The following is a 57671-nucleotide window of genomic DNA, read 5'->3' as shown; positions in this document are numbered from 1 at the left end:
CTTCCCACAACGCCAGCCTCGGTTTTTCCTGGCAGCAGAGCGGCTACACCTATTTGAATGGCTCGATGCGCGGCGGCGTGACGGCAACCCGGCATGGCATCGCCGCGCATCAGAAAGGCGCCGGCGGCGGCACGCGTATCATGGTTGATACGGATGGGGTAGCCGGCGTGCCTTTCGCCGACGGCAGCGTGGTCACCAATGACTATGGCGTGGCGGTCATTGCCGGCGCCAGCAGCTACTACGATCTCTCGACTCGGGTCGACGTACGGCATCTGCCGAATAATATCGAAGCCAATACGACGATTATTCAGGGAACCCTGACCGAAGGGGCGATCGGCTATCGCAAATTTGATGTGGTCAGCGGCGGCAAGGCGCTCGGCGTGATCACGCTGCCTGACGGACGCAATCCGCCTTTTGCCTCGACAATCAGAAGCCAGCGCGGACGCGAAGTCGCTATGGTGACCGATGGTGGTCAGGCGTATTTAACCGGCGTGTCGGAAAATGAAACATTGTCGGTTCAGTGGAACGGAAAGACGCAGTGCCGGTTTACGCTGCCGGAAAAATTCAATGAGTTGGCGCAGTTGTTATTGCCTTGCCGGTCCCTGTCGGCAACGACAGAATTAAACGGAGAAAAGTAAATGAACCAACGTCGTTATTATTTGTTGCCGGGATTATTACTTGCCGGCGGCCTTTTATCTCTTCCTGTTGCACAGGCCGCGATTAATCTTGATCGTACCCGGGTTATTTTCGACGGGGCGGAGCAGTCGTCTACGGTAACTTTGATTAATGAAAACGGCAAAAATCCCTTTTTGGCGCAAAGCTGGCTGGCGGATAAAGATCATAAAAAGATTTCGGCGCCGTTTACGGTGTTACCGCCGCTGCAACGTATTGAAGCGGGCGGGCGCACGCTGATTCGCGTGGTGAAAACCACGGGCGTCGATAAGTTGCCGCAGGATCGGGAATCGTTGTTTTATCTGAATGTCCGTGAAATTCCGCCAAAGCCGGAAAAGGATAATGTGTTGCAGATTGCCGTACAGTCGGAAATTAAGGTCTTTTATCGCCCGTCGGCGATAAAACCGGCCCGCAATGATATCTGGCAAACCCGGTTAAAGATTAAAAAAGCCGGTAAGCAGTTTATTGTGGAGAACCCCACGCCCTATTTTATTACGGTCAGCAATATTCTTAAGCAGTCAAAAGAAAAGAGCCGCAATCCGCAGCAGTTGCTGAATGACAAAGCCTTTATGGTCGAGCCCAAATCGGTAATGAATATCAATGTCGCCGATTCATCGGTACAGGATTTCTATTTGTATTATGTCAATGATTACGGCGGCCATCCGGAATTGCATTTTGTATGCCGGCAGAATACCTGCGCGGTCGAACAGAAAAACTAACTGATAAAAGAGCGTGCATGATGATCGCTATTACGAAGCTATTTGGCGGGGGATTGCTGGCCGCTTCTCTGTTTCTGCCGGCTTTCAATGTCGCCGCATTGGAGTGCCATAAGGATACGACTTCCGGACCGGTTGCGGATTATGAAAACATCGGGGCGATGAAAATCCCATCCACGCTGCCGATAGGCAGCCGTCTGTGGACCTCGAAAACCTATAGCCGCAACCTGGCCTGTTGGGCTTATAAAAACAAGAAGCCGAACGGGGAATACTCGTTTTTTTATCCTAACCCTTACGGTGCGGTGATTGGGACGGGAATTGGTATCGGCATTATCTATAACGGCCAGGATTTGGGCGTGGTCACCGGCGGCGGCACGAGCAGCTCGCGCGTCTCGACCGGCATGTTTGTTTATCCCGGTCCGTCGGGGAGTTTGCCGCCGAGTAATCCGACTATGTTGCCGGTGACGGTGCAGGTGTATCTGGAAAAGATCGGCGATATGAGCAACGCCAGCTATGGCGTTGACTCCCTGTCGGTATTTCAGGTGGACGGCGAGTTGGGCATCAACAAGAATCCCGGCGGCAACTATCAGTTTACGCTGTCCGGATTAAAGAATATTGATGTGATCCAGTGCTCGGCGCAGGTCCATGTTTCGCCCGATAACAACATTGATTTCGGGACTATCCAGTCATGGCCGGACGCGTCCGCCGGGTTACTGGCTAAACAGGGTTTTCAGATCAGCGCCTCAACCGACGGCGGAGAGGATTGCGGACTGGGCTTTAATTTGACCATTAACTTTGATACCGCGACAAAAGGGAACGCGCCGGTCGGCATCGACGGGATGGATATGGGAAATGGATCGACGCTAAAAATTAATGAAGAGTCATCGGGCAACGGCATTCCGTTTAATGAATTTGTCACCTTCATCAATAACCTGACGTCGGCCAGCGGTACGGTGGAAAAAAGATATTCAGCCAGTTTGTATGCTTCAGGGCCGGCCGTTACCGGCGACGTGGAGAAATATATCGTTCTGCGCTTTAACTATAACTGAGGCCATCGGCGATGAAAGAAAACAGACAGACGGTATCCCGGCGTATGACCTATATCCTGTTGGCGCTGGGTATGACGGCTATCCAGTCGCAGGCGCAAGCCGCAGCGTTAAATCCGGGGCGCGGCGCACGGTTCGAGAATAACTACGACGTCAGGGTTCATGTCCGGGTCGTTGATTCGCCGTGCGTGTTAAGCCCCGATTCTGAAAATATCGCCGTGGATCTGGGCGAGGAGTCAAAACGGGATCTGGAGGTCAATGGTTATGGCGTCCGGCATGATTTCTCCATTCAACTGACCGGATGCAGCACGCAAACCATGCAGAGCGTCGCGGTCAGCTTTTTGGGTACGGAAGAGGCGGCATTGCCAGGGCGGCTGGCGCTGAATCCGGCATCCGTTGCGCGCGGGGTCGCCATCGGCATTTATTATCAAGATCAAAGCATTCCGCTTAATGACGGTACCGGCTGGCTCCCGCTTTACGCTGGCGATAACGTATTAAACTTTAACGCCAGACTAGAACGAATTCGTGGTATGACGTTAACGCCGGGAAGTTATAGCGCGGCGGTGAATTTCAAACTGAGTTATCAATAATAAGGCACGGCCAGGCTGCGCCATGGTTCTGTTTTTTTTCATTTTGATTTTTTCTGAATTATTTCGGAGAGGGGCTTATGCGTCGGAAAAAAATAATGGTCTTTACATCGTGTTATTATTATTACGAGGCGATTAAGCATGTGTTTAGCGAAAAAATCAGCACAGATAGCGATGTGATCTATTATCCGGTATCGCTGTTTTTAGCCGCAGGCGATGAAAACCAACCGCCATTATTTCTCTGGCCGCAGGCCGACCGTTTTATTTTTGTTTTGCAGAACATTAATGATTTATGCGTTTTTCTTCGATTTTTCTCAGATACTAAAAATTCTCGTTACTTGAATCAGCAGAGGATTACCATAATAGGAAAGGATAATATGCTGTCGCTGTTGACGTTGTGTTATAAAAATATAGATCCTCAGCGCTTTATTTCTGTGAACTGTACGGTCCGACAGCTTGGTTATTATTTAAATGATCGCATCAGCAATAACAGGATGATCATGGCGAACAGGATGAAATCCCGGCTGGCGCGTTGTCAGATGGAGGCCTTCATCAACTTACTCTCCGGCTATCGGGCTAAACAGGACGCAGAGGAAAAACATAAAAGCATCAAGACGATTTATGCTCTGCGGCAGAAAGCGCTCAAAAAATTGCATTGCGCCAGCCTACAGGATATATATCGTTTTCTTTAGTGGCGCGCGCGGCGTTCGGCAAGAACTCTCAGACGAGAGAATAAGGGCTGGCGGCGGCTAGCCCTTATTCTTATGGGATTAGTGCAGGATCTTCGCCAGGAAGTCTTTGGCGCGGTCGGACTTGGGATTATTGAAGAATTCGTCTTTCGGCGTATCTTCAATGATTTTTCCCTCATCCATAAAAATGACCCGATGCGCAACCTTGCGGGCAAAGCCCATTTCATGCGTCACCACCATCATGGTCATCCCTTCCTGCGCCAGTTCCACCATAACGTCCAACACCTCGTTGATCATTTCCGGATCAAGCGCCGAGGTCGGTTCGTCGAACAGCATCGCGATAGGGTCCATGCACAGCGCGCGGGCAATGGCGACACGCTGCTGTTGTCCCCCGGACAGTTGGCCGGGGAACTTGTTTGCCTGAGCGCTCAATCCCACGCGTTCCAGCAGCTTTAACCCTTTAGCGCGCGATTCCTCAGTGTTGCGCCTCAAGACTTTTACCTGCGCCAGCGTCAGGTTGTCGATAATGGACAGGTGAGGGAACAGCTCAAAGTGTTGGAACACCATGCCGACTTTTGAGCGTAACTGGGCCAGATTGGTTTTTCTGTCGTTAACGATGATGCCGTTGACTTCAATCTCGCCCTTTTGAATGGGTTCCAGGCCGTTAACGGTTTTGATCAAGGTGGACTTACCGGAGCCGGAAGGGCCACAAACTACGACTACCTCACCTTTTTTGACTTCCGTGGAGCAGTCGGTTAGCACCTGAAATTGACCATACCATTTAGAAACATTTTTCAGGAAAATCATCAAACCGTCCTTTTTTTCAGGTAACTGACCAGCATTGATGCGCTGATGCTGATAATAAAATAAACAAATCCGGCAAATAGGATCATTTCAATTTGTGTTCCGTCGCGTTCCCCAATCATCGAGGCGGTACGGAAGAAATCGGCCAGGCTAAGCACGTAAACCAGCGACGTATCCTGGAACAGGACGATGCCCTGCGTCAGCAGCAGGGGTACCATTGCGCGGAATGCCTGCGGCAGGATCACCAGCTTCATCGATTGCCAGTGGGTCATACCGAGCGCCAGTGCCGCCGATGATTGCCCGCGAGACACGCTGAGTATGCCCGCTCGGATAATCTCAGAATAATAGGCGGCTTCAAATAACGAGAAGGCAACCATCGCTGAGATTAATCGAATATCCGTCTTTGGCGAAAGGCCGAGCACATTTTGCAATAAGCTGGGCACCACCAGATAGAACCACAGCAATACCATGACCAAAGGTATGGAACGGAACGTGTTGACGTACAGTTTGGCGAACCAGCTTATCGGTTTGAACGGTGAAAGCCGCATTACCGCCAGAATGGTTCCCCAGATAATACCGACAATGACCGCGGTAACGGTAATTTTAAGCGTGATCACCATGCCCTGTAGCAGATAGGGCAGACTAGGTGCAATGGAACTCCAGTCAAATTCATACATGAATTATTTGCTCCCCATATTGCCCGGCAAACGGGTTTTCTTCTCAACTACCTGCATGATCATCATAATAATGACATTAATACCGACATAGGCCAGGGTAATCGCGGTGAAAGACTCATACGCGTGGGCGGAGTAATCCAGCAACTTGCCTGCCTGAGCAGCCATATCCACCAGACCGATGGTGGAGGCGATGGCGGAGTTTTTGACCAGATTAAGCATTTCCGACGTCAACGGCGGCACGACCACGCGGTAAGCGTTGGGAAGCAGCACGTAGCGGTAGGTCTGCGGCAGCGTCAGCCCCATCGCCAGCCCCGCGGCCTGTTGACCGCGCGGCAGAGACTGGATGCCTGCGCGCACCTGTTCGCACACGCGAGCCGCGGTAAACAGGCCCAGACAGATCATGGAGGATAAGAAGAACTGAATGTTGGGATCGAGTTCCGCTTTAAACCACATGCCGATATCGGTTGGCAACAGTTCCGGCACCACCAAATACCAGGTGAAAAATTGTACAATCAGCGGTACGTTACGGAATAACTCAACGTAGCAGGTACCAATTCCCGCCAGAAAACGGTTAGGGACGGTACGTAAAATACCAAATAAAGATCCGACTAAAAACGCAATAATCCAGGCGCATATGGACAAGGCGACCGTCACTTTCAGGCCGGACAATATCCACCCCAGATAGGTAGTATTACCGAATGGGGCCTCTTGTAAAAATATGCCCCAGTTCCAATCTATTGACATAACAAACTCCGGTAAAAAAGGGTAGCGAGGCTACCCTGAAGATTGATGAGCGGCGTATTACCCATAATCTTTCAAGTTGCAGGCGCGTTGGTATTGGCCGATGCGTCACTGGTTTAACTGCTTACCAGGTAAGCGCCAGCGAATTTTCTCGGTACCGTTTCTCGCATCTCAAAATCTATTGGATATTGATATGCGATGGGGAACGACCATCGCATATTCGTCTGTCTCTACCGCGAATCAGCAATCATCGGGCAGGCAATCCCGCCCTTAACGTCATGCATGACTAATTAGTCAAACGCCTTATCATTCGGCGCTTTGAACAGGGCTTTTAATTCATCGGAAAGTTCAAAGTTCAAATTGAGATCTCTTGGCGGGATCGGTTGTTTGAACCAGCGATCAAACCATTTTTCGGCTTCGCCGGAGGTTTGTACTTCAGCGATGGTTTCATCAACCAGTTGCTTGAACTGCGGATCGTCTTTACGCAGCATACAGCCGTAGGCTTCTTCCGACTGCGCCGTGCCGACGATATCCCACTGAGCCGCATTTCTGGCTTTGGCGCGTTCGCCCGCCAGCAGCGCGTCATCCATCATAAAGGCGACGGCGCGTCCGCTTTCCAGCGTGCGGAAAGAGTCGCCATGATCTTTAGCGCTGATGATGCGCATATTCAGTTTTTTCTCGTCATTCATCTTATTCAGCAGGATTTCAGACGTTGTACCGGAGGTGACCACCACCGGTTTTCCCGCCAGATCCGGGAAATCTTTAATACCGGAATCTTTTTTCGTTAACAGACGGGTGCCGACAACGAAAATGGTGTTCGAGAAAGCCGCTTGTTTCTGCCGTTCCAGGTTGTTGGTGGTTGAACCGCATTCCAGATCGTAGGTGCCGTTCTGCAACAGGGGAATGCGATTTTGTGCGGTAATGGGCAGCAGTTTGACCTGTAGGTTAGGCGCATCCAGCTTTTTCTTTACTGCCTCGACGATCTTATCCGAATAAGACTGAGAGTAGCCGACAACTTTTTGCTGGTTATCGTAGTAAGAGAAAGGCACTGACGATTCACGATGGCCGATAACGATAACGCCATTATCTTTTACTTTTTTCAGCGTGCCAGCCAGATCTTCCGCCTGGGCCAGGCTGGCTGAGGTACCAAGTAGAAGCAGTGATAGTGCCAGTTTACGCATTTGCATGTTTGAACTCCTTTGCTGTAGTGATGGCGCTTTAGTGATGGCGCTAAAGTTGTGCTGCTAAATTAATGATGACGTTCAGAGACTTCCTCGGTACAAAAATCATGCACCGCTAAAGAGCGAAGTAACGACGTATACTGTTAAAAAATAGCTCATTGTAAATGGTTTGATGCATAAATGTTTGTTTTTTGCGACCCGCTCTGCACCGAATAATGGCAACAAAACCGTTACGCGCTAAATTGGTGCATTCGTTGCCCTAAAAATGTGCCATTGCTGAGCGAAACGATAAAAAAACGTTGAGACAACCATTTACAATATATTTAACAGGCAAAGATCATGCCATAAATAACTAAAGGCATGCGTTAACATGCCGTTAGCTTGAGAGGAAGGGATTAACGACGGCGGAAACTGAAGGCAGCGGCGGTAAAACCGCCTAGCAGCGTGATGATCCACAGCGGCCAGGAGCCGAAACGGGCATAAGGCGTAAGCCCAGAGGCGGGGACGACCTGCGCATCCAGCACCGCGCGGGTAAACTGCGGCAGGCTGGCGCTGATGGCGCCGTCAGCGGCAATCACGGCCGTTACGCCATTGTTGGTGCTGCGAACCAGCGGGCGCCCCAGCTCCAGCGCGCGCATCCTCGCCATCTGGAAATGCTGCCACGGCCCGATGGAATGGCCGAACCAGGCGTCGTTCGAGATGGTGAGCAGCATATCGGTGTCTTCGCGGAAGTTGTCCCGCATCTGATGGCCAAGAATAATTTCATAACAGATGGCCGCGGTCAGCTTATAGCCGCTAACGTTTAACTGCGGTTGAAGGTAATGGCCGCGGCTGAAGGAGGACATCGGCAAATCGAATAGCGGCGCCAGCGGACGCAACAGCGTTTCCAGAGGAACAAACTCGCCGAAAGGAACCAGGTGATGCTTGTTGTAGCGATTGGCGGTTGGATAATGATAAGGCGTTTGATCGCCCAGCACGATAATGCTGTTGTAAACGTCATATTGCGAACCGTTACGCCGTGAATCAACGATGCCGGTGAGCAAGCTGCTATGCTCTCTGCGCAGAATATCGTCTATTTGGGAAAGATAAGCGCCCTGGCGGCTTTCGATATCAGGAATGGCGGATTCGGGCCAGATGATAATCGGTGCTTTAGCCATATAGGGCAGACTGTTGTCGAGATAAATTCTCAGCGTGTCCAGCAGTTGATCCGAATTCCACTTCAGTTCCTGGGGGATATTCCCCTGCACCAGCGCCACATTCACCGCGCGTTCGGGCAGCGGATTGAACCAGTGAAGATTGCGCAGCGGCCACGGCAGCGCCAGCATGGCGATGGCGATAACCGCCGGCCCGATGCGGCGCTGATGCAGAGCGAAAACCAGCAGGCCGCTGATGCCCATCAGCAGGAAAGTAATGGCGTCGATACCCAGCAACGGCGCGATCCCTTTCAGCGGGCCGTCAATCTGGCTGTAGCCGAATTGTAGCCACGGAAAACCGGTCAGTACCCATCCGCGCAGAAACTCCGTCAGTTGCCAGAGCGCCGGCGAAGCGATAGCCAGTCGCCACCAGGTGGTTTTCGGCCACAGCCGCGCCATAAGCGCGGAAAACAGCAAAGGATAGAGCGCCAGATAGGCGGCCAGCAGCAGCACCAGCCCGATATTGATGGCTTCGGGCATGCCGCCGAACTGGGCAATGCTGACGTACACCCAGTTTACGCCGCTGCCGAACAGGCCAAGGCCCCAACAAAAGCCAATCCAGGCTGACTGGCGCACGCTGCGGTTCAGGGTCAGCGCCAGCAATCCCATCAGGGCGATAAGCGCGGCCGGCCAGAAGTCAAAGGGAGAAAACGCCAGCGTGCCGCAGGCGCCGAACAAAAGCGCCAGCAGGGCGCGAACCTGCTGGCGTTGAAGAAAAGAGGCGAGAGCCATTGGTAAATTAGTCTTCCAGTTGAGGTTGGGGCGCGTTGTCAGGAATTCTGACGTGTACCTGGATAATGCGTCGGCTGTCGGCCATCGCAACTTTAAACAGATAACCTTCTATCTCAATGGTTTCTCCACGAGCAGGCAAATGTCCGAAAGACTGCATGATTAAACCGCCGATGGTATCGACCTCTTCATCGCTGAACTGCGTGCCGAAGGCTTCATTGAAGTCTTCGATATCGGTAAGCGCGCGCACGGTATAGGTCTGGCGGTTGAGCTGACGGATATCGCGATCTTCTTCATCGTCGTATTCGTCTTCAATCTCGCCAACGATTAACTCAAGGATATCTTCGATGGTGACCAGTCCGGACACGCCGCCGAATTCGTCAATCACGATTGCCATGTGATAACGCAGGGAGCGGAATTCGTTCAACATCCGGTCGACGCGTTTACTCTCCGGCACGACGACGGCGGAGCGCAACACTTTATCCATGCTGAAGGGCTCGGAATCGCTGCGCATAAAAGGCAGCAAGTCCTTGGCCATCAGAATACCTTCGATATGGTCTTTATCTTCGCTGATGACGGGGAAGCGGGAATGCGCGGATTCGATAATGACGTCCAGACACTCTTCCAACGTTTGGTTGTGCTTCAGAGTAATCATCTGCGAACGCGGGATCATGATGTCGCGTACGCGTTGCTCGGCGATATCCATTACGCCTTCAAGCATATCCCGGGTTTCCGGATCAATCAGATCGTTCTGTTCGGAATCACGGATCAGCGCCAGCAGATCGTTGCGATCTTTCGGTTCGCCGTGAAAAAGCTGATTGAGGATTAAAGAAAAGAAACCCTTTTTGGGACTGGGGCTATCGCTGTTTTGAGAATGGTCGTCGCTCATGGCGTTTTAATTAATATCTCTCATGTTAATGAATCGTAATCAGCAGGTCGGGAAGAATGGTGCAGCCTGACTGACGTGAAAATAGTTTGTAATCCAGAATGATTTCATTATTGCGGCTGAGGGCAGAATCGCGGTGATATCAAGGGTTGTCGGGAAAACGCCCTTGCGGACGATTTCCCTTGATAGCAAACGCGGCAGCCTATTATTCAGTAAAGCTGTCTTTTTCTGCAAGATAGGGGTCGGCATATCCCATATTTTGCATGATTTCCGTTTCCAGCGCTTCCATCTCTTCGGCTTCGCTGTCTTCGATATGGTCATACCCTAGCAGATGCAGACTGCCATGGACAACCATGTGCGCCCAATGTTCTTCCCGCGTCTTTTCCTGCTCATCGGCTTCCCGTTCAACCACCTGACGGCAGATGATGAGGTCGCCCAGCAGGGGCAGTTCGACTTCCGGCGGCGCCTCAAACGGAAATGAAAGCACATTGGTCGGCTTGTCTTTGTCCCGGTAGGTATGGTTCAGATGCCGGCTTTCCGCTTCATCCACGATGCGGATAGTCACTTCCGAGACCGCCTGAAACTGCGGCAACACCCCTTCCAGCCAGCGCTGAAAATCCTTTTCGTCAGGCAATCCCTGGGCCTGTTCGCTGGCGATTTGTAAATCAAGGATGACCTGACTCATTTGTGTTCCTGTTCCGAAGCCGATTGCGCCTCGCGTTTACGTTGTTCCGCCAGCGCGTCTTTACGTTTTTGGTCGGCGATTTCCCAGGCTTCATAAGCATTGACGATCCGGGCCACCACCGGGTGACGCACCACATCCTCGCTGCTGAAGAAGTTAAAGCTGATCTCTTCAACGTCGGCCAGCACTTCAATAGCATGACGCAGACCCGATTTCTGGTTGCGCGGTAAGTCAATCTGCGTCACGTCGCCGGTGATCACCGCCTTGGAATTAAAACCGATGCGGGTCAGGAACATTTTCATCTGCTCGATGCTGGTATTCTGGCTTTCGTCCAGAATGATAAACGCATCGTTCAGCGTGCGGCCACGCATATAGGCCAGCGGCGCTACTTCGATCACATTACGTTCGATCAGCTTTTCGACCTTTTCGAAACCCAGCATTTCAAACAGGGCATCGTACAGCGGGCGCAGATAAGGATCGACTTTCTGGCTTAGATCGCCCGGCAGAAAGCCCAGTTTTTCGCCGGCTTCAACCGCCGGGCGGGTCAGCAAAATACGGCGGATCTCCTGGCGCTCCAGCGCATCCACGGCAGCCGCGACCGCCAGATAGGTTTTCCCCGTCCCCGCCGGGCCGACGCCAAACGTAATGTCATGGTCGAGTACGTGCGCGATGTACTGCGCCTGATTGGGCGTACGCGGTTTAATCACGCCGCGTTTGGTTTGAATATTAACCGCCTTGCCGTAATCGGGAACGCTTTCGGCAGACTGCTCCAGCGCGCGGGACTCTTTGATGGCGAGGTGAATTTGCTCGGGTTCAATGTCGCCAACGATGCCACGCACCGGAGCGGTATCGACATACAGATGCTTCAGGATATCGGCCGCAGCATCAACGCAGACTGCTTTGCCTACCAGCTTGAATTTGTTATCCCGACGATTGATTTCAATACCCAGACGGCGCTCCAACTGCTTGACGTTATCGTCAAACGGTCCGCAGAGGCTCAGCAGGCGTTGGTTATCTGCGGGTTCAAGGGCGATCTCTTTTGTCGTTACGTTCAAATTATTCCTCTTTGGCTTTAGCGGCAGGCCGCGTGACGACCTGTATCAGACAGCGCAGTTTTCGCTGCGCCACATGTATGGATTATTTATCGCTAATGGCAAATGGCGCAAGTAGCAATCTGCTGACAAAGCTCATAATACACCACGATCCTCCTCCGCGGCCCACTCCCGTCATTCCCGCGAAGGCGGGAATCAGCCGATGGCTGTTTGCGGTTTCAGGGGGAGATTCCCGCCTATTGCCGCGGGAATGACGGGATTGGGAAGGTTTGTCAGCAACCTCAATGGGTGGCAACGCCACCCATAATGAAGATATCGCTTGTCGTGACGACGATTAAGGCTGATAGATGCCCACGCCGATTTCGTTTTCTTTGCGCGTACGGGCGATCACCGCGGACGGCGACTCGTGTACGCGCAGATCCATCTGATCTTCGGTGCGCACCACGATGCCGCGCAATGAATTGGGGTAAACGTCGACGATTTCCACATCGACGAATTTACCAATCATGTCGGGCGTGCCTTCGAAGTTGACCACGCGGTTGTTCTCCGTGCGTCCCGACAGCTCCATGACGCTCTTGCGCGACGTGCCTTCCACCAGAATGCGCTGGATGGTGCCCTGCATACGACGGCTGTACTGCATCGCCTGCTGGGTGATGCGATCCTGCAAGATGTACAGCCGCTGCTTTTTCTCTTCTTCCGAGACGTCGTCCACCATGTCCGCCGCCGGCGTACCCGGTCTGGGGGAGTAGATAAAGCTGAAACTCATGTCGAAGTTGACGTCGGCGATCAGCTTCATGGTTTGTTCAAAGTCGGCCTGGGTTTCGCCGGGGAAACCGACGATAAAGTCGGAACTGACCTGAATATCCGGACGCGCGTTGCGCAGCTTGCGAATGATCGCCTTATATTCCAGCGCGGTGTGGTTGCGCTTCATCATGTTCAGTACGCGGTCGGAGCCGCTTTGTACCGGCAAATGCAGGAAGCTGACCAGTTCCGGCGTGTCTTCATAGACGCTGATGATGTCGTCGGTGAACTCAATCGGATAGCTGGTGGTAAAGCGAATACGGTCGATGCCGTCGATGGCCGCCACCAGACGCAGCAGTTCCGCGAATGAGCAGATTTCACCGTCGTAGGTCGCGCCGCGGTAGGCGTTAACGTTTTGCCCCAGCAGGTTGACTTCACGTACCCCTTGCTCGGCCAATTGTGCGATTTCAAACAGTACGTCATCGCACGGACGGCTGACTTCTTCGCCGCGGGTATAGGGTACGACGCAGTAGGTGCAGTATTTATTACAACCTTCCATGATGGAAACGAACGCCGTCGGGCCTTCCGCCTTCGGTTCCGGCAGCCGGTCGAACTTCTCGATTTCAGGGAAGCTGATATCCACTATCGGGCTACGGGTACCCTGCACGTGGTTAATCATTTCCGGCAGGCGATGCAAAGTCTGCGGGCCGAAAATGACATCGACGTAGTGCGCGCGTTCACGAATGTGCGCGCCTTCCTGCGACGCCACGCAGCCGCCTACGCCGATAATCAGATCTGGTTTGTTCTCTTTCAGCGCTTTCCAGCGGCCAAGTTGATGGAAGACCTTTTCCTGCGCTTTTTCACGGATGGAACAGGTGTTCAGCAGCAGAACATCGGCCTCTTCCGCGACCTCGGTTAGTTCATAACCGTGCGTACTTCCCAGTAAGTCGGCTATCTTCGATGAATCGTATTCGTTCATCTGACAGCCCCAGGTTTTAATATGCAGTTTTTTTGTCATCGACTTGCCATTACTCAGTGCGGGTAAGAAAGCTTTCCCTTTATTGGGGGCGCGTATTGTAATCTTTTGCTGCCGTTGTGACCAGAGTCCGCAAAGTTTCATCTTTATAAAAAAGCGCGGCGGTTTCATAAACCCTGCGCTTTTGTGAAAAAGTCATTTGAAATCCAGTACACTGCTGATAGGTATTTTCTTTGCTGTTACTAAGCATAGACCCTATAGATTGCCGGATGCGGACAGGCGGCCAATGCCTCTGCAACTTGCAAGATAACGGGTACAGACAAATTAGGGATGAAACCAGTATGCATTATGATGCGATCATCGTCGGCGGCGGAATGGTGGGCGCCGCCGCCGCATTAGGACTTGCCCGGAATGGTTTTCAGGTCGCGGTGATTGAACATGAGTCGCCGGCGTCTTTTACCGCCGATAGTCCGCCGGACCTGCGTATTTCAGCCATCGGCTATGCGTCCGTCGCGCTGTTGAGACAACTGGGCGCCTGGACGCAGGTTGAGCGGATGCGCAGCGCGCCTTACCGTCGCCTGGAAACCTGGGAATGGGATAATGCCCGCGTGGTCTTCGACGCGGCGGATATTCATTTGCCCGAGCTGGGTTTTATGGTGGAAAACCGGGTGTTGCAGCTGGCGTTATGGGCATCGTTGCGCGAGCTTGAACATTGTCGATGCTACTGCCCGAATAAGTTGAAAAGCATGCAACGCACGGCGGAGGGCTGGCGTCTTTCGCTGGATGATGGACAGAGTCTGACGACGACGCTGCTGGTCGGCGCTGACGGCGCCAACTCCCAGGTGCGGCAGTGGGCGGGAATCGGCGTCAATGGCTGGCAGTATCGTCAGTCCTGCATGCTGATTAGCGTTGAGATGGCGTCGCAGCAGCAGGACGTTACCTGGCAGCAGTTCACCCCCGACGGCCCGCGCGCTTTCCTGCCGTTGTTCGGGCGCTGGGGTTCGTTGGTGTGGTACGACAGCCCGCAGCGCATCCGCCAGCTTCAGGCCTTGCCGTTAGCGCAATTGGATAAACAGATTGCCGTTACGTTTCCCGAGCGTCTGGGAAGCGTTAACGCGCGGGCTGCCGGATCGTTCCCGTTGGTGCGTCGTCATGCGCAGCGGTATGTACAACCGGGACTGGTGTTATTGGGCGACGCGGCGCATACCATCAATCCGCTGGCGGGGCAGGGCGTGAACCTGGGTTACCGGGATGTGGAAGCCTTATTGGATATCCTGATCAACGCCCGCGACGCCGGTGAGAATTGGTCTTCGGAACGTATATTGCGTCGCTATCAGTGCCGTCGCATGCCGGATAACCTGCTGATGCAAAGCGGCATGGATTTATTCTACAACGCGTTCAGCAATTCATTGCCTCCGCTGAACGTGGCGCGCAATCTGGCCTTGATGGCCGCGCAACGAGCCGGCGCGCTGAAACAGCGGGCGTTGAAATATGCGATAGGTCTGTAGATCCGGCTGTCCGCCGCAACCGTTGGGGCGGTTGCGCGCCGGGCGACCGCCATAGTGGATCAAATCTGTAATCTCGGATGTCTGACTGACCGTCTGGTAAATCAGCGTCTTAATTGGCGGCGACCAAGTGAGCCGCCAATTATGGCTCCAACGACAGTGCATGAAGGCAGGCCAACGAAAAATATTGTGGCATTGAGCGACATTTGATCTTCACCCTGGATAGCGCCGACAAGGTAATGTGTAATCAGTGGGAAAAGAGCGAACATTATAGCGCCGCCGAGTGCCGCTCCGACCAAGATGAAAAGCAGCATTTTGACTATATTCATATCACTTTCCAAAACCAGATTTCTTTTGCATCAAAAAAGTCACTGAATTGACCTTCCCAGCTAAATCCCCACTGAATACGAAAATAACTAGAGCGTAAGGTAAGACGTGAACTATTCCATAGGTCTATGTGATCGCCTGAGCGGTTGGCAAAAGATTCGTTTCTTCGATGCCAATAATCCTTAAAAAAAATTATTCCAGTCTGTTCCCCAAGCACCTGTTCGAAGTTTTTAACATCAACTTTGACCGCAGGAAAAATGCCAGGGATAGGGGCGCTGTTTAAGCGCATTGGCGAGTTCTTCAGCTCGTAGGATATGGCCTTTACTTTTGGGATGGAGCCAACAAAATTCTGCCCGGAGTTTGATACATCATACCCACATCGAGCCAACGCCGTTCCTATTCGTATTGCGCATTGGTCATCAAATGCTTTATGACCGTCTTTGCGTCTGCAAGGATTTTCGTCACCTTTAACTTCAGGATGAGCATTCCATAAATCGGCAAAAATAACTCCCATGTCGTCATCCCTTAACGATGAATTATGCCGAATATAGGCTTTTGAATACTTTTGTTCAAAGCCAATGCCGGGAAATGCGATGTTTTCAGGATTATTTGCAAACAAATGGGTATGGTCGGATGCGACTGGCAGCATAACGAAACGGGGCGACGTCTTTCGACTGCCGCCCCGTTTCTTGCTGTTTTACCAGCTTTATTTGGCTGGGGTACCAGGATTCGAACCTGGGAATGCCGGAATCAGAATCCGGTGCCTTACCGCTTGGCGATACCCCAAAAATGTGGTGGCTACGACGGGAATCGAACCTGTGACCCCAGCATTATGAGTGCTGTGCTCTAACCAGCTGAGCTACGTAGCCAAATCTTACTGCTTTTTTTGCTATCTTACAACAAAAATCTTTAATCATCAAATAGATGGCTGGGGTACCTGGATTCGAACCAGGGAATGCTGGTATCAAAAACCAGTGCCTTACCGCTTGGCGATACCCCAACTGGGCAACAATACTTTCGCAACAAATGCTCTTCAGTATCGCCGCTTAAATATGGCTGGGGTACCAGGATTCGAACCTGGGAATGCTGGTATCAAAAACCAGTGCCTTACCGCTTGGCGATACCCCAATAGATAAAACCATTATCAAGCTTTGAAAAGCTATTTCAAGCCGTGAAAGTCATGGTGCGGGAGGCGAGACTTGAACTCGCACACCTTGCGGCGCCAGAACCTAAATCTGGTGCGTCTACCAATTTCGCCACTCCCGCAAAAGATGGTGGCTACGACGGGAATCGAACCTGTGACCCCAGCATTATGAGTGCTGTGCTCTAACCAGCTGAGCTACGTAGCCATCTTTTCCGCGTCACCTTCATCGGCGTTGCGGGGCGCATTATGCGTAGTTGGCCTAATTGCGTCAACAAATTTTTTCCCGAAAAGCGCTGACAAAGCGCCGTTTGTTTGGCTTATGAACAGTCTGGTGAGAAAAGCGTCAAAAACGGCGCTTTTCTGATAAATCAAATAGAAAAAACGGGCCTGTGCGGCCCGTTACATCGATAAAAATAAAAACCGCGATCAGTATGCGGACTGGTGTACGCCCACCGCGCGACCTGAAGGATCGTCCATTTTCTTGAAGGATTCATCCCATTCGATGGCTTTAGCCGAAGAGCAGGCGACCGACGGACCGCCTGGTACGCATTCAGCGGCGCTCGGCACCGGGAACAGCTCTTCAAAGATTTCGCGATACAGGTAGCCTTCTTTGGACGTCGGCGTGTTGTACGGGAAACGGAAGTGCGCGGTTTCCATCTGCTGGTCGCTGATTTGCTGAGCGGCAACCGCTTTCAGCGTATCTATCCAGCTGTAGCCCACGCCGTCGGAGAACTGTTCTTTCTGACGCCATGCCACGCTGTGCGGCAAGTAGGAATCAAAGCATTCGCGCAGAATGTGTTTTTCCATTTTGCCGTTGCCGCACATTTTATCGCGCGGGTTGATGCGCATCGCCACATCCAGGAATTTTTTATCCAGGAACGGCACGCGCGCTTCCACGCCCCAGGCCGACATCGCCTTGTTGGCGCGGGCGCAGTCATACTGGTGCAGCGCCAGCAATTTACGCACGGTTTCTTCGTGCAGTTCTTTGGCGTTAGGCGCCTTGTGGAAATACAGATAACCGCCGAACACTTCATCGGAGCCTTCGCCGGACAACACCATTTTAATGCCCATCGCTTTGATTTTACGGGACATCAGGTACATCGGCGTAGAGGCGCGAATCGTTGTCACATCATAGGTTTCAATGTGATAAATCACATCGCGGATCGCATCCAGGCCTTCCTGCTCAGTGAAGTGAATTTCATGGTGAACCGTCCCTAAATGGTTGGCGACTTCCTGCGCGGCTTTTAAGTCCGGCGCGCCTTTCAGACCAACGGCAAAGGAGTGCAACTGCGGCCACCAGGCTTCGCTGCGTTCATCGTCTTCGACGCGACGGGCGGCATATTTTTTCGTGATGGCCGAGATAACCGAAGAATCCAGACCGCCGGAGAGCAGCACGCCGTAAGGCACATCGGACATCAGATGGCTTTTTACCGACTCTTCCAGCGCGTCGCGCAGGGCATCGGCGTCGGTTTCGTTATCTTTTACATTGTCATAATCGAACCAGTCGCGATGATAGTATTCGCGGATTTCGCCATCTTTGCTCCACAGGTAGCTGCCGGCCGGGAACTCTTTGATGGTGCGGCAAACGGGAACCAGCGCCTTCATTTCAGAAGCGACGTAGAAGTTTCCGTGCTCATCGTAGCCCATGTACAACGGGATGATGCCCAGGTGATCGCGACCGATCAGGTAAGCGTCTTTTTCGTTGTCGTAGAGCGCGAACGCGAACATACCGCGCAGGTCGTCGAGGAATTCCGGGCCTTTTTCCTGATACAGGGCCAGGATAACTTCACAGTCGGAACCCGTCTGGAATTCATAACGGTCGGCGTATTGTTGACGCAGTTCCTGATGGTTGTAAATTTCACCGTTAACCGCGAGAACATGCGTGCGTTTTGCGTTGTAAAGCGGTTGAGCGCCGGTGTTTACGTCAACGATGGACAGGCGTTCATGAGCCAGAATGGCATGCTCGCTGTCATAGATGCCAGACCAGTCAGGGCCGCGATGGCGCATTAAGCGTGACAATTCCAGCGCTTTTTTGCGCATTTCAACAGGATCGGTTTTCAGATCAAGCACACCGAAAATAGAACACATAGATAACTCCCTAAGCTCGCCGGTTTAACCAGACGAAGAATGTTTCAAATTGATCAGATGCAATTCGCGGATGCCGATAGCGCACGCCGCGTTTTCTGCATAATGATGGCAAATGCTGTATCAGTGACACTGATTTAGCATCAAAACGCGATAAGAATTCAATATCATCTAATGAAAAAAGCCATGTGAATGATGTTTGAATAATTTACATGGCTTTTTAATGAATAATCGATAAATATCATCCGCGGAATCGCCGGATTTTTAATGATTCCATAACCCGACCTTATGGAAAAAACGGCGTTTAGTGCGTTTCCAGCAAGTATTGCAGCAGCACGCCGTTTAACATAGCGCGCTTCACCAGCGCAAAGGCGCCGATCGCGGAAAGATGATTGAGGCCGGATACCTCAACGGGAAGATCATCCCTGAAGCCTTTCAGCACCTGGGCGTTAATGCTGCGTTGAATGGCGGGCAACAGGATTTTTGCGGATTCGGTAATTTCTCCGGCAATCACCACTTTTTGCGGGTTGAATAGGTTGATGGCGATCGAGACCGCTTTGCCCAGATGCAGCCCCGCGTGTTCGATGACTTCGCGCGCGAGCGCGTCGCCCCGGTTGGCCGCCTTGCAGATTGCGGTAATCGTGCAGTTATCCGCGGTCAGTTTGCCTGAGTGGCCTTGCTGCAATAGGTGTTGCACCCGATGTTCGATGGCGGCATTGGAGACAATGGTTTCCAGACAGCCAAAATTACCGCAGTGACATCGCTCCCCCAGCGGATCGATCTGGATATGGCCGATTTCGCCCACGTTCCCCTTGTTGCCGAGAAAAATCTGTCCGTTTACCACAATCCCGGCGCCGACGCCGCGATGGACTCGCACCAGGAGCGAATCCGGCGAGTCGACCGTTACGCCGAAGTAATGCTCCGCCAGCGCCAGACTACGAATATCATGACCCACAAAGCTGGTGACATGGAAATGGCGTTGAATATTTTCGACCAGCGGCCAGTCGTCGACGCTGATATGCGGCATATAGCGGATTATGCCCGCCGTCGGGTCGACCAGACCGGGTACCGCCACGGAAATGGCAATCAACTCACGGATTCGATGCTGATAATCATTCAGAAAATAACCGATGGCTGCAAACAGGGCGGCTTCCACCGTTTCCTGCGTTTTTTCCGGCAGGTCGTAGTGCTCTTCCGCCAGCGATTTCCCCTGCAAATCATACAGCGCAATGGTGGCGTCATGGCGGCCTAGACGCACGGCGATGGTATGAAACGGGCGCGTTTCAGCAACAATGGAGATGGCGCGTCTGCCGCCGGTTGAGGCCTGCTGGTCCACCTCTTTGATTAATCCGCGTTCCAGCAGCTGACGAGTGATTTTTGTGACGCTGGCGGGGGCCAGTTGGCTCTGTTCCGCGATTTGTATGCGGGAGATGGGGCCTTGCTGGTCAATCAGGCGGTACACGATCGCGCTGTTTAACTGTTTAACCAGATCGACATTCCCTATCTGCGCTTGTCCGCCAATGGTCATGAAAAATTACTCTCATAAGGTCAATTCTTTGTCACCGCCAACGTATCGTTACCGTTAACCAAAGTTTTGAGAACGTGATAATTGCGATCAAAAACGGTCAGGTTCGCGACTTTACCGCTTTCAATACTTCCCAGATATTTGTCCAGGCCGATAGCGCGGGCTGGGTAAAGCGTTGCCATCCTGAGCGCCTCATCCAGCGCGATCCCCGCATGTTCGACGCTGTTGCGTACCGCTTCTATCATCGTGAGCGCTGAACCGCTGAGCGTGCCGTTTTCATCCACGCACCGGCCATCGCGACAGTATATGGGTTTGCCGGCAAAAATGAACTGGTCAATGTCTGAACCTGCGGGCGCGGTGGCGTCGGTGACCAGAACCAGTTTCTCTCCTTTGATCCGCTTACTGTTACGGATGTTGGCCCAGTCCACGTGGAAGCCGTCGGCAATGATGCCGCAATAGATTTCGGGCGCGTCATAGACGGCGCCGACCAGACCGGGCTCGCGTCCGGCCACATAGGGCATGGCGTTAAACAGGTGGGTGGCGAAACGAATGCCGGCGGCGAAGCCCTTTTTGGCTTCGACCCAGGTGGCATTGGAGTGACCGGCGGAAACCACAATACCGGCTTCAGTCAACTGGCGGATTACCGCCGGGGAGACTTTTTCCGGCGCGAGGGTGATTTTACTGACGACATCCGCATTCTCACACAGGAAATTCACCAGTTCCTGCGTCGGCTGACGAATAAAGTCCGCATTATGCGTCCCTTTTTTGAGCGCGTTCAACCAGGGGCCTTCAAGGTGCAAACCCAGCGCCTGGTTTTTGTGTTGCGCCAGATAGGCGCGCATCACTTCCACGCCGTGTTTCATGAATTCATCGCTACAGGTGATAAGCGTCGGCAGGAAGCTGGTGCAGCCGGATTTCTGGTTGGCTTGCTGCATGATTTCCAGCGTCTGAACGGAGATGGATTCCAGCGAGTCGTTAAACTGCACGCCGCCGCAGCCGTTTAACTGTAGATCGATAAATCCGGGCGCGAGCAATGCACCATTGAGGTCGTATTTTTCCAGCCCGTCGGGAAGTTCGCTAACGGGACAAACGGTATCAATCAAACCCTCGGCAATAATAACGGCATGGTTATCAAGTACCTGGTGGCCAGTATAAATTCGGCCATTTGTTAAGGCGTACATTATCAATTCCTCGCTATACCCTTGCTCTTTGTTTGGATGTGTCGGCTTGCGCTGTCGCCAGACACGTCGCGGCCTCGCTCTACCGGCGTGCGGCGCCTTTAGGCTAAAGGTTTTTCATGTTTTCCGTTTCTAACTCACGGAAATATTTCACCGTTTTGACTTTGAGTTCCATGGTCGACGCTTCGTCGCACACCATCACGGCTTTAGCGTGAAGTTGCAGGCAACTGATGGTCCACATATGGTTCACATTTCCTTCTACCGCCGCCTGTAATGCCAGCGCCTTGTTGCGTCCGCTGACCAGGATCATCACCTCTTCGGCATCCAGCAGCGTGCCGACGCCGACGGTCAGCGCGTATTTCGGCACCAGATCGACGTCGCCGTTAAAGAAACGCGAGTTGGCGATGCGCGTCTCTTCCGTCAGGGTTTTGATCCGGGTACGGGAAGCCAGAGAAGAGGCCGGCTCATTGAACGCGATATGCCCGTCGTTGCCGACTCCCCCCATGAACAGGTGAATTTTGCCGTAAGACTTGATCTTCTCTTCGTAGCGGCGGCATTCGGCGGGAATGTCCTCGGCGTTCCCGTTCAACAGGTTAATGTTTTCCCTGGGAATATCAACGTGGTCGAAAAAATTGTGATGCATGAAACTGTGGTAGCTTTCCGGGTGGTCTTCGGGCAGGCCGACATACTCGTCCATATTGAACGTGACGACGTGTTTAAAGCTCACTTGTCCGGCTTTATGCATTTCCACCAGCGCTTTATAGGCTTCCAGTGGCGAACTGCCGGTGGGAAGACCCAGCACAAAAGGGCGGCTGGCGCTGGGATTGAACGCGTTGATTCTCTGGGTGATATAACGGGCCGCCCATTTGCCGACTTCAACCGGGGTGGTCAGGGGGATGAGTCTCATCAGTGCTCTCCTGGTTTGCGCCATTAATGGCGGCATAATATTCGGCTGAATTGCGTCACCGACGGTTTTTCAGCGTTTGAGGTTAACCTGGCGATCAGTGTAGCCTGTTTTTTTTTATCTTGAAATAAGTTGGCTATTTATTTAAGTATAACCTTTTTGTATGTGATTTTTTAGTGAGTTTAATCACATAATGTCTTTGGTTAATTTGCGTGGCGAAATATTTTGCATACACTCCGCGCTGAGATTACGTGTTGTCGTTTATCTGGCAGTGAGCAGGTCTAACGGGCGGTTTTCGCCCACCGAGAGAAAGAGAGGAAACGTGAGTATTCTTGGCTATTTACAAAAAGTTGGTCGGGCGTTGATGGTGCCTGTCGCGACGTTGCCCGCTGCCGCGATCCTGATGGGCGTCGGCTACTGGATTGACCCGGCCGGCTGGGGGAGTGGAAATGCGTTGGCGGCGCTGTGTATTAAGTCCGGTGCCGCCATTATCGGCAATATGGATGTCCTGTTTGCGATCGGCATCGCCTATGGTTTGTCGAAAGATAAGGATGGCGCGGCCGCGCTGGCGGGCTTTGTCGGTTACCTGGTTCTGACGACGCTGTGTTCGCCGGATGCGATTGCCATGATCAAGAAAATCCCGGTCGAGCAGGTGCCTGCCGCATTCGGCCACATCAAAAATCAGTTCGTGGGTATCCTTGTGGGGATCATCTCCGCCGAGTTGTATAACCGTTTCAGTCAGGTCGAACTGCCGAAAGCGCTGTCGTTCTTCAGCGGGCGTCGTTTGGTACCCATTATCACCTCGTTTCTGATGATTCTGGTGGCATTCATCCTGATGTATGTCTGGCCGGTTATTTATAGCTCGCTGGTCTCTTTCGGCGAATATATTCAACAGTTAGGTTCGGTCGGCGCCGGCGTTTACGCGTTTTTTAACCGCATGTTGCTGCCGGTGGGCCTGCATCATGCGCTCAACTCGGTGTTCTGGTTTGATGTGGCGGGCATTAACGACATTCCCAACTTCCTTGCCGGGCAGCAGGCGATCGACGCCGGTAAAGCCGTGGTCGGCGTGACCGGCCGCTATCAGGCCGGGTTCTTCCCCATCATGATGTTCGGCTTGCCGGGCGCGGCATTGGCGATTTATCACTGCGCTCGTCCCGAGAATAAAGGCAAGATCGGCGGGATTATGCTGGCCGCCTCGTTCGCCGCGTTTTTCACCGGCATTACCGAGCCGCTGGAATTCTCCTTCATGTTTGTGGCGCCGGTGTTATTTTTCCTGCATGCGGTGATGACCGGTATTTCGGCATTTATCTCGGCCAGCCTGCATTGGATTGCCGGTTTCGGTTTCAGCGCCGGACTGGTGGATATGGTGCTGTCATCCCGCAACCCGCTGGCAACGCAGTGGTATATGCTGATACCGATGGGCTTGGTATTTTTCGTTCTTTATTATGTGGTGTTCCGCTTTACCATTACGCGCTTCAATTTAATGACGCCGGGGCGTGAAGCGTCGGTGAGCGGCAGCGAAGCCGACGGCTACGATGTGAGCGTCGCGGCGTCTGCATCCGGCAAGACGCAGACGCTGGGCCGCGGTTATTTACAGGCTATCGGCGGTAAAGAGAATCTGATCGGCATTGATTCCTGCATCACCCGACTGCGTTTGAGCGTGGTGGATTCCGCTTTGGTGGATGACGGATTGGCCAAGCGACTCGGCGCCGCCGGCGTGATTCGTCTGAATAAACAGAGCGTGCAGATCGTGGTCGGCACGCAGGCTGAGTCGATTGCGTCCGCATTGAAGAACGCCAGCGAAGAATAATGCCGATACGCGCTTTTCACCGTTTCTGAATAACGCGGTATAAAGTAAATTTGCGGGATGAGGTCGCTATCTCATCCCGTTTTTGTTTTTTATGAAACTAACGGTTGTTTCCCGGCTTAGCTTGTTGGATCATTGGCGGTTATATGTCGTTTTAGCATTGAGGAATCAAGAATGAGTGAGGCTGAAGCCCGCCCAACCAACTTTATCCGTCAGATTATTGATGAAGACCTGGCATCCGGTAAGCATGACCATATTCAGACGCGTTTTCCGCCGGAGCCCAATGGCTATCTGCATATCGGGCATGCGAAGTCTATCTGCCTGAATTTCGGGATTGCCCAGGATTACCAGGGCAAATGCAACCTGCGTTTTGACGATACCAACCCGGTAAAAGAAGATATTGAATTCGTTGAGTCGATCAAACGCGATGTTAACTGGCTGGGGTTCTCATGGAGCGGCGACGTTCGCTATTCCTCCGATTATTTCGATCAACTGCATCAATATGCGGTTGAACTGATCAGCAAAGGACTGGCGTATGTCGATGAACTGACGCCGGAACAGATCCGCGAATATCGCGGTACGCTGACATCGCCCGGTAAAAATAGCCCGTACCGCGATCGCAGCGTGGAGGAAAACCTGGCGCTGTTCGAAAAAATGCGCAGCGGCGGCTTTGCCGAAGGAACCGCGTGTCTGCGCGCTAAAATCGATATGGCATCGTCGTTTATCGTGATGCGCGATCCGGTTCTGTACCGCATCAAGTTTGCCGAACACCATCAGACGGGCAACAAGTGGTGCATCTACCCGATGTATGATTTCACCCACTGCATTTCCGATGCGCTGGAAGGCGTCACCCACTCGCTATGTACGTTGGAGTTCCAGGATAACCGTCGTTTATATGACTGGGTGCTGGATAACATCTCGATACCTTGCCATCCGCGTCAGTATGAGTTTTCTCGTCTTAACCTTGAATACGCCATCATGTCCAAGCGCAAGCTGAACCTGCTGGTGACGGAAAAGATTGTTGAAGGATGGGACGATCCGCGTATGCCGACCATTTCCGGTTTGCGTCGCCGTGGCTACAGCGCCGCGTCTATTCGTGAATTCTGTTACCGCATCGGGGTCACCAAGCAGGATAACAACGTCGAAATGGCGGCGCTGGAAGCCTGCGTGCGCGACGACCTGAATGAAAACGCGCCGCGCGCCATGGCGGTGCTCGATCCGGTAAAAGTGGTGATTGAAAACCTGCCGGAAGGCCATGAAGAGTGGGTTACCATGCCGAACCATCCGAATAAACCGGAAATGGGTACCCGCCAGGTGGCGTTTAGCCGCGAGGTGTACATCGATCGCGCGGATTTCCGCGAGTCGGCCAATAAGCAATACAAGCGTTTGGTGTTAGGCAAAGAAGTTCGTCTGCGTAATGCCTACGTGATTAAAGCGGAACATATCGATACGGACGAGCAGGGCAATATTACGACCATCTACTGTAGCTACGATCCGGATACCTTAAGTAAAGATCCGGCTGACGGGCGCAAGGTAAAAGGCGTGATCCACTGGGTGTCCGTAGCGCATGGCTTACCGGCGGAATTCCGTCTGTACGATCGTTTGTTCAGCGTGGCCAATCCCGGCGCGGCGGAGGATTTTCTGTCAACCATCAATCCGGAATCGCTGAAAGTGACTCACGGCTTTGTCGAGGCGGGCATGGCGCAGGCTGAAGCGGAAAAAGCGTACCAGTTTGAACGCGAGGGGTATTTCTGCGCCGATCGGGTTTACTCCAGTCCAGAGCATCTGGTGTTTAACCGCACCGTCGGCTTGCGCGATACCTGGGTGGGATAATCCGGGGTTTTGCCTGGAATGGAATAAAAATAAAACCGCCTCGGCGGTTTTATTTTATAACGGGCGGGATAGCCCGTTACCGACGGGCCGTCGCATGCGACGTTAAATTTTTTGTGCGGTCGATTTATCTTTTTGCATCGTGCAGGGTGTCGTCTTCACGGCAATCCCCTTCACTGCAATGGCCATACAGATACAAACTGTGGTTGGTCAGCTTGATGCTGTGTCTTTCCGCGATTTCGCGTTGGCGTGCTTCAATATATTCATCACGGAACTCAATGACTTTGCCACAATCCAGGCAAATCAGATGGTCATGATGATGCTGCTGCGTCAGTTCGAAAACCGATTTACCGCCTTCAAAATTATGGCGGGTTACAATACCAGCATCATCAAACTGATTCAGTACGCGATAGACGGTCGCCAAACCAATCTCTTCACCCATATCAATCAGTTTTTTATATAAATCTTCCGCACTGACGTGATGGCACTCTGGATCCTGCAACACTTCCAGAATTTTCAGCCTTGGAAGAGTGACTTTCAGGCCGGCCTTCTTTAATGCGGTGTTATTGTCAGTCATGCGGATTTAGTCCTGTTGCTTACTTAATCAATGGAGGCTATTTAGCCTATGACATCGGTCGGCTCAAAAAATGTAATAGCGTCCCAATTATAGAACCGTGCATTCAAAATGAAAACAATGGAATGTTAACAAAATTATTCCCACACATTCTACAGATGTATCATGCAATCTATTGTTGGTTAATGAGAGACGCCAGCTGAATGCACAAGACCGATGCGGGTATTGTACATACTTATGGAGGGAAGTTAAAAAAATGTATCAATCTTTATGAAAGGCCTTTCCTATCGATCGTTCCGGCTCTGACGGGGGAGGGAGGTCAGAGCCGGAGGTCCGTCTTAGTCAACCAGCTCTTTCAGGTTCAACTCTTCGCTGATCTGTTTCACCCACGCGGTGACGCGCTCGCTGGTCAGTTCAGGCTGACGATCTTCGTCGATAGCCAAACCGATGAAGTGGTTATCATCCGCCAGCCCTTTGGACGCTTCAAAGTAATAGCCTTCCGTCGGCCAATGGCCAACGATGGTTGCGCCGCGAGGTTCAATAATATCGCGGATGGTGCCCATCGCGTCGCAGAAGTACTCCGCGTAGTCTTCCTGGTCGCCGCAGCCAAACAGGGCAACCAGTTTGCCGGTAAAGTCGATTTCTTCCAGCGTAGGGAAAAAGTCATCCCAGTCGCATTGCGCTTCCCCGTAGTACCAGGTAGGGATACCCAACAGTAAAATATCAAAAGCTTCAAGATCTTCTTTACTGCTTTTGGCGATGTCATGAACTTCGGCAACGTCGGTTCCCAGCTGCTGTTGGATGGTCTTGGCAATGTTCTCGGTATTGCCAGTATCACTGCCAAAGAAAATTCCTATGAGTGCCATGGATTGAATAACCTCTTGATTCTTAATGATATGGTGCAGTGTCTTACCCATTTATCGGCTAATAATAACAGACACGCCCTGCATGAGAAACTCGTATCGGTAAGGATAAGTAAATCACCGTTCTGATTTCTCAGATAAGTTTGTCCACGGTCTGATTGATGTTGTTATTTTTAGCGGCGCGGCGAATGGATCAAAAAAATTTATGTTTAGCAAAAGTTATGAGGTTGTTCAAAGAATAGAAAATAAGCCGCGCTAAGTACACCGGTATCGCTAAACATTGCCCGTATCTTGTCGATTAACAAGCGTGATCGAATCGGTTTCAACGTGACTGAAGCGTCGCGCCAGGTTGCGATGATAATGGCCTATTAATATGCATTTCCGCTGTTTTACCGTCGATTAATAGCAAAAAACTTCTTTTCACGCGTGCGTTAAGTCTGGAGTAAGCTATGAAATTTTTAAAAAACATCGCCATCAGAACGGCCATGTTGTGGGTGCTCGGCGTATTCTGTGTGCTGTGGGGCGGCGTATCAATCTATACCCTATTTTCTTTCAAGGAGATGACCGCGACGTCCAAACTCAGCAGTCTGCTGGTAGATAACTTAAATATAATTAATCAAGGCAACGATCAGTACTTTCGTATGGTGACGCGTCTGGCTCGTTCCGTTGACGCTCGCCAGAATGGCGATAACGACGCGGCGGATAAAGAACAGACATCGGCGCTCAATGCCCTGAATACCCTGAAATCCGGCCTGACCGCCTTTAACGCTCTCGATCACGCCGGACTGGACGACAAGCTGGTTCAGGCGGTCAGCCGGGACTGGGGTAATTTAATCACTCAGGGGGTTGAACCCTTGTATCAAAAAGCGGCGGCCAATGCGTTGGATGACTATCACGTACAGGCGAAAAATGTCGTTCCTCCATTGAGCCGCCAGTTTGGGGCGTCGCTGACCGCGTTCAGTAAAGCCGGTTCGGAGAAGTTCGTCGCGGCCGGCGTCCGTTTTGAGCAGATTACGACGATTGGTCAAAATATTTTGCTGACGGGGCTGATCATCGGGCTGGTGATGCTGTTTCTGACCGATCGCTATCTGGTGAAGTTTCTGGTGCGGCCGTTAAACGATTTGCGCGATCACTTCAGCGTGATCGCCTCCGGCCAGTTAGGCAAGCCGATTGCGGATTTCGGCCGCAACTGCGTCGGCAGATTATTTCCTCTCTTACGGGAAATGCAAACCAGTCTGGCGAACACGGTCAGCACTATCAGAAACAGCACGGATTCTATTTATCAGGGCGCTTCAGAAATCGCGGCGGGAAATAACGATCTGTCGTCACGTACTGAACAACAGGCTTCCGCACTGGAAGAAACCGCCGCCAGCATGGAGCAGTTGACCGCAACCGTGAAGCAGAACGCCGAAAACGCCAATCATGCCAGCCAATTGGCCTTGCAGGCTTCGACAACGGCGAAAAAAGGCGGCGGTATTGTCGATAACGTGGTGAAAACCATGTCGGAAATTTCCGGCAGTTCGCGGAAAATTGCAGAAATCACCACCGTTATTAACGGTATCGCTTTTCAGACCAACATTTTGGCGTTGAACGCCGCCGTGGAAGCCGCCCGCGCGGGTGAGCAAGGGCGCGGTTTCGCGGTGGTCGCGGGGGAGGTGAGAAGTCTGGCGCAGCGCAGCGCGCAAGCAGCCAAAGAGATCGACGGGCTGATTTCCGAATCTGTCCGATGTGTGGATACCGGTTCTCGTCTGGTCGAAGACGCCGGCAGCACCATGCACGAAATTGTACGCGCGGTGACCAACGTTACCGACATCATGGGCGAGATTGCTTCCGCATCAGAAGAGCAAAGTAAAGGGATTGCCCAGGTCGGCCAGGCGGTGGCCGAAATGGACAGCGTGACCCAACAGAATGCGGCGCTGGTCGAGCAGGCATCGGCGGCGGCGCTGTCGCTGGAAGAACAGGCCGCGTTGCTGAATCAGACGGTTTCATTATTCCAGTTGTCCGAGCAGCTTTCGCCGCGGGCGGCAACCGCGGCTCCGACGAAAGTTGCGCCGAAAGCCGCGGCCGCGACGACGCAAAAGGCGTTGCCGCCGGGCAATGATAATTGGGAAAAATTCTGATTAACGCGTCAGCGTCAGGGATGACGCCCGCTGCGGGCGTCGCGATTTGTTTCAGCTTTTCTTGCCGGACAACTGCGCCAGCAACATTTCTTCAATGAGCTCGCTACGGCTGATATTCCGCTGTGCGGCCAGGTCGTTTAGTATTTCGACGGCCTCGCTGTTAATTTTTAATTCTACCCGGCGTAATCCGCGAACTTTGTCGCGCCGTAGCTGATTACGCTTATTAATTCTTAACTGTTCATCACGTGAAAGCGGATTGGTTTTCGGGCGGCCCGGACGACGCTCGTCTGCGAACAGATCCAGCGTGGTACGATCCGTTTGTTCTTTTGCCATAGGTAATGATACTGCAAGGTCTTCGGACCAAAATACGCACGCCGCCAACATAAAGTACGACGCGTACATTTTGATGATGTGGTTACAATGCCTGTGGCTGAATCAGCCGTCCCTCTACTGCGGGCGCCATCATACCCCAGCCGCACTGGCGGCGACAACGGTTAATCGGGGCTTCCCGATCAACCCGCGTCGAGAAAACGATGAATTGCGCGCAAGACCGCCTCGGGCTTTTGCGCATGAACCCAGTGTCCTGCGCCGCTCACCACATAAGCGCGGGCCATCGGGAACTGACGCAGTATGGCGTCGCGGTATTTGTCATCCAGATAAGGCGAGTTCTCACCGCGAATAAATAAAACCGGCCCCAGCCAGGGGGAAAGTTCCTGCCAGCCGACGATGTTTTCATACTGATCCCACAACGCGGGAACATTGAACCGCCATTCTCCCTGTTGGAATGACTTCAGCAAAAACTGAATAACGTCTTCCTCCGTCAGGTATTGCCGCATCAGGGCTGCGGCTTGCGAACGGGCGGTGATGCCGGCATCGGTGACGGCGCGTAATGCGCGGAACACGTCGTCATGTCCGCGGGTGCGATAATCGACCGGCGCAATATCAATCGCCACCAGTTTCGCCAGCCGCTGCGGAATCAGCGCGCTGAGCGACATCGCCACCTTGCCGCCCATCGAGTGGCCGATGACAACCGCCCGCTCAATGCTCAACGCATCCAGTAATTCCACAACATCCTGGGCCATGGCCGGGTAGGTCATCTGCGGCGAACGCGGCGACAGGCCGTGATTGCGCAGATCAAGCTGTACAACATCGCGCTGACTTTGCAAGTCCCGGCCCAATACACCAAGATTATCCAGATTGCCAAACAAGCCATGAATAAGGATCACGGGCAACTTGTCTGTGGGCTGATGCGCATAATGTCTGCGATAATTCAATTTCATGGTGAAGTTCATTCAGAGATACAGACGCTTAGGGTATCATGAGTCGACAACATTAGGTTACCGCGGAAGAGACAGGCATAACCGCGTCGGCAAGAACAGAAATAGCAAGGCATAATCCGAGTTTTGGCGTTGTCTGCATTCTGTCGCTGTTCGAATGCCGTTATTCGCTTGTATACTTCTTGACGATGGATTTGAGTAATATACCCTTCATATTTTTAAGTTGCAGGCGCGCTGGCTTCCTGAATGACTCGGCTCCACCTTGGGTCTCGCGCCATGAGGGCGGCGGCATGCGGCGTTCAAACAAAAACGACAACGTTTGTCCTGCATCTTGAAACCGATTGGGTATTAAACAGCACTGGATAAAGATGAAAACTATTGAGGTCGACGAAGAGCTTTATCGTTATATCGCCAGCCACACGCAGCACATTGGTGAAAGCGCATCGGATATTTTACGGCGTATGCTGAAATTTACCGCCGGTCAGTCCGTCGAGACGCCGTCGGTGGATGCCGCAGCCAATACGCAGCCCGCTCCATCCCCGCGTCCGCGCGATCGGGTGCGGGCGATGCGAGAGCTGCTGTTATCGGATGAATACGCCGAGCAGCACAAGGCAATCAATCGCTTCATGCTGGTATTGTCTTCGCTGTACCTGCTGTCGCCACAGGAATTTGCGCAGGCGACGGAATCACTTCACGGTCGTACGCGGGTTTATTTCGCGGGCGATCAGCAAACGTTGCTTCAGAATGGCACGCATACCAAGCCCAAACATATTCCGGGTACGCCATACTGGGTGATAACCAATACCAACACCGGTCGTAAACGAAGCATGATTGAACACATCATGCTGGCGATGCAGTTTCCGGCAGAGCTGACAGAGAAAGTTTGCGGCACCATCTAATTCAATGACAGCGTCAGAGAGAAACGCCAATGGCTAATCATCCAAGAGCCGGACAGCCTACCCGGCAAAGCGATTTAATCAATGTGGCTCAGTTGACGTCACAATATTATGTTTTGCGCCCGGAAGTCGGCAATGCGGCGCATGCGGTGAAGTTTGGCACCTCAGGTCATCGCGGCAGCGCGGGACGTCATAGTTTCAACGAAGCGCATATTCTTGCCATTGCGCAAGCTATCGCGGAAGAGCGCGGCAAGCAGGGCATAACCGGCCCATGCTATGTCGGCAAAGATACGCATGCGCTGTCCGAGCCGGCTTTTATTTCGGTTCTGGAAGTGCTGGCGGCCAACGGCGTGGATATCATCGTCCAGCAGGACAACGGCTTTACGCCGACGCCGGCGGTGTCCAACGCCATTCTGGTACATAACCGCGACGGCGGCGCACTGGCCGACGGCATCGTGATTACGCCGTCCCACAACCCGCCGGAGGACGGCGGCATCAAGTACAACCCGCCGAATGGCGGCCCTGCCGATACCAACGTGACCAGCGTGATTGAACAGCGCGCGAACGCGCTGCTGGCCGATGAGCTGCGCGGCGTTAAGCGCATTACGCTGGATCAGGCCTGGAAGAGCGGTTATATCCACCAGCAGGATTTGGTGCAGCCTTACGTTGAAGGACTGTCCGACGTGGTGGATATGGCAGCGATTCAGCGCGCGGGCCTGACGCTGGGCGTCGACCCGCTGGGCGGTTCCGGTATCGCCTACTGGCAGCGTATCGCCGAGCATTACAAGCTCAATCTGACGCTGGTGAACGACTCTATCGATCAGACTTTCCGCTTTATGACGCTGGATCACGACGGGGTGATCCGCATGGACTGCTCGTCCGTGTCCGCCATGGCCGGGCTGTTGGCGCTGCGCGATAAATTCGATCTGGCGTTCGCCAACGATCCCGACTACGACCGTCATGGCATCGTCACGCCAGCGGGCCTGATGAATCCAAACCATTATCTGGCCGTGGCGATCAACTACCTGTTCCAGCATCGTCCCCAGTGGGGCGAATCCGTGGCGGTGGGCAAAACGCTGGTTTCCAGCGCGATGATCGATCGCGTGGTGGCGGATCTGGGGCGTAAGCTGGTGGAAGTGCCGGTCGGTTTCAAGTGGTTTGTCGACGGACTGTTTGACGGCAGTTTCGGCTTTGGCGGCGAGGAAAGCGCCGGGGCGTCATTCCTGCGCTTTGACGGTACGCCGTGGTCGACGGATAAAGACGGCATCATTATGTGTCTGCTGGCGGCGGAGATTACGGCGGTAACGGGTAAGAATCCACAGCAGCATTACGATGATCTGGCTAAACGTTTCGGCGCGCCCAGCTATAACCGTATCCAGGCGTCGGCGACCCATGCGCAAAAAGCGGCGTTAGCCAGGCTGTCGCCTGAGCAGGTGTCCGCCAGTACGCTGGCCGGCGATCCGATCACCGCGCGTCTGACGGCGGCGCCAGGCAACGGCGCGGCAATCGGCGGGCTGAAAGTGATGACCGATAACGGCTGGTTCGCCGCTCGTCCTTCCGGTACGGAAGAAGCCTATAAAATCTACTGCGAGAGTTTCCTGGGCGCCGAGCATCGGGAGCGTATTGAGAAAGAAGCGGTGGAGATTGTCGGCGCGGTGCTGGCTAACGCCAAGTAAGCGCCAGGGTTTGCCGGCACCCCTTTGTTTTAACCCCACCCCAACCCTCCCCTTGGCAGGGAGTTTGGCTCCACCCCCTGCCAAGGGGCTGTCTCTTAGTCACATTTTTATGCGGACTCAGAGGCAGTTTCGTGCGCCACAATGCCGCCATTTCCATGCTACGTCGTAGCACGCGCCCGACATAGGGGGCTCAAGCGCCAGCCCCCTATGAACCTGGGCTTGCGGCTAAATTATGCCGCTGCGCGGTGCCATCGGTGTTCTTGACCGCTATTCGAGCCGCCAGTGACGCGTTCCCGACGCGGCACTGGCTTTCGCCGCATCCATGCGGCTCACTCGGCGGCCAAGTCCACCGCTGCATAATTTTTTACGCCGCGTAACAACCAACCCCGTCAGCACTCCCGTATTTGTGTATAAGAGACAAGCCAAGGGGGGAGGCCGGGAAGGGGTAATTAATGGCAAAACCGAACCTTATCGACGGGCTCTGCGATGCTGCGTCCTTTATCCCAATGCCACCATCAGCGCGCCTAGCGAAATCAGCGCCACGCCGGCGCCGGCCAGCAGCGAAATTTTTTCCCCCAGCAGCAGCACGGCCAATACCACCGCGAACACCACGCTGAGCTTATCGATCGGCGCCACCTGGGCGACATTGCCGTTTTTCAACGCGACAAAATAAAATAGCCATGACATGGCGCCGGCCACGCCGCTGAGAAGAATAAACAGTAAGGCCTTTTTGTTGGCGATGATATCGCCGACCAATGTCATTTTGCCTTGAGCGACGACGACGCCGACCAAAAAAAGCGCCATTACCACGGCCCGGATCGCCGTTGCGGTATTGGCGTCCAGATTTTGCAGACCGATTTTGCCAAACAGGGCGACCAGCGCGGCGCACAGCGCGGAAAGCAAAGCGTAAATTAACCAGCTACTCATAATGTAAGATCCCAGAATAAACAGACACGTTGAACAAGTAATACCTAATTGGTTTCGCATTGCATTGAGGCGGCGACCGGGCGACAAATTCGTCAGGCGCGAATTTGACCGGCCGACGATGAGGGACGAAATGTCGCTGATGAGGCCTCAGGGTTGGCTCGGATAATCGAATAATAAAGCCAACACGGATGCTGTGAGATATATGGCGGAAATGCTACGCCGTGCAGCGACAGATGACCAGACGCTCGGCATAAAACACCCATCAGTGAGCGGTTGGCTACCCTGACAGGGGTTTTTTTATGCCCGCTTCCCTTTGCGCCGTTTTTATCACCAGCCGCGACTAATCTCATGATTACTTACCTTATTTTTCCATGGCTTACCCTGAATGGAAGCAAGTTCCGCTATGCTGGTTATAGCGAATGGTTTTTATAAGGGGTAAATCATGACATTCGATCGGATCCCGGTAGGCATCAGCGCTTGCCTGCTTGGGAACCCTGTACGCTTTGACGGCGGGCATAAGCGCCTGGCGTTTGCCGTAGAGCAATTATCGCCGTATTTCCATTTTGAACCCGTTTGCCCGGAAATGGCCGTCGGCCTGCCGGTGCCGCGTCCGGCGCTACGGCTGATAAAAAACGACGAGGGAAACATTGTGCTGCGCGCCAGCAATGGGTCGCCACTCGATGTGACCGAGCGCATGCGGCAATTTTCCACGGAACGGGTCGGCCGGCTAGGGCATTTGTGCGGCTACATTGTCTGCGCCAAATCGCCTAGTTGCGGTATGGAGCGGGTCAGAGTGTATGACGCCGCGCAAAAGAATGCGCGCAAAAGCGGCACGGGATTGTTTACGCAGGAATTGCTGCGTCAGTTGCCCTGGTTGCCGGTCGAAGAAGATGGCCGCCTGCACGATCCCGGTTTGCGGGAAAATTTTATTGAGCGGGTTTATGCCCTGCATGAATTGCATCAGCTGTGGCGGCAGGGACTGAGTCGCGGGGCGCTGATGGCGTTTCATAGCCGCTACAAACTGCTGCTGCTGGCCCATTCTCAGTCTGAATACCGCGAACTGGGGCGTTTTATGGCGGGTATCGATAATTGGGACTCGCTGGAAGACTTCGCGCGCGAATATCGACTGCGGCTGATGAAACTCCTGTCTCATCCGGCGACGCGGCGTAATCACACCAATGTGCTGATGCATGCGCAGGGGTATTTCCGTCGGCAGCTCAACGCCCAGCAGCGTCAGGAGCTTGCCGGGCTGATCGATCGCTATCGGCAGGGGTTGCAGCCTCTGTTGGCGCCAATCACCTTGCTGAATCATTATCTGACGGAATATCCGGACGATTACCTTGCCGGGCAGCGTTATTTTGCGCCTTATCCGGAAGCGTTAAGATTGCGGTATGGTCGCTAACGCGCGGCCTGAGGATGTTTGATGAGTACCAATCTGGTCTGGTTGCGTAATGATTTACGCACCATTGATAACCTGGCATTGCATGCGGCTTGTCAGGATCCGCAGGCGCGGGTTATCGCCTTATTTATCGCCACGCCGCAACAGTGGCGGCGGCACGACATGGCGCCGCGGCAGGCCGCTTTTCTGCTGGAAAATCTTCACGCGCTACAGCATACGCTGGCCGAAAAAGGAATTGCGCTTTATTACCATGAGTGCGCGGATTTTTCTGCGGCGGTGAACTGGCTGGCTGACTTTTGCCGGCGGCAGAACGTCACGCGCCTGTTCTATAACCGCCAGTATGAAATCAACGAACGTCGGCGCGACCAAGAGGCGGAAGCGCTGTTGAGCGATCGCGTCGAGTGCCGGGGATTCGATGACAGCCTGCTGTTGCCGCCCGGTCGGGTGCTGACCGGCGAGGGCAACATGTACAAGGTGTTTACGCCGTTTCGCCAGGCGTTTGTTAAACGACTGCTGGAAACGAATACCGACAGCGTGCCGGCGCCAACGCCGAGAAACGGTGCGGTTGATATCACGGCGGCGTTAACGCCGTTCAGTTATCCTCGGCTGGATAACGAGGGCGAATTCCCCGCCGGGGAAGCGGCGGCCTTGCAGCGACTGCGGCAGTTCTGCCGCGAGCAGGTACAGGATTATGCCCGCCAGCGGGATTTGCCGGCGCTGGCGGGAACCAGCCGATTATCGCCTTACCTGGCGTTGGGCGTGCTGTCTCCCCGTCAGTGTTTTAATCGGCTGCGCGCGGAATGTCCCGATCTGTTGGAACAGCGGGAGAGCGGCGCGTTTATCTGGTTTAATGAACTGATCTGGCGTGAGTTTTACCGCCGCTTATTGGTGTACTGGCCGGATTTGTGTAAACACCAACCGTTTATCGCATGGACCCGGCAGATTCAATGGCGGCAGGCGCCGGACGATCTGGCGGCCTGGCAACAGGGGAAAACCGGCTATCCGATTGTTGACGCGGCTATGCGTCAGTTGAATCAAACCGGTTGGATGCATAATCGTCTGCGTATGATTTGCGCCAGTTTTTTAGTAAAAGATTTACTTATCGACTGGCGGGAAGGGGAGCGCTATTTTATGTCGCAATTGCTGGATGGCGATCTGGCGGCGAATAACGGCGGTTGGCAGTGGGCGGCGTCGACCGGCACCGACGCCGCGCCCTATTTTCGCATCTTCAACCCGACCACGCAGGGCGCGCGATTCGATCCGCAGGGCGCCTTTATTCGTCGCTGGCTGCCTGAACTGGCGGCGGTGCCGGATAAAGATATTCATCAGCCCCATCGCTGGGCCGATCGACAGGGGGAGTCCCTGAACTATCCGTTGCCGATTGTCGATCACAAACAGGCGAGACAGCAGACGCTGGCGGCTTTTGACGCGGCGAAAAATTTAGCCATGGTGCATGACGATCAAACAGAGAAGAGTAAATATGCGTAATAGCGATTTGGAACAGCTGATTAACCAGAAGCTTAACGTTGAGTCCTTTCAGGACTATGCCCCCAATGGCTTGCAGGTTGAAGGGCGTCGGGAAGTGCGGCGTATCGTCACCGGCGTCACCGCCTCGCAGGCCTTGCTGGATGCCGCCGTTGAGCATCAGGCCGACGCCGTTTTGGTTCACCACGGCTATTTTTGGAAAAACGAATCGCCGCTTGTCGTCGGCATGAAGCGTAATCGGCTGAAAACGCTGCTGGTTAACGATATTAACCTGTATGGCTACCATTTGCCGCTGGATGCCCATCCTCAGTTGGGCAACAACGCCCAACTGGCGGCGTTGCTGGCAATCGACGTGCTGGGGACGATCGAACCGCTGGTGCCGTATGGCGAATTATCTCAGACACTTAGCGGCGATGCGCTGCGTCAGCGTCTGGAAGACCGCTTGGGGCGTTCGGTGCTGCATTGTGGGGATAATGCACCGCAACAGATAAGAAAAATTGCGTGGTGTACCGGCGGGGGGCAAGGTTTTATCGAACTGGCCGCCCGTTTCGGCGTCGATGCTTTTATTACCGGCGAAGTCTCCGAACAGACGATTCATATCGCCCGTGAAATGGGGCTGCATTTTTACGCCGCCGGACACCATGCCACGGAGCGGGGAGGGATCCATGCTCTGGGGGATTGGCTGGCCCGGCAGCATGGATTTGACGTGACGTTTATTGATATTCCTAACCCAGCCTGAGGGGTAACGCTTTTTTTATTAAGGATATAGCTTCCAAAATGATAAAAATAAGCAGGTAAAATTCAGGTTGGTATCTTTTTTGCTTTTCCTATTACAACAAGAAAAGCACCTAACTGGATGCAGGAGAGAAGATTGCAACGGGCGCGATGTTATCTGCTGGGCGAGAAGACTGTGGTTCTGGAACTGGAGCCGCCAATGACGCTGCAAAGTCAACAGCGCATCTGGGGGCTGGCTGAGCGTTTGAATCACCATGAAGCGGTGCAGGAAGCGATTCCGGGCATGAACAATCTGACGGTGCTGCTGGCGCAGCCGCAACAGGTTGCGCTGGATGCCATCGAACGTCTGCAACGCTGGTGGGAAGAGAGCGAGTCGCTGCTTTTCGAGCCGCGCGACATTGATATCCCGGTGACCTACGGCGGCGACGCCGGGCCGGATTTGGCATTGGTCGCCAGCCACTGCGGGATGAGCGAAAAACAGGTCGTGGAAGCGCATTCCTCCGCCCGCTATATCGTGTATTTTCTTGGCTTTCAGCCGGGTTTCGCCTATCTGGGCGGGCTGGATGAAAAGCTGCATGTTCCTCGTCGCGCCGAACCCCGGCTTCAGGTGGCGGCCGGTTCGGTTGGCATCGGCGGCGCCCAAACCGGAATTTACCCCTTATCGACGCCTGGGGGCTGGCAGTTGATTGGCCGCACTTCCCTGCGTTTGTTCAATCCGCAGAGTATGCCGCCGACGTTGCTGCGTCCTGGCGATAGCGTTCGGTTTTTGCCTCAGAAGGCGGGCATATGCTGAAAATTATTCATGCCGGATTACATACCTCGGTGCAGGACACCGGCCGTTTTGGCTTTCGTCGGCTGGGCATCAGTCAGTCGGGCGCGCTGGATATTCCCGCGCTCAAGATGGCCAATCTGCTGGTGGGCAATACGGAGCGTGCCGCCGCGCTGGAGATCACGCTGGGGAAATTCGTCGCCGTCTTTACGTCTCCTTGCTGGGTCGCGCTGACCGGCGCTGACTGTCATGCCGAATTGGACGGTAAACCATTGTGGACAGGATGGCGCTTTGCCGTGCAGGCCGGGCAAACATTGAAAATGCATGTGCCGCGTCACGGCATGCGCAGCTATCTGGCGTTGTCAGGCGGAATCGAGGTACCGGAAACCCTGGGATCGCGCAGTACCGATCTGAAAGCGGGATTCGGCGGATTTTCCGGACGTTTGCTGGCGGATGGCGACCAGCTTGCGTTGGGGCGCGCCGCCCGGTCGCCGACCGGTGAAATCGGCGTGAAGCAGTTGCTCTTCGGCAACCGCGTCAGGGCTTTGCCGGGGCCGGAATACAAAGAATTCAGTCGGGATGCGCAGGAGAAATTCTGGCATACGCCCTGGCATCTGAGTCCGCAAAGCAACCGAATGGGGTATCGGCTGCAAGGCCCGGAATTATACCGCACGACCCAGCGGGAAATGTCATCTCATGGTTTGTTGCCGGGCGTGGTGCAGGTGCCGCATAACGGTCATCCGATTGTGTTGCTGGCCGATGCGCAAACGACCGGCGGTTACCCGCGTATCGCCTGCGTGATTGACGCCGATCTGTATCATTTGGCGCAAATACGCCTGGGGGAACCGGTGCATTTTGTTCGTTGTACGCTGGCGGAGGCTCAGCATGCGGCGCAGGAGCAGCGGCGTTATCTTGATCAACTGGCGTGGAGGCTACATGATTATTGACCTGAATGCCGACCTGGGTGAAGGCGGCGAGCATGACGAAGCACTGTTGAAATTGGTCAGTTCGGCAAATATCGCCTGTGGATTTCATGCCGGCGACGCGGAAACCATGCGGCGGTCGGTACGTTGGGGCATTGACTATGGCGTGGCGATCGGGGCGCATCCAGGCTTTCCCGATCGTGAAAATTTCGGCCGTAAAGCGATGCAGTTGCCTGCGGAGACGGTGTTTGCCCAGGTGGTGTATCAGGTCGGCGCGCTGGCGGCGATAGCCGCGGCGGAAGGGGGAAAGCTGGTTCACGTCAAGCCGCACGGCATGCTGTATAATCAGGCCGCCCGCGAGCCCGCCTTGGCCGACGCCATCGCCCGCGCAGTGAAAATGATTAACCCGGCCTTGCGTCTGGTCGGGCTGGCCGGCAGCGAGCTGATCCGGGCCGGGCAGCGATTGGGACTGGTTACCCGTCAGGAAGTATTCGCCGATCGGTGCTATCTGCCGGATGGCTCGTTGGTGCCGCGTTCCCAGTCAGGCGCGCTGATTAACAGCGACGATCTGGCGTTGGCCCAAACGCTGGAAATGATCCAGCGTAAGCGCGTGCGCGCCAGCGACGGCTCCTGGGTGGATGTTCAGGCGGATACCGTCTGTGTTCATGGCGACGGTCAACATGCGCTGACGTTCGCACGCAAGCTGCGCAACTGTTTTTCCCAGCATCACATCAGCGTCACCGCTGCATGACGGACTGGGCCGTTACCGCCTAAGCGAGGGCAGATGAAAACCGTATTGATTACCGCGTTCGAACCTTTCGGCGGCGAACGGCATAACGCGTCCTGGGAAGCCGCCAGGGTTTTGCATCAGCGTGAGATTGACGGCGCCAGAGTGGTGGTCTGCCAGCTTCCCTGCGTATTCGATCTGGCTTTGCGACAGCTTTATCGCGAGGTGGCGCAATGGCAACCGGAGGTGGTTATTGCGGTTGGCGAAGCGGGCGGACGGGCCGACATTTCCGTGGAGCGGATCGCCATTAATCTTAATGACGCGCGCATTCAGGATAATCAGGGCAATCAACCCATCGATACTCCGGTGATTGCAGGCGGTCCGGCCGCCTATTTTTCAACGCTGCCGGTAAAAGCGATAGTCAACGCGTTGCGTGGCGCCGGAATTCCGGCCTCGGTATCGCAGACGGCCGGCGCCTTTGTTTGCAATCACCTGATGTACGGCTTGTTGCACCATCTTCATCAACAGGGCGATTTGGCGCGCGGCGGATTCGTACACGTTCCGCATACGCCGCAGCAGGCGGTGGGACATCCCGGCGAGCCCTGTATGCCGAGCCGCACGGTAAGCGATGCGCTGGAAATCATCATCAGCCAGTCGCTGGCGGGACGCCAGGATGCGGCCGTGGCCGGCGGTTCCTTACACTAGCCGCACCGATTTTTATATTATTACGGAGTCATTCATGCCGGAAGGACCTGAGATCCGCCGCGCGGCCGACACACTGGCGGCCGCGATTGCGGGAAAGACGTTGACCCGGGTCTGGTTCGCGTTCCCTGAACTGAAACAGTATGAGTCGAAGCTGGTCGGACAGCGGGTTGAGAAAATCGTGACTCGGGGAAAAGCTCTGTTGACCTATTTTACCGAGGGTCTGGTGCTTTACAGCCATAACCAGCTCTATGGCGTATGGCGGGTGGCGAATGCCGGCGAAACGCCGGAAACCCGGCGCGATCTGCGCGTCAGGCTGGAAACGGGCGATCGGGCCGCTTTGCTGTATAGCGCGTCCGATATCGAAATGCTGACCACGGATTCCCTCGCATCGCATCCTTTCTTGCAGCGGATCGGCCCCGATGTGCTGGATTTGACGTTGACGGCGGAACAGGTCGGCGAGCGGTTGCTTTCCCCGCGTTTTCGCCGCCGCCGATTCGGTGGCTTATTGCTCGATCAGGCTTTTCTTGCCGGACTGGGCAACTATCTGCGCGTCGAGATCCTCTGGCAGGCCCGCTTGGCTGCGCAACACAGCGCGCAGGATTTAAGCGCCGGGCAACTGCAAACCTTAAGCCGGGCGATGCTTGATATTCCTCGTTTATCCTACAACACGCGCGGCGACGCGGATGAAAATCGCCATCACGGCGCCGTTTTCTCTTTTAAGGTATTCCATCGCGCCGGGGAAGCCTGTCCGCGATGCGGACATATTATTGAGAAAACCATGCTGGCTTCGCGACCGTTTTACTGGTGTCCCGGTTGTCAGAAATAAGAAAATAGCCCGGAGCGATGTTAAACGGCGCCTGCGATAAGTTCGCCGTTTTGCCATTGATCCCCCAACCTACCCTTTGTCGGGGGAGGCTGTTATCCCCGGTGACTGTCTCTTATACACCAATGCGGGAGCTCTAACGGGGGACGCGGCATAATTTAGCCGTTCGTAGGGGGGGCGTTTGAACCACCCTGCGTCGGGCGCGTGCTGCGGGGTAGCATGAAAATGGCGTAATGTAGCGCACGAAACTGTCTCTGAGTCTGCATAAAATGTGACTAAGAGACATCCTTGTCAGGGGGAAGACGTCCGTTGCGAAAGGAGAGGCTGGGGCGGAAGACGCGGAAGGTTGGTCTCGCAGGCCGGAGGCTCCGGCCTTGTTCTGTCGATCAATCTTTCAGATTGGATGAAAAATCACGTTTGTCGTAGCCGGTATAAAGCTGACGCGGACGCGCGATTTTAATCCCATCGTCGTGCATTTCATTCCAGTGGGCTATCCAGCCGACCGTCCGCGCCATGGCGAAGATTACGGTGAACATGGAAGACGGAATGCCCATCGCTTTCAAAATGATGCCTGAGTAAAAATCGACGTTGGGATACAGTTTTTTCTCAATAAAGTACGGGTCGTTCAGGGCGATATTCTCCAACTCCATGGCGACTTCCAGCAGGTCGTCTTTTCTGCCCAGCTCCTTCAACACTTCGTGGCAGGTTTCACGCATCACGGTGGCGCGCGGGTCATAGTTTTTATACACGCGGTGGCCGAATCCCATCAGACGGAACGAATCGTTCTTGTCCTTGGCGCGTTTGATGAAGGCCGGGATATGTTCAACCGAACTGATCTCTTCCAGCATACGCAGACAGGCTTCGTTCGCCCCGCCGTGCGCCGGTCCCCACAGCGAGGCGATGCCGGCGGCAATACAGGCAAACGGGTTGGCGCCGGATGAGCCCGCCGTTCTTACCGTGGAGGTGGAGGCGTTTTGTTCGTGGTCGGCGTGCAGGATCAAAATACGGTCCATGGCGCGTTCCAGCACCGGATTCACTTCGTATTCCTCACACGGCGTCGCGAACATCATGTGCAGAAAGTTACCGGCATAAGAGAGATTGTTTTTGGGGTAAACAAAGGGCTGACCGAGCGAATATTTGTAACACATGGCGGCGACGGTCGGCATTTTGGACAGCAAACGGTAGGCGGCGATTTCACGATGACGCTCGATGCTGATATCCAGCGAATCGTGGTAAAACGCCGCCAGCGCGCCGGTTACGCCGCACAGTACGGCCATCGGATGCGAGTCGCGGCGGAAGCCGTGGAACAGACGGGTAATCTGTTCATGGATCATGGTGTGGCGCGTCACCGTTGTTTTAAAGGTGTCGAATTGCTCCTGCGTCGGGGCTTCGCCGAACAGCAGGATATAGCACACTTCAAGATAGTTGGATTTTTCGGCCAACTGGGCGATGGGAAACCCGCGGTGTAATAAAATGCCCTCTTCACCGTCGATGTAGGTGATTTTCGATTCGCAGGATGCGGTGGAAGTGAAACCGGGGTCAAATGTGAATAATCCCTTCGCGCCCAGGGAGCGGATATCAATCTCCTTTTGTCCCAACGTGCCGGTCAGCACGTCAAGCTCAATAGGGTCTTTACCGTCTAGAGTAAGCGTTGCTTTTTTGTCAGTCATTTATTGTCTCCTAGCGCTTTAATTTTAAACTCTTTTCACCGAAGAAATACCGTCATGCCTGTACATCGGATTAAGGATGGACCAATGACGCTCTGTCGCGACGAATCGTCAATGAGGGTACAGAGCAGGGGCGAAATTTATTGGCTATAGCCCATTGCCTCAGGATGAAAATACCATTCTCCAGATAACTCACATTCGCTGAATTCGTCACCATGATATCTATAATCTTTACATGGATTATCGCACCACTGTTACATAAGTTGCGGCAGTGGGGAAGAATAACCGCAGAGCTTTACTACAGCATAGGGAATTTATCGGCATACTTGTAATTGGAATGTTTATTATTTGTCAAAATTAATGATTAATTTTGAATGAATTGTGAAATTCGTGATGCGAATCACTATTCAAACGAAATGTTCCCAAACAGTTTGTATGGGATTTGTAATAGAAATGTGAAGCTCCTATACTTCGACCAGGTCTCCGGAATACTCTGCCGTAGGAGCACCCAGTATGAATGGAGCATGCGCTGTTTAGATACCGGAGTGTCGATGTTTGAGCGCGTAGCGTGAAACGAGTTTCAGGTTTGCGATATTCATGCTGTCTGACCTGATTCAGGTCCGGAGGAAGACACAATAATAAAAACTGTGTGGGCAAATCTGTGAAAAAACAAAGACCTGTTAATCTGGATCTGCAAACGATCCAATTTCCTGTTACTGCGATAGCCTCTATTCTTCACCGCGTCTCCGGCGTTATTACCTTTGTCGCCGTCGGTATCCTGCTGTGGCTGTTAGGTCTTTCCCTGTCTTCAGAGGAAGGATTCTTACGCGCCGCGCAAATAATGGATAGCTTCCTGGTTAAATTTATCGTGTGGGGCATTCTCACGGCGCTGGCCTATCATATCGTGGGCGGCTTACGTCACCTGATGATGGATTTCGGCTTTATAGAAGAAGACCTCGCTGCCGGTAATCGTTCCGCAAACATCTCCTTTGTCATTACTGTCGTGCTTTCACTTCTGGCTGGAGTCCTCGTATGGTAAGCAATGCGTCTGCATTAGGACGAAATGGCGTACACGATTGGTTGCTGCTCCGCGCTTCCGCTATCGTTATCGTGCTGTATGTTATTTATCTGATTGGCTTTGTCGTCTCCGCTAACAATATAACCTATGACGTCTGGCGCGCTTTCTTTTCTATGGCGCTCACCCAGGTATTCACCCTCCTCGCCTTATTTTCCATTCTGGTACACGCATGGATAGGGATGTGGCAAGTGTTGACCGACTACATTAAACCGTTGCCCCTGCGCCTGACTTTACAATTGGCGATTGTGGTTACGCTGTTGGTGTACGTTATTTATGGAACCATTGTGGTGTGGGGGGCGTAATGAATTTGCCAATTAGAGAGTTTGATGCGGTGGTGGTCGGCGCGGGTGGCGCAGGTATGCGCGCCGCACTGCAAATATCGCAGATGGGCCTGTCCTGCGCCCTGTTATCCAAAGTTTTTCCAACCCGTTCCCATACCGTTTCCGCGCAAGGCGGCATTACCGTCGCGCTGGGCAACACCCATGAAGACAACTGGGAATGGCATATGTATGACACCGTGAAAGGTTCCGACTACATCGGCGATCAGGACGCGATTGAATATATGTGCAAAACCGGACCGGAAGCGGTGCTGGAACTGGAGCACATGGGATTGCCGTTCTCGCGGCTGGACGACGGCCGTATTTATCAGCGTCCGTTCGGCGGACAATCCAGAAACTTCGGCGGCGAACAGGCGGCCCGCACCGCCGCCGCCGCGGACCGTACCGGTCATGCCCTGTTGCATACGCTTTATCAGCAGAACCTGAAAAATCACACCACCATCTTCTCCGAATGGTATGCGCTCGATCTGGTGAAGAATCAGGATGGCGCCGTCGTGGGGTGTACCGCGATTTGTATCGAAACGGGTGAAGTCGTTTATTTCAAAGCCCGGGCCACGGTACTGGCGACCGGCGGCGCGGGACGTATTTATCAGTCCACCACCAATGCGCATATCAATACCGGCGATGGCGTCGGCATGGCGTTACGCGCCGGGGTGCCGGTGCAGGATATGGAAATGTGGCAGTTCCACCCGACCGGCATCGCCGGCGCCGGGGTGCTGGTGACCGAAGGTTGCCGCGGAGAGGGCGGCTATCTGCTGAATAAGCACGGCGAACGCTTTATGGAGCGTTATGCGCCGAACGCCAAAGATCTGGCCGGCCGCGACGTGGTGGCCCGTTCGATTATGATCGAAATCCGCGAAGGGCGCGGTTGCGAGGGGCCGTGGGGGCCGCATGCCAAGCTGAAGCTGGACCATTTGGGTAAAGAGGTGCTGGAATCCCGCCTGCCGGGCATTCTGGAATTATCCCGCACCTTTGCCCACGTCGATCCGGTGAAAGAGCCGATTCCGGTTATTCCCACCTGTCACTACATGATGGGCGGCATCCCGACCAAAGTCAGCGGTCAGGCGCTGACGGTGAACGAAAGAGGGGAAGACGTGGCGATCCCCGGTCTGTTCGCGGTCGGCGAAATCGCCTGCGTTTCGGTGCATGGCGCCAACCGTCTGGGAGGAAATTCACTGCTCGACCTGGTGGTGTTCGGTCGAGCGGCGGGGATGCATTTGCAGGCGTCGCTGGATGAGCAGGGCGCTAGCCGCGACGCCAGCGAGTCGGATATTGAAGCCTCGCTCGAACGTCTTAACCGCTGGAACAACAGCACGTCGGGCGAGGATCCGGTGGAGATTCGCAAGGCGCTGCAATCCTGTATGCAACACAATTTCTCGGTATTCCGTGAAGGCGATGCGATGGCGAAGGGGCTGGAAGAATTGAAGACCATTCGTGAACGGCTGAAAAACGCCCGGCTGGACGACCGCTCCACGGAATTCAATACCCAGCGGGTGGAGTGTCTGGAGCTGGATAACCTGATGGAAACCGCGTATGCGACCGCGGTGTCCGCCAACTTCCGAACGGAAAGCCGCGGGGCGCACAGCCGTTTCGACTACCCCGATCGTGATGATGAAAACTGGTTATGTCATTCGCTGTATCTGCCGCAAACCGACAGCATGACGCGCCGCGCGGTGAACATGCAGCCTAAACTGCGCCCGGCCTTTCCGCCGAAAGTGCGTACCTATTAATCGCGGGGGGATTGATTGATGAAACTTGAATTTTCTATTTATCGTTATAACCCGGATGTGGATAGCGCGCCGCGGATGCAGGATTACCGGTTGGAAGCGGAAGAAGGGCGTGACATGATGCTGCTGGACGCCCTGATTCTGCTCAAAGAACAGGATCCGACCTTATCGTTTCGTCGTTCATGCCGCGAGGGCGTCTGTGGTTCGGATGGCGTTAACATGAACGGTAAAAACGGTCTGGCCTGCATCACGCCGGTATCGGCATTACGGCGCGGAAATAGTAAAATCGTCATCCGACCTCTGCCCGGATTGCCGGTTGTGCGCGATTTGGTAGTGGACATGGGGCAATTCTATGCCCAATATGAGAAAATAAAACCTTACCTGTTGAATAATGGGAAGAATCCACCGGCGCGCGAGCATTTGCAGTCGCCAGAGCAGCGCGAAAAGCTGGATGGGTTATATGAATGTATTATGTGCGCCTGTTGTTCAACCTCTTGTCCGTCGTTCTGGTGGAACCCGGATAAGTTCGTCGGGCCAGCGGGATTGCTGGCCGCATACCGCTTCCTGATCGATAGTCGCGATACGGAAACCAAGCCGCGGCTCGACAATCTGGACGATGCTTTCAGCGTATTCCGCTGTCACAGCATTATGAATTGCGTCAATGTTTGCCCGAAAGGGCTTAACCCGACGCGGGCGATCGGCCACATTAAATCCATGTTGCTACAGCGCAACGGGTAACCGGGCGGGGCGCCGTTTCCGTTATCCCCGCGCTAGCCGGCAGGGAACGGCGGCAATGGCGCAGGGCTTGAACGTCAGGCAAGTGACATCTTGTCCCCTTGAAATGGATTCAAGGGGATGGCAGGAAATCTTTAAAAGCGGGCTTTGACGCCAGAGCCGGTTTTCAAAGGTTCCTTAACGGGTAACTACGGATACAGGACACGGCTTGTCAACGAGCGAACCGTTTACGGCAACCGATTTTATATGGCACGAACGACATGTTAACCACGGCGAAAACTGAAGCTTATTAGCTTAAGGGATCATAATGCAGAACGGCGCAATGAAGGCCTGGCTGGATTCCTCCTATCTGGCGGGCGCAAACCAGTCCTACATAGAGCAGCTCTATGAAGATTTTTTAACCGATCCAGACTCAATCGATCTTAGCTGGCGCTCGATCTTCCAGCAGTTGCCTACGGCTGGGATTAAACCGGATCAACTCCACTCGAAAACCCGCGAATACTTTCGCCGTCTGGCGAAGGATTCCTCTCGTTATACCTCGTCGATTACCGATCCTGATAATGATGTGAAACAGGTCAAGGTCTTGCAGCTTATCAATGCGTTTCGTTTCCGTGGTCACCAGCAGGCGAATCTCGACCCCCTGAATCTGCGTCCGCAAATCCCGGTGCCGGAACTGGATCTGGATTACCATAATCTGACCGAGGAAGACTTACAGGAAACCTTTAACGTGGGGTCATTCGCCATCGGTAAAGACACCATGCAATTGGGGGAATTGTATGAGGCGCTGAAACAGACCTACTGCGGGTCGATCGGGGCCGAGTATATGCACATCACCAATACGGAAGAAAAACGCTGGATCCAGCACCGTATCGAGTCGGTGATGGGGCAGCCCTCTTTTGCCGCCGAGGAGAAAAAGCGCTTCCTGAAAGAGTTGACCGCGGCGGAAGGTCTGGAGCGCTATCTGGGCGCCAAATTCCCCGGCGCCAAACGTTTCTCGCTGGAAGGGGGAGACGCTCTGGTGCCGATGCTCAAAGAGTTGGTTCGGCATGCGGGCAACAACGGCACGCGCGAAGTGGTGCTGGGCATGGCGCACCGCGGCCGCCTGAACGTGCTGATTAACGTGGTGGGCAAGAAGCCGCAGGATCTGTTCGATGAGTTCTCCGGCAAGCATAAAGAGCACCTGGGTACTGGTGACGTGAAATACCATCAGGGTTTTTCCTCCGATCTGGAAACGGATGGCGGACTGGTGCATCTGGCGCTGGCCTTCAACCCTTCCCATCTGGAGATTGTCAGCCCGGTGGTCACCGGCTCGGTGCGCGCCCGCCTCGACCGGCTGGATAATCCGGTCGATACGCTGGTTTTGCCGGTGACCATTCATGGCGATGCGGCGATCAGCGGACAGGGCGTGGTGCAGGAAACGCTGAACATGTCCAAGGTGCGCGGTTATGAAGTGGGCGGTACGCTGCGTATCGTCATTAATAACCGTATCGGGTTTACCACGTCCAATCTGCTGGATATCCGTTCCACGGAATACTGTACGGATATCGGTAAAATGGTGCAGGCGCCGATTTTCCACGTTAACTCGGACGATCCGGAGGCGGTGGCCTTCGTGACCCGTCTGGCGTTGGATTTCCGCAACACCTTTAAGCGTGACGTATTTATCGACCTGATTTGTTATCGCCGGCACGGTCATAACGAAGCTGATGAACCCAGCGCCACGCAGCCGATGATGTATCGGAAAATCAAGAAGCATCCGACGCCGCGCAAAGTGTATGCCGACCGTCTGGAACAGGAAAAGGTGGTGACGCTGGAAGACGCCACGGAAATGATCAACCTGTACCGCGATGCGCTGGATGGCGGCGAATGCGTGGTGGAAGAGCGGCGCGAGATGGACATGCAGTCTTTCACCTGGTCGCCGTATCTGAATCACGAGTGGGATGAACCCTATCCCAACAAGATTGATATGAAGCGTTTGCAGGAACTGGCGAAACGTATTAGCGAGATCCCGGAAGCGATAGAAATGCAGCCGCGGGTGGCCAAGGTGTATCGCGACCGCGCGGAAATGGCCAACGGCGGCAAACCGTTCGACTGGGGCGGCGCGGAAATGCTGGCCTATGCCACGCTGGTCGATGACGGGGTCTCGGTGCGGCTGTCCGGCGAAGATACCGGCCGTGGAACGTTTTTCCACCGTCATGCCGTGGTGCATAATCAGAAAAACGGTTCCGGTTACACGCCGCTCGAGCATGTGCATAACGCGCAGGGGGAGTTCCAGGTCTGGGATTCGGTGCTGTCTGAAGAGGCGGTTCTGGCGTTTGAATATGGTTATGCGACGGCCGAGCCCCGCACCCTGACGATCTGGGAAGCGCAATTCGGCGACTTCGCCAACGGCGCTCAGGTGGTCATCGACCAGTTCATCAGCTCCGGAGAGCAGAAGTGGGGGCGGATGTGCGGATTGGTCATGCTGCTGCCGCACGGCTATGAAGGGCAGGGGCCGGAGCACTCATCCGCTCGCCTTGAACGCTATCTGCAATTGTGCGCCGAGCAGAATATGCAGGTGTGCATCCCTTCGACGCCGGCGCAGGTTTATCATATGCTGCGTCGGCAGGCGCTGCGCGGCATGCGTCGTCCGCTGATCGTTATGTCGCCTAAATCGCTGTTGCGCCATCCGCTTGCCGTCTCGTCTCTGGATGATTTGGCGAACGGTTGTTTCCAGCCGGCGATTGCCGAAATCGATGATTTGGATGCGAAAACCGTCAAACGCGTCGTTCTCTGCTCCGGTAAGGTTTATTATGACCTGCTGGAACAGCGTCGTAAGAATGAACAACAAGATGTGGCCCTGGTGCGTATCGAACAACTTTATCCCTTCCCGCATCAGGCGGTGCAAGCCGCGCTGGAGCCGTTCTCTCATGTCCATGATTTCGTGTGGTGTCAGGAAGAACCGCTGAATCAGGGCGCCTGGTATTGCAGTCAGCATCACTTCCGTGAAGTCATTCCATTTGGGGCTTCTTTACGTTACGCCGGACGTCCGGCCTCCGCTTCACCAGCAGTTGGCTATTTGTCCGTACACCAGAAACAGCAGCAAGCTCTGGTGAATGACGCGCTGAACGTTGATTAAATAAAAGGATAGATAATGAGTAGCGTAGATATTCTCGTCCCTGATCTGCCTGAATCGGTAGCCGATGCAACCGTTGCTACCTGGCATAAAAAACCGGGCGACAGCGTCCAGCGCGATGAAGTGCTGGTCGAGATTGAAACCGACAAAGTGGTGCTGGAAGTCCCTGCCTCCGAAGCGGGGATTCTGGATAGCATTCTGGAGGACGAAGGCGCCACGGTGACCTCGCGTCAGATACTGGCTCGCCTGCGTCCCGGCGACAGCTCCGGCAAAGAAACCAGCGAAAGGTCCCAGAGTAAGGAATCTACGCCGGCGCAGCGCTATACCGCGGGCCTGGAAGATGAGCGCAGCGATGCGCTCAGCCCGGCGATCCGCCGCTTGATCGCCGAGCACGACCTGGATCCCGCCGCGATTAAAGGCAGCGGCGTCGGCGGCCGCATTACCCGCGAAGATATCGATAAGCATCTGGCCGCGCAGCCAAAAGAGAGCGGTAAAAAAGAGGCCGGTAAAGAAGACAAACCCACGCCGGCGCCGGAGCCGGCGCTGAGCGGGCGCAGTGAAAAACGCGTCCCTATGACGCGGCTGCGTAAACGGGTGGCGGAACGGCTGCTGGAAGCGAAAAACAGCACCGCCATGTTGACGACGTTCAATGAAGTCAACATGAAGCCGATTATGGATTTGCGCAAACAATACGGCGAAGTGTTTGAAAAACGCCACGGCGTGCGTTTAGGCTTTATGTCTTTCTATCTCAAGGCGGTGGTTGAAGCGTTGAAACGCTTCCCGGAAGTCAATGCCTCGATAGATGGCGAGGACGTGGTTTATCATAATTATTTTGATGTCAGCATTGCCGTGTCGACGCCGCGCGGTTTAGTTACCCCTGTACTGCGGGATGTTGATACACTAGGCATGGCCGAGATTGAGAAACGAATCAAAGAGCTGGCGCTGAAAGGCCGCGACGGCAAATTGACCGTTGAAGAGCTGACCGGCGGTAATTTCACCATTACCAACGGCGGCGTTTTCGGTTCGCTGATGTCTACCCCGATTATTAACCCGCCACAGAGCGCAATCCTTGGTATGCATGCGATAAAAGATCGTCCGATGGCTGTGGAGGGTCAGGTTGTCATTCTGCCGATGATGTACCTGGCGCTGTCCTACGACCACCGTTTGATTGATGGCCGTGAGTCCGTCGGCTTTCTGGTTACGATAAAAGAGTTGCTGGAAGATCCGACTCGTCTGCTGCTGGATATCTGATCACCTTGCGGCAGGCCGTCGAATGCCTGCCGATTATTACTTATAACGATAAACATGTGCTATGCAGGTCGTTGTCGTCAACGACGCTCTCGGAAATGAAAAACCAGAATGGATAGAACATCATGAATTTACATGAATATCAGGCAAAACAACTGTTTGCTCGATATGGGTTACCGGCGCCGGTCGGCTATGCCTGTACTACGCCGCGTGAAGCGGAAGAGGCTGCATCAAAAATTGGTGCGGGTCCATGGGTGGTTAAATGTCAGGTTCACGCCGGCGGCCGCGGTAAAGCGGGCGGCGTGAAGGTTGTCAGCAACAAAGAAGATATTCGCGCGTTCGCTGAAAGTTGGCTGGGAAAAAGTCTGGTGACGAATCAAACGGATGCGCTTGGACAACCGGTTCATCAGATTCTGGTGGAAGCCGCCACCGACATAGACAAAGAACTCTACCTGGGGGCCGTTGTCGATCGCGGCAGCCGCCGCGTGGTGTTCATGGCTTCCACGGAAGGCGGGGTGGAAATTGAAAAAGTCGCCGAGGAAACGCCGGAACTGATTCACAAGGCGACGCTGGACCCCCTGACGGGGCCGCAGCCTTATCAGGGCCGCGAGCTGGCTTTCAAAATGGGCTTGAGCGGCAAGCAGGTCGCGCAGTTCACCGGCATCTTCATGGGGCTGGCGAAGATGTTTCTGGAGCGCGACCTGTCGCTGGTGGAGATTAACCCACTGGTTATCACCGCCGAGGGGGATTTGATCTGTCTGGACGGCAAACTGGCGGTAGACGGCAACGCATTGTTCCGTCAGCCTGAACTGCGTGAAATGCAGGATCCGACCCAGGAAGACGCCCGCGAAGCGCATGCCGCTCAGTGGGAACTGAACTATGTGGCGCTGGACGGCAACATCGGCTGCATGGTGAACGGCGCCGGTTTGGCGATGGGGACGATGGACATCGTCAAGTTGTACGGCGGCGCCCCGGCCAACTTCCTTGACGTCGGCGGCGGCGCGACCAAAGAGCGCGTAACGGAAGCGTTTAAAATCATCCTGTCTGATGACAGCGTCAAGGCGGTATTGGTCAATATTTTCGGCGGTATCGTGCGTTGCGATCTGATAGCGGACGGTATCATCGGCGCTGTCGAGGAAGTGGGCGTTAACGTCCCCGTGGTTGTTCGTCTGGAAGGGAACAATGCGGATCTGGGCGCGAAAAAACTGGCGGGCAGCGGTCTGAATATTATCGCCGCAACCAGTTTGATCGATGCGGCTCAGCAAGTGGTTGCTGCAACGGGGGAGAAATAATGTCCATTCTGATCGATAAAAACACCAAAGTCATTTGCCAGGGGTTTACCGGCAGTCAGGGGACGTTTCACTCCGAGCAGGCGCTGGCTTACGGCACGCAGTTAGTGGGGGGCGTCACGCCGGGCAAAGGCGGAACGACGCATCTGGGATTGCCGGTCTTCAATACCGTGCATCAAGCCATCGCGGCTACCGGTGCGACGGCCTCCGTCATCTACGTACCCGCGCCATTCTGTAAAGATTCGATTCTGGAAGCCATTGACGCGGGTATTGAGTTAATTATTTGCATTACCGAAGGTATTCCGACGCTGGATATGCTGACGGTCAAGGTCAAGCTGGATGAAAGCGGCGTACGGATGATTGGTCCTAACTGTCCGGGCGTCATTACGCCGGGCGAGTGTAAAATCGGTATTATGCCCGGTCACATCCATCTGCCGGGAAAGGTGGGGATCGTTTCCCGTTCCGGCACCCTGACCTATGAAGCGGTAAAACAGACTACCGATACCGGACTGGGGCAATCCAGCTGTGTGGGTATCGGCGGCGATCCCATTCCCGGCTCCAGCTTCATTGATATTTTGCAACTGTTTGAGCAGGACCCGCAGACCGAAGCGATTGTCATGATCGGTGAAATCGGCGGGACGGCGGAAGAAGAAGCCGCCGCCTACATCAAACAGCATGTAACTAAACCTGTGATCGGCTACATTGCGGGCGTTACCGCGCCTAAAGGTAAGCGAATGGGGCATGCGGGGGCGATTATCGCCGGCGGCAAAGGCACCGCCGATGATAAGTTTGCGGCGCTGGAGGCGGCCGGGGTGAAAACCGTGCGCAGTCTGGCCGATATCGGCGATGCGCTAAAAACCGTGCTTTCCCGTTAAGTTGGGTTACAACGAACAGGCATAAATTTCTACGTTCGACATGTTTGGCCACCTGAGATTCAAAGGTGGCCTTTTTTATGGCGGACGTTCTTATCCGCCTCCCTGCAAGGTATTGCCAACGGCGATTTTTATGGCGAAGTTTGAATACATTCAGTCAGTTCGCATCGCGAATGATTATTGTTAATTGGATACAACAATATCGTAACAATAAAAATGCATGATTATGGTCTATAAATATAGGGTGCGGATGTTTGTGCAAACACAGTATGTAAAAGCACATCGCAACAAATGGCTGGTGGTATTGAGGTAAAAAATATATTACCAACTAATTTAAATTTAAACCAATGGATTACACTGCATTAACAATAATAGCTAATGTGAAGTTTATATAAACCATTAATTAACAAAGGTGAGTTAATTTGTTTTGGATCAAGATTTGACTATGGATATATTTCAAGAAATACGCTTAAATTGCGCCAGGTCAATTATTGCGTGAGGCCGGTTTTATCCCCAAAGTTGATTTGAAACCAAAAACCCAATCTGGGTCACGTAAAAACCTATTTATTGTGCGGGATTAGAGGCGTAATATACCGCTACTCTGTCTTAGGATACGATACTTGTAATTATCGTGATTTTTCTTTGGCTTGCTGATGGATTCGCCGATATTTTTTTCGGCGTATGCGCCGGCTTGCGCCGAAGCAATTTATTGTTGTGTTCTTTTTGGGTGTTTACTGACGGGTGTTTAGTGGCTTGTGAGGTGCTGCAAGCTAAAACCTTCCTGCGAGGAGCAAGGAGTCAAGATGTTTGATATAGTCGAACTGTCGCGCTTACAGTTTGCCTTAACCGCAATGTACCATTTTCTATTCGTGCCGCTAACGCTGGGGATGGCGTTTTTACTGGCGATTATGGAAACGGTATACGTGCTGTCGGGCAAGCAAATCTATAAAGATATGACCAAATTCTGGGGCAAGTTATTTGCAATTAACTTTGCTCTGGGGGTGGCCACCGGGCTGACGATGGAGTTTCAGTTCGGTACCAACTGGTCATATTTTTCTCATTATGTCGGGGATATTTTCGGCGCTCCGCTGGCCATTGAAGGCCTGATGGCGTTCTTCCTCGAGTCCACTTTCGTCGGTCTGTTCTTTTTCGGCTGGGACCGGTTGGGGAAAGTTCAGCATATGGCGGTGACCTGGCTGGTCGCGCTGGGCTCCAACTTCTCCGCGCTGTGGATCCTGGTGGCCAACGGCTGGATGCAAAACCCCATCGCCTCTGATTTCAACTTTGAAACCATGCGCATGGAAATGGTGAGCTTCGCCGATCTGGTGCTGAACCCGGTTGCTCAGGTGAAATTCGTTCATACCGTCGCCGCCGGCTACTGTACCGGCGCGATGTTTATTCTGGGCATCAGTTCCTACTATCTGCTGAAAGGCCGCGACATCGCTTTTGCCAAGCGTTCTTTCGCTATCGCCGCCAGCTTCGGCCTGGCGTCGGTGTTGTCCGTTATCGTCCTTGGCGATGAGTCCGGTTATGAAATGGGCGATGTGCAGAAAACCAAGCTGGCCGCTATCGAAGCCGAATGGGAAACCCAGCCGGCGCCGGCCTCCTTCACGCTGATTGGCCTGCCGAATCAAAGCACCATGGAAAACGATTATGCGATTCAGATCCCGTACGTACTGGGTTTGATCGCGACGCGTTCGACCGATAAGCAAGTGACCGGCCTGAAAGATCTGATGGAACAGCATCAGGTTCGTATCCGCAACGGGATGAAGGCTTACCAACTGCTGCAAGAACTGCGCGCCGGGAATACCGATCCGGCGGTGAGGGAAGCGTTTAACCAGTCTAAACACGATCTGGGGTACGGTCTGCTGCTGAAACGCTATACGCCGCAGGTTTCCGACGCGACCGAAGCGCAAATTCAGCAGGCGACCAAAGACTCTATTCCGCGCGTTGCGCCGCTGTATATTTCTTTCCGCATTATGGTGGCGTGCGGCATCCTGATGCTGCTGATCATCGGCCTCTCTTTCTGGACGGTGCTGCGCGGCAAAATCGGCGAAAGAAAATGGCTGCATCGCGCCGCGTTGTACGGTATTCCCTTGCCGTGGATTGCGGTAGAAGCCGGTTGGTTCGTCGCCGAATACGGTCGTCAGCCCTGGGCTATCGGTGAAGTCCTGCCGACCGCGGTCGCTAACTCATCATTGACCGCGGGGGATATCCTGTTTTCGATGGGGCTGATCTGTGGTCTGTATACGTTGTTCCTGATTGCGGAAATGTATTTAATGTTCAAATTCGCGCGTCTGGGGCCAAGCAGCCTGAAAACGGGCCGCTACCATTTTGAACAGCCGATAGCGGTCGCGCAGGAAGCACGGTAAACAGGAGTCCACTATGTTTGAATATGAAGTATTGCGATTTATCTGGTGGCTGTTGATCGGCGTCCTGCTGATTGGTTTTGCCGTCACCGATGGTTTTGACATGGGGGTAGGGATGTTGGTTCGGCTGATGGGCCGGAGCGATACCGAACGCCGTGTGATGATCAACAGTATTGCTCCTCACTGGGACGGTAACCAGGTCTGGCTGATCACCGCAGGCGGCGCGTTGTTCGCCGCCTGGCCGATGGTCTATGCCGCCGCGTTCTCCGGTTTTTATATTGCGATGATCCTGGTGCTGGCATCGTTGTTTTTCCGTCCGGTCGGTTTTGACTATCGTTCAAAAATCGAAGATCCGCGCTGGCGCGGCATGTGGGACTGGGCCCTGTTTATCGGCAGCTTCGTACCGCCGCTGGTGATTGGCGTGGCCTTCGGCAACCTGTTGCTGGGCGTCCCCTTCCATGTCGACGAGTATCTGCGCCTGTACTATACCGGCAACTTCTTCCAACTGCTGAACCCGTTTGGGTTACTGACCGGCATCGTCAGCCTGACGATGATTTTGGCTCAGGGCGCGACCTATCTGCTGATGCGCACCAATGGCGATTTGTATCTTCGCGCCAGGTCCGTCGCGCAGATTTCCGCGCTGGTCATGTTGGTGGCTTTCGCGCTGGCTGGCGTCTGGGTTATTTACGGCATCGACGGTTATGTCGTGACTTCCGCTATCAATACCGCGGCCGAGTCCAACCCGTTGCGTAAAGAAGTCGCCCATCAGGCGGGCGCCTGGTTGATCAACTTCAACAATCACCCTGTGCTATGGGCGATTCCGCTGTTGGGCGTGGTATTACCGGTATTGACTATCATCATGGCTCGTTTGGAGAAAGGCGCGATGGCGTTCCTGTTCTCCTCTCTGACCATCGCTTGCGTGATTCTGACTGCGGGTGTGGCGATGTTCCCCTTCATTATGCCGTCAGTGACCGTGCCGAACGTCAGCCTGACCATGTGGGATGCGACCTCCAGTTTGCTGACATTGAAAGTGATGACGGTGGTTGCCATTATTTTCGTGCCGATCGTGCTGTCTTATACCGCGTGGTGTTACTACAAAATGTTCGGACGGATCACCAAAGAACATATTGAGCAAAACACTCACTCGCTGTACTAAGTAAGGAGCTTAATTTATGTGGTATTTTGCCTGGATACTCGGAACGCTTCTTGCTTGTTCTCTGGGGATCATTACAGCCCTGGCGCTTGAGCAAAGCGAGGCAAGCAAAACGACTGAAGATAAAACTCAATGAGTGATTTGGTCGATAAGCTGTATCGCCTGATGGATAAGAGCCCGATTCGGGCTCTTTCCCTTATCATGGCGCTGACGGCGGCAGGGTGTGTTTTCTGGGATCCCAGCCGTTTCGCGGCCAAGACCAGCGAATTATCGGTCTGGCAGGGATTGTTGCTGATTTGGGCCGTCTGCGCGGGCGTGGTTCATGGCGTCGGGTTCCGTCCTCAACGGTTGCGCTGGCGCGCATTTTTCAGTCCGCTTCCCGCCCTGGCGATCCTGGCGTTGGGTCTCTACCATTTCTTCCATTAGTCTTACCCTCTATTCCATTTGGTTATGGGTTGCAAACAACCCATAATTATTTTCTTTCCGCTGTTGCAATCCATTCCCAAC

Annotated in this window: 51 protein-coding genes and 6 tRNA genes (1 of these 57 cut by a window edge); 31 read left to right on the top strand and 26 right to left on the bottom strand. The window is 53.9% G+C overall.

Going from position 1 to position 57671, the window contains the following annotated elements; all coding sequences use genetic code 11:
* The 5 genes from ABRZ28_RS01090 to ABRZ28_RS01070 all read left to right on the top strand — a co-directional run.
* A protein-coding gene (locus ABRZ28_RS01090; protein ID WP_330519297.1) for a fimbria/pilus outer membrane usher protein crosses the window boundary here: on the top strand, positions 1-638 show its 3' end. The gene continues 1891 nt to the left of window position 1, outside the view; only the last 638 of its 2529 coding nucleotides appear in the window; the start codon falls outside the window, past its left edge; its stop codon occupies positions 636-638.
* Complete coding sequence (locus ABRZ28_RS01085) at positions 639-1391, top strand: fimbrial biogenesis chaperone (RefSeq protein ID WP_319603416.1); 753 nt, start codon at positions 639-641, stop codon at positions 1389-1391.
* A 17-nt stretch (positions 1392-1408) separates the two neighbouring features.
* A complete protein-coding gene (locus ABRZ28_RS01080; protein WP_330519296.1) occupies positions 1409-2437 on the top strand; it encodes a fimbrial protein in 1029 nt (342 codons plus the stop codon).
* An 11-nt stretch (positions 2438-2448) separates the two neighbouring features.
* On the top strand, positions 2449-3024 hold the full coding sequence (locus tag ABRZ28_RS01075; RefSeq protein ID WP_330519295.1) for a fimbrial protein: 576 nt from the start codon (positions 2449-2451) through the stop codon (positions 3022-3024).
* Positions 3025-3164: 140 nt separating this feature from the next.
* Entirely contained in the window at positions 3165-3713 is a 549-nt protein-coding gene (locus tag ABRZ28_RS01070; protein WP_330519294.1) for a hypothetical protein, read from the top strand.
* 78 nt (positions 3714-3791) lie between these two features.
* On the opposite strand, the gene ABRZ28_RS01065 is transcribed toward ABRZ28_RS01070, so the two are convergent.
* The 9 genes from ABRZ28_RS01065 to miaB form a co-directional block, all read right to left on the bottom strand.
* Positions 3792-4517: an amino acid ABC transporter ATP-binding protein gene (locus ABRZ28_RS01065; protein ID WP_319603412.1), complete on the bottom strand. Its 726-nt coding sequence runs from the start codon at positions 4515-4517 to the stop codon at positions 3792-3794.
* Positions 4517-5191, bottom strand: coding sequence for a glutamate/aspartate ABC transporter permease GltK (gene gltK, locus ABRZ28_RS01060; protein WP_319603411.1), 675 nt, complete (start codon positions 5189-5191; stop codon positions 4517-4519). The genes ABRZ28_RS01065 and gltK overlap by 1 nt, the downstream gene beginning before the upstream one ends.
* Before the next feature lie 3 nt (positions 5192-5194).
* The gene (locus ABRZ28_RS01055) at positions 5195-5935 is read right to left on the bottom strand and encodes an amino acid ABC transporter permease (protein ID WP_319603410.1); all 741 of its coding nucleotides are present in this window, start codon (positions 5933-5935) and stop codon (positions 5195-5197) included.
* 287 nt (positions 5936-6222) lie between these two features.
* Positions 6223-7119, bottom strand: a complete 897-nt coding sequence (locus ABRZ28_RS01050) for a glutamate/aspartate ABC transporter substrate-binding protein (protein WP_319603409.1) — start codon at positions 7117-7119, stop codon at positions 6223-6225.
* A 389-nt stretch (positions 7120-7508) separates the two neighbouring features.
* Positions 7509-9038, bottom strand: a complete 1530-nt coding sequence (lnt, locus tag ABRZ28_RS01045; RefSeq protein WP_330519293.1) for an apolipoprotein N-acyltransferase — start codon at positions 9036-9038, stop codon at positions 7509-7511.
* 7 nt (positions 9039-9045) lie between these two features.
* Positions 9046-9924 (bottom strand): CNNM family magnesium/cobalt transport protein CorC, encoded by an 879-nt coding sequence (corC, locus tag ABRZ28_RS01040; protein WP_319603407.1) that lies wholly within the window; start codon positions 9922-9924, stop codon positions 9046-9048.
* 202 nt (positions 9925-10126) lie between these two features.
* Positions 10127-10606 (bottom strand): rRNA maturation RNase YbeY, encoded by a 480-nt coding sequence (gene ybeY, locus ABRZ28_RS01035; protein WP_330519292.1) that lies wholly within the window; start codon positions 10604-10606, stop codon positions 10127-10129.
* Entirely contained in the window at positions 10603-11658 is a 1056-nt protein-coding gene (locus ABRZ28_RS01030) for a PhoH family protein (RefSeq protein WP_319603405.1), read from the bottom strand. The genes ybeY and ABRZ28_RS01030 overlap by 4 nt, the downstream gene beginning before the upstream one ends.
* 331 nt (positions 11659-11989) lie before the next feature.
* Positions 11990-13414, bottom strand: coding sequence for a tRNA (N6-isopentenyl adenosine(37)-C2)-methylthiotransferase MiaB (gene miaB, locus ABRZ28_RS01025; RefSeq protein ID WP_319603404.1), 1425 nt, complete (start codon positions 13412-13414; stop codon positions 11990-11992).
* 299 nt (positions 13415-13713) lie between these two features.
* Here miaB and ubiF point away from each other — a divergent pair, with 299 nt between their 5' ends.
* Positions 13714-14880, top strand: coding sequence for a 3-demethoxyubiquinol 3-hydroxylase (ubiF, locus tag ABRZ28_RS01020; protein WP_330519291.1), 1167 nt, complete (start codon positions 13714-13716; stop codon positions 14878-14880).
* Between the two features lie 322 nt (positions 14881-15202).
* Here the strand turns inward: ubiF and ABRZ28_RS01015 are convergent, their stop codons facing one another.
* The 11 genes from ABRZ28_RS01015 to nagB form a co-directional block, all read right to left on the bottom strand.
* The gene (locus ABRZ28_RS01015; RefSeq protein ID WP_330519290.1) at positions 15203-15853 is read right to left on the bottom strand and encodes a T6SS effector amidase Tae4 family protein; all 651 of its coding nucleotides are present in this window, start codon (positions 15851-15853) and stop codon (positions 15203-15205) included.
* 62 nt (positions 15854-15915) lie between these two features.
* A tRNA-Gln gene (locus tag ABRZ28_RS01010) sits at positions 15916-15990 on the bottom strand.
* A gap of 6 nt (positions 15991-15996) precedes the next feature.
* A tRNA-Met gene (locus tag ABRZ28_RS01005) sits at positions 15997-16073 on the bottom strand.
* Positions 16074-16129: 56 nt separating this feature from the next.
* A tRNA-Gln gene (locus ABRZ28_RS01000) sits at positions 16130-16204 on the bottom strand.
* A gap of 53 nt (positions 16205-16257) precedes the next feature.
* Positions 16258-16332: transfer RNA gene (locus tag ABRZ28_RS00995), tRNA-Gln, on the bottom strand.
* 53 nt (positions 16333-16385) lie between these two features.
* A tRNA-Leu gene (locus ABRZ28_RS00990) sits at positions 16386-16470 on the bottom strand.
* A gap of 6 nt (positions 16471-16476) precedes the next feature.
* Positions 16477-16553: transfer RNA gene (locus ABRZ28_RS00985), tRNA-Met, on the bottom strand.
* A gap of 221 nt (positions 16554-16774) precedes the next feature.
* Positions 16775-18436 (bottom strand): asparagine synthase B, encoded by a 1662-nt coding sequence (gene asnB, locus ABRZ28_RS00980; RefSeq protein WP_319603401.1) that lies wholly within the window; start codon positions 18434-18436, stop codon positions 16775-16777.
* A gap of 301 nt (positions 18437-18737) precedes the next feature.
* Positions 18738-19961 (bottom strand): DNA-binding transcriptional regulator NagC, encoded by a 1224-nt coding sequence (gene nagC / locus ABRZ28_RS00975; protein WP_319603400.1) that lies wholly within the window; start codon positions 19959-19961, stop codon positions 18738-18740.
* Positions 19962-19981: 20 nt separating this feature from the next.
* Positions 19982-21139: an N-acetylglucosamine-6-phosphate deacetylase gene (gene nagA / locus ABRZ28_RS00970; protein WP_319603399.1), complete on the bottom strand. Its 1158-nt coding sequence runs from the start codon at positions 21137-21139 to the stop codon at positions 19982-19984.
* Positions 21140-21242: 103 nt separating this feature from the next.
* Positions 21243-22043: a glucosamine-6-phosphate deaminase gene (gene nagB, locus ABRZ28_RS00965; protein WP_330519289.1), complete on the bottom strand. Its 801-nt coding sequence runs from the start codon at positions 22041-22043 to the stop codon at positions 21243-21245.
* A 319-nt stretch (positions 22044-22362) separates the two neighbouring features.
* Between nagB and nagE the strand changes: the two genes are divergently transcribed.
* Together nagE and glnS are read left to right on the top strand one after the other, a co-directional pair.
* Positions 22363-23850, top strand: a complete 1488-nt coding sequence (gene nagE / locus ABRZ28_RS00960; protein ID WP_330519288.1) for an N-acetylglucosamine-specific PTS transporter subunit IIBC — start codon at positions 22363-22365, stop codon at positions 23848-23850.
* Between the two features lie 171 nt (positions 23851-24021).
* Positions 24022-25680 carry a glutamine--tRNA ligase gene (glnS, locus tag ABRZ28_RS00955; protein WP_330519287.1) on the top strand — a complete coding sequence of 553 codons (1659 nt, stop codon included), beginning with the start codon at positions 24022-24024 and terminating at the stop codon, positions 25678-25680.
* Between the two features lie 124 nt (positions 25681-25804).
* Here glnS and fur read toward each other — a convergent pair whose 3' ends face one another.
* Both fur and fldA read right to left on the bottom strand, forming a co-directional pair.
* On the bottom strand, positions 25805-26254 hold the full coding sequence (fur, locus tag ABRZ28_RS00950; RefSeq protein ID WP_319603395.1) for a ferric iron uptake transcriptional regulator: 450 nt from the start codon (positions 26252-26254) through the stop codon (positions 25805-25807).
* Positions 26255-26589: 335 nt separating this feature from the next.
* Positions 26590-27117, bottom strand: a complete 528-nt coding sequence (gene fldA, locus ABRZ28_RS00945; protein WP_319603394.1) for a flavodoxin FldA — start codon at positions 27115-27117, stop codon at positions 26590-26592.
* A gap of 446 nt (positions 27118-27563) precedes the next feature.
* On the opposite strand from fldA, the gene ABRZ28_RS00940 reads away from it, so the two are divergent.
* The gene (locus tag ABRZ28_RS00940; RefSeq protein WP_330519286.1) at positions 27564-29234 is read left to right on the top strand and encodes a methyl-accepting chemotaxis protein; all 1671 of its coding nucleotides are present in this window, start codon (positions 27564-27566) and stop codon (positions 29232-29234) included.
* Between the two features lie 51 nt (positions 29235-29285).
* On the opposite strand, the gene ybfE is transcribed toward ABRZ28_RS00940, so the two are convergent.
* A complete protein-coding gene (gene ybfE / locus ABRZ28_RS00935; protein ID WP_319603392.1) occupies positions 29286-29567 on the bottom strand; it encodes a LexA regulated protein in 282 nt (93 codons plus the stop codon).
* 179 nt (positions 29568-29746) lie between these two features.
* A complete protein-coding gene (gene ybfF, locus ABRZ28_RS00930) occupies positions 29747-30514 on the bottom strand; it encodes an esterase (RefSeq protein WP_330519285.1) in 768 nt (255 codons plus the stop codon).
* 365 nt (positions 30515-30879) lie between these two features.
* Here ybfF and seqA point away from each other — a divergent pair, with 365 nt between their 5' ends.
* Together seqA and pgm are read left to right on the top strand one after the other, a co-directional pair.
* On the top strand, positions 30880-31410 hold the full coding sequence (seqA, locus tag ABRZ28_RS00925) for a replication initiation negative regulator SeqA (RefSeq protein WP_319603390.1): 531 nt from the start codon (positions 30880-30882) through the stop codon (positions 31408-31410).
* Positions 31411-31439: 29 nt separating this feature from the next.
* Positions 31440-33083: a phosphoglucomutase (alpha-D-glucose-1,6-bisphosphate-dependent) gene (gene pgm / locus ABRZ28_RS00920; protein WP_330519284.1), complete on the top strand. Its 1644-nt coding sequence runs from the start codon at positions 31440-31442 to the stop codon at positions 33081-33083.
* A 498-nt stretch (positions 33084-33581) separates the two neighbouring features.
* Here the strand turns inward: pgm and ABRZ28_RS00915 are convergent, their stop codons facing one another.
* Positions 33582-34010: an EamA family transporter gene (locus ABRZ28_RS00915; protein ID WP_330519283.1), complete on the bottom strand. Its 429-nt coding sequence runs from the start codon at positions 34008-34010 to the stop codon at positions 33582-33584.
* 442 nt (positions 34011-34452) lie between these two features.
* Here ABRZ28_RS00915 and ABRZ28_RS00910 point away from each other — a divergent pair, with 442 nt between their 5' ends.
* The 8 genes from ABRZ28_RS00910 (at position 34453) to nei (ending at position 41579) form a co-directional block, all read left to right on the top strand.
* Entirely contained in the window at positions 34453-35412 is a 960-nt protein-coding gene (locus ABRZ28_RS00910; protein ID WP_319603710.1) for a YbgA family protein, read from the top strand.
* 21 nt (positions 35413-35433) lie between these two features.
* Complete coding sequence (phrB, locus tag ABRZ28_RS00905) at positions 35434-36897, top strand: deoxyribodipyrimidine photo-lyase (RefSeq protein WP_319603711.1); 1464 nt, start codon at positions 35434-35436, stop codon at positions 36895-36897.
* Positions 36890-37633, top strand: a complete 744-nt coding sequence (locus ABRZ28_RS00900; RefSeq protein ID WP_319603712.1) for a type 2 GTP cyclohydrolase I — start codon at positions 36890-36892, stop codon at positions 37631-37633. The genes phrB and ABRZ28_RS00900 overlap by 8 nt, the downstream gene beginning before the upstream one ends.
* 132 nt (positions 37634-37765) lie before the next feature.
* Positions 37766-38422 (top strand): 5-oxoprolinase subunit PxpB, encoded by a 657-nt coding sequence (gene pxpB, locus ABRZ28_RS00895; RefSeq protein WP_319603713.1) that lies wholly within the window; start codon positions 37766-37768, stop codon positions 38420-38422.
* Positions 38416-39345 (top strand): 5-oxoprolinase subunit PxpC, encoded by a 930-nt coding sequence (pxpC, locus tag ABRZ28_RS00890; RefSeq protein WP_319603714.1) that lies wholly within the window; start codon positions 38416-38418, stop codon positions 39343-39345. Before pxpB ends, pxpC begins: the two co-directional genes overlap by 7 nt.
* Positions 39335-40072, top strand: coding sequence for a 5-oxoprolinase subunit PxpA (gene pxpA / locus ABRZ28_RS00885; RefSeq protein ID WP_319603715.1), 738 nt, complete (start codon positions 39335-39337; stop codon positions 40070-40072). The genes pxpC and pxpA overlap by 11 nt, the downstream gene beginning before the upstream one ends.
* Positions 40073-40105: 33 nt before the next feature.
* Positions 40106-40753 (top strand): pyroglutamyl-peptidase I, encoded by a 648-nt coding sequence (gene pcp, locus ABRZ28_RS00880; protein WP_330519282.1) that lies wholly within the window; start codon positions 40106-40108, stop codon positions 40751-40753.
* Between the two features lie 34 nt (positions 40754-40787).
* Positions 40788-41579: an endonuclease VIII gene (gene nei / locus ABRZ28_RS00875; RefSeq protein ID WP_330519281.1), complete on the top strand. Its 792-nt coding sequence runs from the start codon at positions 40788-40790 to the stop codon at positions 41577-41579.
* Positions 41580-41962: 383 nt separating this feature from the next.
* Here nei and ABRZ28_RS00870 read toward each other — a convergent pair whose 3' ends face one another.
* Entirely contained in the window at positions 41963-43246 is a 1284-nt protein-coding gene (locus ABRZ28_RS00870; RefSeq protein ID WP_319603718.1) for a citrate synthase, read from the bottom strand.
* Positions 43247-43892: 646 nt separating this feature from the next.
* Here ABRZ28_RS00870 and sdhC point away from each other — a divergent pair.
* From sdhC to ybgE, 12 genes are all read left to right on the top strand, one after another.
* Complete coding sequence (gene sdhC, locus ABRZ28_RS00865; protein ID WP_319603719.1) at positions 43893-44282, top strand: succinate dehydrogenase cytochrome b556 subunit; 390 nt, start codon at positions 43893-43895, stop codon at positions 44280-44282.
* Positions 44276-44623: a succinate dehydrogenase membrane anchor subunit gene (sdhD, locus tag ABRZ28_RS00860; protein WP_330519280.1), complete on the top strand. Its 348-nt coding sequence runs from the start codon at positions 44276-44278 to the stop codon at positions 44621-44623. The genes sdhC and sdhD overlap by 7 nt, the downstream gene beginning before the upstream one ends.
* Positions 44623-46389, top strand: a complete 1767-nt coding sequence (gene sdhA / locus ABRZ28_RS00855; protein ID WP_330519279.1) for a succinate dehydrogenase flavoprotein subunit — start codon at positions 44623-44625, stop codon at positions 46387-46389. The genes sdhD and sdhA overlap by 1 nt, the downstream gene beginning before the upstream one ends.
* Positions 46390-46407: 18 nt before the next feature.
* The gene (locus ABRZ28_RS00850) at positions 46408-47124 is read left to right on the top strand and encodes a succinate dehydrogenase iron-sulfur subunit (protein WP_330519278.1); all 717 of its coding nucleotides are present in this window, start codon (positions 46408-46410) and stop codon (positions 47122-47124) included.
* A 304-nt stretch (positions 47125-47428) separates the two neighbouring features.
* Positions 47429-50236, top strand: coding sequence for a 2-oxoglutarate dehydrogenase E1 component (gene sucA / locus ABRZ28_RS00845; RefSeq protein ID WP_330519277.1), 2808 nt, complete (start codon positions 47429-47431; stop codon positions 50234-50236).
* A gap of 15 nt (positions 50237-50251) precedes the next feature.
* A complete protein-coding gene (gene odhB, locus ABRZ28_RS00840) occupies positions 50252-51484 on the top strand; it encodes a 2-oxoglutarate dehydrogenase complex dihydrolipoyllysine-residue succinyltransferase (RefSeq protein WP_330519276.1) in 1233 nt (410 codons plus the stop codon).
* Positions 51485-51606: 122 nt separating this feature from the next.
* Positions 51607-52773: an ADP-forming succinate--CoA ligase subunit beta gene (gene sucC, locus ABRZ28_RS00835; protein WP_319603725.1), complete on the top strand. Its 1167-nt coding sequence runs from the start codon at positions 51607-51609 to the stop codon at positions 52771-52773.
* The gene (sucD, locus tag ABRZ28_RS00830) at positions 52773-53645 is read left to right on the top strand and encodes a succinate--CoA ligase subunit alpha (RefSeq protein ID WP_330519275.1); all 873 of its coding nucleotides are present in this window, start codon (positions 52773-52775) and stop codon (positions 53643-53645) included. The genes sucC and sucD overlap by 1 nt, the downstream gene beginning before the upstream one ends.
* Positions 53646-54445: 800 nt before the next feature.
* Positions 54446-56014 (top strand): cytochrome ubiquinol oxidase subunit I, encoded by a 1569-nt coding sequence (gene cydA / locus ABRZ28_RS00825; RefSeq protein WP_319603727.1) that lies wholly within the window; start codon positions 54446-54448, stop codon positions 56012-56014.
* Positions 56015-56027: 13 nt separating this feature from the next.
* Positions 56028-57167 carry a cytochrome d ubiquinol oxidase subunit II gene (gene cydB, locus ABRZ28_RS00820; RefSeq protein ID WP_319603728.1) on the top strand — a complete coding sequence of 380 codons (1140 nt, stop codon included), beginning with the start codon at positions 56028-56030 and terminating at the stop codon, positions 57165-57167.
* A 16-nt stretch (positions 57168-57183) separates the two neighbouring features.
* Positions 57184-57300: a cytochrome bd-I oxidase subunit CydX gene (gene cydX, locus ABRZ28_RS00815; RefSeq protein ID WP_319603729.1), complete on the top strand. Its 117-nt coding sequence runs from the start codon at positions 57184-57186 to the stop codon at positions 57298-57300.
* The gene (gene ybgE, locus ABRZ28_RS00810) at positions 57297-57590 is read left to right on the top strand and encodes a cyd operon protein YbgE (RefSeq protein WP_319603730.1); all 294 of its coding nucleotides are present in this window, start codon (positions 57297-57299) and stop codon (positions 57588-57590) included. The genes cydX and ybgE overlap by 4 nt, the downstream gene beginning before the upstream one ends.
* Positions 57591-57671: the final 81 nt, after the last annotated feature.

Origin of the sequence: Brenneria sp. g21c3 (assembly GCF_040240345.1) — a bacterium.
Classification (GTDB): Bacteria; Pseudomonadota; Gammaproteobacteria; order Enterobacterales; family Enterobacteriaceae; genus Brenneria.
This window is presented reverse-complemented; position numbering and strand designations above follow the sequence as displayed.

Excerpts from the sequence above, each read along its gene's own strand:
- cydA (WP_319603727.1), top strand. The coding sequence starts at position 54,446 with ATGTTTGATATAGTCGAACTGTCGCGCTTACAGTTTGCCTTAACCGCA.
- ABRZ28_RS01015 (WP_330519290.1), bottom strand. The coding sequence starts at position 15,853 with ATGCTGCCAGTCGCATCCGACCATACCCATTTGTTTGCAAATAATCCT.
- ybfE (WP_319603392.1), bottom strand. The coding sequence starts at position 29,567 with ATGGCAAAAGAACAAACGGATCGTACCACGCTGGATCTGTTCGCAGAC.
- cydB (WP_319603728.1), top strand. The coding sequence starts at position 56,028 with ATGTTTGAATATGAAGTATTGCGATTTATCTGGTGGCTGTTGATCGGC.
- pcp (WP_330519282.1), top strand. The coding sequence starts at position 40,106 with ATGAAAACCGTATTGATTACCGCGTTCGAACCTTTCGGCGGCGAACGG.
- phrB (WP_319603711.1), top strand. The coding sequence starts at position 35,434 with ATGAGTACCAATCTGGTCTGGTTGCGTAATGATTTACGCACCATTGAT.
- ABRZ28_RS01085 (WP_319603416.1), top strand. The coding sequence starts at position 639 with ATGAACCAACGTCGTTATTATTTGTTGCCGGGATTATTACTTGCCGGC.
- ABRZ28_RS00850 (WP_330519278.1), top strand. The coding sequence starts at position 46,408 with ATGAAACTTGAATTTTCTATTTATCGTTATAACCCGGATGTGGATAGC.
- ABRZ28_RS01065 (WP_319603412.1), bottom strand. The coding sequence starts at position 4,517 with ATGATTTTCCTGAAAAATGTTTCTAAATGGTATGGTCAATTTCAGGTG.
- miaB (WP_319603404.1), bottom strand. The coding sequence starts at position 13,414 with ATGACAAAAAAACTGCATATTAAAACCTGGGGCTGTCAGATGAACGAA.
- sdhA (WP_330519279.1), top strand. The coding sequence starts at position 44,623 with ATGAATTTGCCAATTAGAGAGTTTGATGCGGTGGTGGTCGGCGCGGGT.
- asnB (WP_319603401.1), bottom strand. The coding sequence starts at position 18,436 with ATGTGTTCTATTTTCGGTGTGCTTGATCTGAAAACCGATCCTGTTGAA.
- odhB (WP_330519276.1), top strand. The coding sequence starts at position 50,252 with ATGAGTAGCGTAGATATTCTCGTCCCTGATCTGCCTGAATCGGTAGCC.
- seqA (WP_319603390.1), top strand. The coding sequence starts at position 30,880 with ATGAAAACTATTGAGGTCGACGAAGAGCTTTATCGTTATATCGCCAGC.
- lnt (WP_330519293.1), bottom strand. The coding sequence starts at position 9,038 with ATGGCTCTCGCCTCTTTTCTTCAACGCCAGCAGGTTCGCGCCCTGCTG.
- nagB (WP_330519289.1), bottom strand. The coding sequence starts at position 22,043 with ATGAGACTCATCCCCCTGACCACCCCGGTTGAAGTCGGCAAATGGGCG.
- ubiF (WP_330519291.1), top strand. The coding sequence starts at position 13,714 with ATGCATTATGATGCGATCATCGTCGGCGGCGGAATGGTGGGCGCCGCC.
- ABRZ28_RS00870 (WP_319603718.1), bottom strand. The coding sequence starts at position 43,246 with ATGACTGACAAAAAAGCAACGCTTACTCTAGACGGTAAAGACCCTATT.
- sdhD (WP_330519280.1), top strand. The coding sequence starts at position 44,276 with ATGGTAAGCAATGCGTCTGCATTAGGACGAAATGGCGTACACGATTGG.
- ABRZ28_RS00910 (WP_319603710.1), top strand. The coding sequence starts at position 34,453 with ATGACATTCGATCGGATCCCGGTAGGCATCAGCGCTTGCCTGCTTGGG.
- ABRZ28_RS01080 (WP_330519296.1), top strand. The coding sequence starts at position 1,409 with ATGATGATCGCTATTACGAAGCTATTTGGCGGGGGATTGCTGGCCGCT.
- ABRZ28_RS00940 (WP_330519286.1), top strand. The coding sequence starts at position 27,564 with ATGAAATTTTTAAAAAACATCGCCATCAGAACGGCCATGTTGTGGGTG.
- sucD (WP_330519275.1), top strand. The coding sequence starts at position 52,773 with ATGTCCATTCTGATCGATAAAAACACCAAAGTCATTTGCCAGGGGTTT.
- pgm (WP_330519284.1), top strand. The coding sequence starts at position 31,440 with ATGGCTAATCATCCAAGAGCCGGACAGCCTACCCGGCAAAGCGATTTA.
- ybfF (WP_330519285.1), bottom strand. The coding sequence starts at position 30,514 with ATGAAATTGAATTATCGCAGACATTATGCGCATCAGCCCACAGACAAG.
- ybgE (WP_319603730.1), top strand. The coding sequence starts at position 57,297 with ATGAGTGATTTGGTCGATAAGCTGTATCGCCTGATGGATAAGAGCCCG.
- cydX (WP_319603729.1), top strand. The coding sequence starts at position 57,184 with ATGTGGTATTTTGCCTGGATACTCGGAACGCTTCTTGCTTGTTCTCTG.
- nagA (WP_319603399.1), bottom strand. The coding sequence starts at position 21,139 with ATGTACGCCTTAACAAATGGCCGAATTTATACTGGCCACCAGGTACTT.
- nei (WP_330519281.1), top strand. The coding sequence starts at position 40,788 with ATGCCGGAAGGACCTGAGATCCGCCGCGCGGCCGACACACTGGCGGCC.
- sucA (WP_330519277.1), top strand. The coding sequence starts at position 47,429 with ATGCAGAACGGCGCAATGAAGGCCTGGCTGGATTCCTCCTATCTGGCG.
- sucC (WP_319603725.1), top strand. The coding sequence starts at position 51,607 with ATGAATTTACATGAATATCAGGCAAAACAACTGTTTGCTCGATATGGG.
- ABRZ28_RS00915 (WP_330519283.1), bottom strand. The coding sequence starts at position 34,010 with ATGAGTAGCTGGTTAATTTACGCTTTGCTTTCCGCGCTGTGCGCCGCG.
- corC (WP_319603407.1), bottom strand. The coding sequence starts at position 9,924 with ATGAGCGACGACCATTCTCAAAACAGCGATAGCCCCAGTCCCAAAAAG.
- glnS (WP_330519287.1), top strand. The coding sequence starts at position 24,022 with ATGAGTGAGGCTGAAGCCCGCCCAACCAACTTTATCCGTCAGATTATT.
- ABRZ28_RS01050 (WP_319603409.1), bottom strand. The coding sequence starts at position 7,119 with ATGCAAATGCGTAAACTGGCACTATCACTGCTTCTACTTGGTACCTCA.
- pxpC (WP_319603714.1), top strand. The coding sequence starts at position 38,416 with ATGCTGAAAATTATTCATGCCGGATTACATACCTCGGTGCAGGACACC.
- nagC (WP_319603400.1), bottom strand. The coding sequence starts at position 19,961 with ATGACCATTGGCGGACAAGCGCAGATAGGGAATGTCGATCTGGTTAAA.
- fur (WP_319603395.1), bottom strand. The coding sequence starts at position 26,254 with ATGACTGACAATAACACCGCATTAAAGAAGGCCGGCCTGAAAGTCACT.
- ABRZ28_RS01075 (WP_330519295.1), top strand. The coding sequence starts at position 2,449 with ATGAAAGAAAACAGACAGACGGTATCCCGGCGTATGACCTATATCCTG.
- ABRZ28_RS01055 (WP_319603410.1), bottom strand. The coding sequence starts at position 5,935 with ATGTCAATAGATTGGAACTGGGGCATATTTTTACAAGAGGCCCCATTC.
- ybeY (WP_330519292.1), bottom strand. The coding sequence starts at position 10,606 with ATGAGTCAGGTCATCCTTGATTTACAAATCGCCAGCGAACAGGCCCAG.
- ABRZ28_RS00900 (WP_319603712.1), top strand. The coding sequence starts at position 36,890 with ATGCGTAATAGCGATTTGGAACAGCTGATTAACCAGAAGCTTAACGTT.
- gltK (WP_319603411.1), bottom strand. The coding sequence starts at position 5,191 with ATGTATGAATTTGACTGGAGTTCCATTGCACCTAGTCTGCCCTATCTG.
- pxpA (WP_319603715.1), top strand. The coding sequence starts at position 39,335 with ATGATTATTGACCTGAATGCCGACCTGGGTGAAGGCGGCGAGCATGAC.
- fldA (WP_319603394.1), bottom strand. The coding sequence starts at position 27,117 with ATGGCACTCATAGGAATTTTCTTTGGCAGTGATACTGGCAATACCGAG.